Here is a 57671-nt window from a genome sequence, read left to right as displayed (position 1 = left end):
TCCATAATCGATTTCTCAAATTGATCGGCAACCCCGAAGAATAAGGCGCCTTCGACAGTATAAATACTTATATAAGGACAGTTATGATGTTCACTTACCATATGTGGGGCTACCTTCTCATTTACAGCAGTGGGATCTGGTAAGACTTTGGAAACGCTCAGAAGCTCACTCATATGTTTAATAAAGATGATCGCTGACAATATTAAGCCCACTTCAACAGCCATTGTTAGGTCTGTAAATACTGTTAAAATAAATGTTGTCAATAATACCAGCGCTTCAGCTGATTTCGTCCTTAAGATATGTGTAAACTTTTTACGCTCACTCATATTCCACGCTACAACCATTAGAATAGGGGCCATACTTGCTAGCGGTATTTTGGAAGCGTACGGTGCGAATATAACGAGTACTAACAAGACAACGATCCCATGAATAATCCCAGAGATGGGTGATACGGCGCCATTCTTAATATTCGTTGCCGTTCTAGCAATGGCTCCCGTTGCAGGAATCCCTCCAAACAAGGGTGTGATCATATTAGCTATCCCTTGCCCCATAAGTTCTCTATTACTGTGATGTCTACCCCCACCCATACCATCCGCTACAACCGCAGACAACAGTGATTCAATACCACCTAGCATCGCAATAATAAACGCCGGTTTAATTAACATCCGAATGTTATCTATCGAAAAATCGGGAAAGTGTACACTAGGTAAGCTACTCGAAATGGCTCCATATGTAGAACCAATCGTTGCGACCTGATCTGAGAACAAAGTCGTTGCTACTAGCGTAGAAACTAATAACCCTACTAACGAACCTGGAACTTTAGAGAAAAACTTAGGTGTTAGAATGATCACACCGAGAGAAATCGCCGCCACTAGAACACTATATATATTCGTGTTTCCAATGTGCTTGACTAATTCCTTCATGTTCGACAGAAAATATTCGTGTTTTTCAAGATTTTGCAATCCTAGAAAGCTCGCTATTTGGCCTGTAAAGATGGTCACCGCTATTCCTGTGGTAAATCCGATCGTAACAGGACGTGGAATAAACTTGATAACCCCTCCGAGCTTAAATAGCCCCATCAAGAAAAGTAATATCCCTGCCATAAAACCAGCAATCAATAAATTCTCATACCCATACTGCATGACGATTGCAAAAATAATCGGAATAAAAGCTCCGGTAGGTCCGCCAATCTGAAATTTAGATCCCCCTATCAAGGAGATCAATATTCCTGCTATGATTGTCGTATATAATCCATACTCAGGTTTAACTCCTGATGCAATTGCAAACGCCATCCCTAATGGAATGGCGACAATGCCAACAATAAGACCTGCAACGATGTCTTTTTGCAAAGATTTTCTATTGTATCCTTTATATCTCCCAGTAAAAGAAAACTTCATCCCCAACCCCACTATCGATATATTTGATTATTTGAATATATATAAAATAATATATCCTGAAATGGTTAGTGTCAATTTAGCAGGACATCGAAAATCAAAGCAAAAAAGAAGCAAATCGATGTGATTCAATCGAAATGCTTCTTTTATTAGGTTTTACTGATTTTTTATATTTTCTAACATTGAAATAGCGTCAACAAGGTGATTATCAAAGATTTGTTTGGTTACACTGAGCAATTCCTTAATTAGAGGATCCCTCAAGGAGTATATAACTGAAGTTCCATCCTTTACACCATAAACAACGTTTTTACTTCTCAATACAGAGAGTTGTTGTGAAACAGCAGATCCCTCACTGCCTAATAACGTCTGTATCTCGTTCACGTTCTTATCACCATCTACCAAAGCCTCGAGAATTTTTATGCGTAGGGGATGTGCTAGAGCCTTGAAAAAGTCAGATTTAAAATGTTGTATATCTTGATACATAACCTTCTCTCCCCAAATGTTCAATAATTTGAATATATAAATATATTAACATAAAAAAAGCAGGAGATCGAATCTCCCGCTTCCACGTACTCATTTATTTATAATAAAATAATACGCTAATCGTTCTTTCAGCTAGTCAATAATCTCAGCTGTATCTCCTGTTTTAGCGCCTGAAGCATTCGCTTCATCTGTATCGATATGCATGTCTAATGCGAAAGAATCAGATACACGTGCTACCACGTTCTCAAGAATTAATCCGCGTTCTCCACCAAGACGAACTTTCAACAATTGTTTATCTTGGATTCCCCAAGCTTGTGCATCAGAAGTATGGAAATGGATGTGACGAGCCGCAACGATTACGCCTTCTTCAATGGTAACTTCACCAGCAGGTCCTTTAATCGTAATCCCTGGTGTACCGTCAATACTACCTGATTCACGAACAGGTGCCTTAACACCGATCGCAAAAGAGTCTGTACGAGATATTTCTAATTGTGAGGCTGGACGTGCAGGCCCCAATATTCTTACTTTATCAAATTGACCTTTAGATCCGATCACCGCAACGGTTTCATTCGCTGCAAATTGTCCAGGTTGGGACAATGGTTTGAACTCCGTCAATTGGTACCCTTGACCAAATAAAACCTCAATGTGTTCTTGTGTAAGGTGAATATGTCTAGCCGATACACCTACAGGTACAGATTTACTCATGAAATTCCACTCCTTAAGTTTTCTCTAGTATTCTCTATATGCCAACATCAACATCTATTATACAACCTTTTTGTTCAAAATAAAAAGGCATCCCACAGTATTAGGCTACCTCATTCGACATTATTTGAGTTCTGTTACATGATTGCCATATTGTTTACTTATAAAGTCAATTTATTCAACCCTTTAATTATTGATTGCCAACTTACTTGGTAGATTTGTCTCCAAATAAGTTAATGCATTCCCAGACAACCATGAGTTCACTTGCTTTTCCGAATAATATTGTAGCAATACTTCCGCCAATTTCGGGTACTTCCCTGGATGCTCTAAATCTTCAATCCAAGACTCAATCCCATCGAAATCAGAACCGAACATCAGGTGTTTCTCAGCTCCAAGTTCACACATATGTTCAATATGTGGTACTAGATCATGGGGAGTTGTTACGCGCACACCCGCCTTAACAAACAGTGGTACAAAGGTTAGGCCAATTCTACCATCTATTGCTACAATCGCTTGAATTTGTTTATCACTCAAATTTCGAGCATGTGAACATATGGCATAAGCATTCGAATGTGATGCAATAAACGGCCTCTTGGTCATCTCTACTAGTTCCCAGAACCCTTCTTGAGACAAATGGGATACATCCAACAACATCCCTATATCATTACACAATTCAATAAGTTGTCTTCCTTTCTTTGTGAATCCACCATTTCTTGGCTCAAGCACACCGTCCGCAGCCCAATTCGCATAATTCCACGTTAATCCCAAGAATCGTACGCCTAACTCATACGCCGTCCTCACATTAAACATATTACCCTCTAGCCCATCTGCACCCTCAATCGACAACATGCCCCAAGGTTTCCCATTGCCAAACTGATTGACCTCATCTTTCCAACGGAGCCATTCTACACCATCTCCGCTAGGGATGACTCGATTACGAAATATATCAATGCCGTTCAATATATATTCAAATCGAGGTTGCCCCCACTTCTCTGACAAATAAATAGCGAAACACTGAAGTATTACCCCGCCTTGGTGTAATCGTTCATACGTGACGTCTAGTCTATTGTCATTTAAAAAAGACATCGTGGTATTTTCCGTCATTTTACAGAGCACATCACAATGAAAATCCACCACACGTCTCATGTATGCTTCAACTCCCTTAGCATGATATAGCCATGCAAGAAGAAACGTCTAAACCATCCCTTAAGGGCCGGCTTACCGTCTCTTCGGAATTATAAGATGTTGCGTTTCCAGTGAAACTTCTACTTGCTTATATTTCAAAAAAACCTGTTACCTTGGTCAAAGATAAAATTTACCCTATGGGTAAGTTCAACCTTTTGTGAAAGTAAACAGGTATACACATATGAATAACGCTTTTCATCTAGGCTCTACGATTAATTTAATCGCCGTACGATCTTCCCCATCAATCACAATATCCGTAAAAGCTGGAATACAGATTAAATCGACTCCGCTAGGTGCAACAAATCCCCGGGCAATAGCTACCGCTTTTACTGCTTGGTTCAAAGCACCGGCTCCAATCGCTTGCAATTCAGCAACGCCGCGTTCACGAAGAACACCAGCAAGCGCTCCGGCAACCGAATTAGGATTGGACTTAGCTGAAACTTTTAATACATCCATAGGTTGATCCTCCCCTGGGAATGATGATGGTTCACATCCACATACTAGATGTTATTTACGGAGAGGAGAAAAAATACCTTTTTTTTGTTATTCCATAATCCATTCGTCTTCTTCTAAGCGAATTTTCTCTATTTTTGTAGCTTTACCAGTAGCTTCATCGATTTGTACAAATACACCATGGAAGTGCCATTTCCCTGTATCTACAACGAAACGTACCGGTAATTGCGTCTCAAACTTATGAATGACAGCTTCTCTTTCCATACCTAGAGCACCGTCCCTAGGTCCTACCATACCTGCATCCGTTAAATATGCCGTACCATTTGGTAAAATTCGATCATCATTACTCTGAACATGAGTATGTGTTCCCACGACAAGAGATACACGTCCATCTAAATGCCAACCCATACATATTTTCTCGGAAGTCGCCTCTGCATGAAAATCAACCAAGATGCACTTATGTTTCTTACGTAATTCTTCGACAATTTCATCACTTTTACGAAACGGACAGTCACTCGGAGGAAGAAAAGTGCGCCCTTGTAAATTTACGATTGCAAGCTCCTTACCATTAGCTTTGATAACCGTATGCCCACGTCCTGGAGTCCCTGGTGGGAAGTTAGCTGGACGAATCATTCGTGGTTCGTCATCAATAAATTCAAATATATCTCTATTATCCCACGTATGATTACCCATGGTAATTCCATGGACACCCCAATTATAGAAATCATTCGCTATGGACTCTGTAATTCCTCGACCAGCAGCTGAATTCTCACCATTTGCAATTATGATGTGTGGGTTATATTTCGATTTCAAAACGGGCAACATAGCTTTAAGTGCTTTTCTTCCAACTTCTCCAACAATATCTCCAATAAATAAAACGTTAATTTCCGTTCTCCTCCTTCAATATAAACAATATGAAAAGTGGCCCCAATGTGGCCACTTTTCATATTTAGCATTATTTAGCGTACTCAACCGCACGAGTTTCTCGAATGACCGTTACTTTAATATGTCCTGGATAATCCAGTTCATTCTCAATCATCTTCGTAATGTCACGTGCTAAGCGGAACGATTCAACATCATCGATCTTCTCAGGATGTACCATGACGCGAACTTCACGTCCTGCTTGGATGGCAAAGGATTTCTCCACACCTTCAAATGACTCAGCGATCGATTCCAACTTCTCAAGGCGCTTAATGTAAGTCTCCAATGTCTCTCTGCGTGCTCCCGGTCTTGCAGCTGACAAAGCATCCGCCGCGCCGACCAACATAGCAATGACCGAAGTTGCTTCGACATCTCCATGGTGGGAAGCGATACTATTAAGAACTACTGGATGTTCCTTATATTTCTTCGCTAGTTCCACGCCAATTTCAACGTGTGATCCTTCCACTTCATGATCCAGCGCTTTACCGATGTCATGCAATAATCCTGCACGTTTTGCAAGTACAATATCTTCTCCAAGCTCTCCTGCCATTAGTCCTGTTAGATAAGCGACCTCCATAGAGTGCTTCAGAACATTCTGACCATAGCTTGTACGGAATTTCAAACGACCCATGATCTTAATTAGATCAGGATGTAATCCATGTACACCTACCTCAAAGGTAGCTTGTTCACCATACTCACGTATCCGTTCATCCACTTCTTTACGAGACTTCTCGACCATTTCCTCAATACGTGCTGGGTGAATTCGACCATCAGCAACCAATTTCTCTAAGGCCGTGCGAGCAATTTCCCGACGAATTGGATCAAATCCTGACAGAATAACAGCTTCCGGCGTATCATCGATAATAAGGTCAATTCCTGTAAGGGTTTCAAGAGCACGAATATTCCGGCCTTCACGTCCGATAATTCGTCCTTTCATCTCCTCATTCGGAAGTGTCACGACGGACACTGTCGTTTCAGCAACGTGATCGGCTGCACAGCGTTGAATAGCCAACGTAATAATTTCACGTGATTTCTTATCTGCTTCTTCCTTCGCTTGGCTCTCAATGTCTTTAATCATTTGTGCAGTCTCATGACGAACTTCTTGTTCTACATTAGTTAAGATAATACTCTTAGCATCCTCAGTAGACAAATTCGAAATTCGCTCTAACTCAGTTAACTGGCTCTTATAAATCGTATCAATTTGTTGCTGGGTTTCTTCAATTCGTTTCTCTTTGTTAGCCACTTGTTCTTCTTTACGTTCTAATGCTTCCATTTTTTTATCCAGCGACTCTTCTTTTTGCAGCAATCTACGTTCTTGCCGTTGAATTTCATTCCGGCGCTCACGAGTGTCTTTTTCAGCCTCGGACCGAATTCTATGGACTTCATCCTTAGCTTCTAGTACCGTTTCTTTCTTCACTGCTTCTGCTTCCTTCTTCGCGCTCTCCACGATTTGGACGGCAGCTTCTTCAGCACTGGAAATCTTAGCTTCTGCAATAGATTTGCGAATAAAATAACCGGCGAACCCAAAGATTACGGCTACGAAGAGAACGATCAAGATCCAAATCCATGGTTCCATCCTGTCCACCTCCTCGTTTGTTCCTCCAAGGAATCCTTGGAATTTTTCTACAGTTGTCATTCATTTACTTACTCATCATACTACAAATCAGTTATCAATACAGATAATTTGTACACATTCACATGTGTAATGTCCGCCAACCACTGGCAATAAATTCATTCATAGGAATAGCTCGACAAAATCTTTCATAAGTAAGAACCTCTTTTGGAAGGAAAAAGATTCTCTATACGAATATAGATTCTATTTCATTTTAGTATTTGTGAAAAGATATTGTCAAGGGAATCGCTCTTAATCTCATGTTTTCTTAACTATTCACACTCAAAATCGTCGTCATCTATATCCTGCAGATCATCTTCTTGAATGACTTGGTTCAACACTTGTCTAACTTGCTCGCCAGAGAAACCGCGTCGCATGAGGTAAGAACCTGTCTTTCTTTTCTTATCTAACAATTCACCTTTAGACTGATTCCACTTCTTTCTACCGATAATAAGCGCACTCTGATATTCCTGATCTGGGCTCACCCCATCTAGTGCTTCCGTGATCAGTAATTTATCTACACCCTTTTGCCTTAGTTCTTGTCTTACCCATGCTTTACCCTTACGTTGACTCGTGATTCGCTGTTCTGCCCACTGCTGAGCATATATCGCATCATTAACTAAACCCTCGCGGCTTAAGCGCGCTAGCACGTCTTCAATGACGTCCTGCGAGGTCTCCTTCTCTAGGAGTCTAATCTGAATTTCTTTACGAGTACGTGACTTTCTCTCTAAATATTTAAGTGCTTGAACATACCCCTTTTGTTTCTCATCAGCCAGTACAATTTCTTCTAATTCATGTTTCCAGAATACATTTCCGCTAATCATTCTGTACTTAATCATGATATCCTCGTGAACCGACAGAACATATTGTCCAAAGGATACTAGATACCGATATTTTTGCTTGGGTTCACGTTCCACCCCCGTAATGACCAATTCCTGATCTTGGGGAAAATAGGAAACAGCGCTCAATTCCTGCTCTTGAAGATCATCGTTCCATGCGTCCATAATTGTATTTCCTCACTTTCCCCCAAAGAATATGTACAAGACAAAGGACGCCCATTGTAATCCGCATACGGGCGCCCTTCATATAATGAATAATCGATTGCGATTGTTACAAGTCTATTCCATTTCAAGCAATTCTTGCTCTTCCAACTCGTCTTCCTTTTGCTCTGAAGCGCTTGGAGGAGTAACTGTATTCGTCAAATTGCTAGCTTCCCGAATTTTGTTCTCAATGACATCTGAAATTGCAGAATGATCTTTCAAGAATTGCTTCGCATTCTCTCTACCTTGACCTAAGCGTTCACCTTCATAAGAGTACCAGGCACCGCTCTTGTTCACGATATCCAGATCCGTACCGATATCTACGATACTTCCCTCTTTCGAAATCCCCATACCATACATCATATCAACGTCAGCCTGTTTGAAAGGTGGCGCCACTTTGTTCTTCACGACTTTAATCTTCGTACGGTTACCTACGATGTCGTTACCATTCTTAATACTTTCAACTCTACGAACATCCAATCGGATGGTAGAATAGAACTTCAATGCTCGTCCACCAGGCGTAGTCTCTGGGTTACCGAACATAACTCCGATCTTCTCACGAAGCTGATTGATAAAGATTGCAGTAGTCTTAGATTTGCTAACTGCACCTGAAAGCTTACGTAAAGCTTGGGACATCAGGCGAGCTTGTAAACCGACATGGGAATCTCCCATCTCGCCTTCAATCTCTGCCTTTGGTACCAAGGCTGCAACAGAGTCAACTACAATAATATCCACTGCACCACTGCGTACGAGTGCTTCAGCAATTTCTAATGCTTGTTCACCAGTATCAGGTTGCGATAGTAGAAGTTCGTCAATATTAACACCTAGATTACTAGCATATTTAGGGTCAAGCGCATGCTCAGCATCAATAAATGCTGCTGTTCCGCCAGCCTTCTGCGCCTCAGCAATAGCATGTAAAGCTACGGTTGTCTTACCGGAAGACTCAGGACCGTATATTTCAATGATACGACCTCTTGGAAATCCACCTACACCCAATGCAATATCCAATGCCAAAGATCCACTGGAAGTAACTTCCACTTGCATGTTGTTCGATTCACCGAGCTTCATTATGGAACCCTTACCAAATTGTTTCTCTATTTGACGAAGCGCTACATCCAGCGCTGCACGACGATCTGACAATAGACTCACATCCTTCAATATTTATAATATAATGATACCTTGTTTCGAAACGTTTGCCAAGCATTTTTTCGAACATACATTCGTTTTTTTGAACAATCTATTCCCCTTTCCCTTTTGTCACGGGTCTATAGGACAGAAAAAGAACCGTAGCAAAATATCTATTTCGCTACGGTTCTTCCGTATAATATTAGTATACTACGATTGATATTGATCCTTCAACTATCGTGTTTGCAGCTTATCGCTCTGCATGATTGTACGCCATAATCGGTACAAGAGGCTTTTAACCGTACGGACCCGAATCGTCTCTCGATTGCCTATTAAGTTAAGCTCGAACACTTCCGTTTTCTTATCCCGCTCCGCAATGGCAATATATACAAGTCCGACTGGCTTTCGCTCGGAATAAGCCGGCCCAGCAACCCCAGTAATAGCCAACCCAAAGTCAGTATCTGTAATCATTCTTACTTGTTCTGCAAGCACTTGTGCAACTTCCGCACTCACAGCTCCTGGAGCATCGTCTCCCTCAAGGAGGTCATGAGGTACGTTCAGTAACTTTTCTTTCATCTGATTGGAATAGCATACGATACCACCTTCGAATACAGTCGCACTTCCTGGTACTGATGTAATTCTTTCCATCAATAGACCACCAGTACAGCTTTCTGCTGCACTCAAAGTCATGCCCTGATCAGTCATGAGATCAACAATGGCTTTCTCTATCGTTATATCTCCATTAGCATACATATGTTCAGAAAGTAGTGACTGAATCTGTTTCTCTAACTCATGGAGCTTATTCATCGCTTCTTGTTCACTAGGCGCCTTCGTTGATATCCGAACCGTGACTTCACCCTCTTTAGCATAAGGAGCAATGGTTGGATCACTCTGATTCTGGATTAAATCTAACAACCGGTCCTCAAGCAGAGATTCTCCAATACCAGCAAACTTTAACATCTTAGAATAAATCGGCATTTCATCCGTAAGTGCATGCTGCAACAGCCATGGCTTAGCCTGTTCTTGGAACATAGGAGCCATTTCTTTAGGTGGTCCAGGTAGAATAATATAATATTTCCCCTCATGTGAAAGTGCATTACCTACGGCAAGACCTGTTGCATTCGCAAGGGGTGTACTCCCATCAATTACTAAAGCTTGACGCCGATTATTCTCGGTCATATGCACGTCACGCTTCGCAAAGAACTTTGCTACATGATCCATAGCAAGGCGATCTATATGTAATTTTCTTCCCAATAAGGCTGCAAGAGCATCCTTTGTTAAGTCATCTTGTGTCGGGCCAATACCACCTGTCAATAAAACGATATCTGCGCGCTGACTCGCCAATTGGATGGACTCCTGAAGCCTTGTCATATTGTCACCAACGACGCTCTGGAAATAAACATCAATTCCCAGTGTAGCTAATTCTACTGACAAAAATTGAGCATTTGTATTCACAATCTGTCCCAACAACAATTCTGTTCCTACTGCAATGATCTCTGCCTTCATAATTAAAAACCTCCACTTCATATTAAATCAAGTAAAGCTTAATCGCCCTCTTTAGAGGAGATCGACATGTTTTACGAAACTAGTTATGTTACGCCTAACTTTTAGGTATTCGCTATTTCGAAAGAAAAGACAATAGGAAAATATCCTACTGCCCCATTTAAAACACTTAATATATCCAAATGTTAACTTCTAGATAAATTCAACAATGTTTTATTCTTAATAAAATAATCAATCCCAGAGTATAACGTAATCAGGCCCGCAGCCCAAGTGGCTATGATATCAAACGGAATATTGAGGAACACGAATGGAAAGTTGTTAATAAGCATAGCAATTATCGCTACAATCTGTATAACTGTTTTGACTTTCCCCCAACTACTAGCGGCAACTACCTTACCATCAAGCAATGCAATCTGCCGTAGCCCTGTTACAGCGAACTCCCGACTAATAATAACAATTGCAATCCAACTGTCGCATTTACCCATTTCTACCAGAGAAATAAGAATCGCAGCTACCAGTAACTTGTCCGCCAACGGATCCAGCAATTTCCCTAAATTTGTTACCATATTATTCTTACGTGCAAGATAACCATCAATACCATCCGTACTAGCCGCGATAATGAAAATAATTACAGCGATCAGCTGGTTGTAAGGCAATTGATAAGAATGCCACACGATCGGGTTAGGATAAAAGTTGAAATCAACCAACAAAAATACCATCATAACAGGAATTAGAAATATTCTAGCTATCGTAATACGATTGGGTAAATTCACAGGACAACCTCCCTGTGTATTAACTTTGAATCCACCAAAAGTTTCTCGCAAATTAATGTCATAATCTGGACTCTCTCTGTCATTTCCCATGCTCCCCCAATGATATAACCCATTATTCCCTAATAATCTTTATAAGTATAATATATGGGTTAAACAGTGTCAAAAAGGCACCTATCCAACATAACCGATCTGTTATTTACATAACGGATTGTCAAGCTAAGTAACGCTTAGCTTGACAATCCGTTATGTTAACATCTATTACTTGGCGTTCGTAAACTGAAGATCCAAGGAGAGTTCTGCTTTGCGCAAGAGCTGCATGATCGCTTGTAAATCATTTTTACTTTTACCGGTCACACGAATTTGATCGCCTTGAATCTGACTCTTCACTTTTAGTTTAGAATCGCGAATCAGTACATTGATCTTTTTAGCATTATCTTGATCAATTCCTTGTTTCAAGGTTAATTTCTGTCTCACAGTTCCCAAAGAAGCTGGTTCAATTTTACCGTATTCTACATTTTTTAAGGTTAAACCTCGTTTGACCATCTTTGATTGTAGAATATCAATAACCGCATTTAGTTTAAATTCATCATCCGAAATAATGACAAGAGCATCTTTGTCCAACTTTAGACTACTCTTACTCCCTTTGAAATCAAATCTTGTTTCAATTTCTTTCTCTGCTTGGGTGATGGCATTATTCATTTCATTTAAATCAAATTTGGATACGATATCAAAAGAACTTTCTGAACTCATCATTCCACGTCCTCTCTACTGACTATCTGTCATAATATATGATTCTTTCAATGAAGTCTATGTCCAACAAAAAAGGCACTCCTTGAGAACATGTCTCATTACAGGAATACCTTTTTTGAAGCATCCAAGTTATCGGGACCTAGAAGGTTGTCGAAACATATCTAAAATCCCAAGTATAATATGTGCGATTCCAAAGCCTAAAATACCGTAACCCCACGCGCTTGGCGTTAGATAATAACCAAGAAGACTAACTATAACACCTAATCCAGTCGCAATCCAACTTACTGTCATATCGAGCACCTGCTCATCGAAGAAATATAAGACTAAGACTCATACCTTCTGAATCTGATCTTATTATTTCCAGCACAAGTGATGACTATTCAACTGAATCTGTGTTTGTGTTAGTATCCGTATTTGTTTCTGTGTTCGTTGGGTCAGACTCCTGATTCGTAGTCCCACGTTGAAGTAGAATATTTGATGTTGACTTTCCATCCGTAACAATCTGTCCTGCAACCGTAATCGTAGTAGCTGGAGAGTATCCTGATTTAATAAACAACCCTTGACTATCCATTTCATATTTCAACGTTTCTCCGTCAGAGGTATTACCAAAATAAAGTTTTTCCCCTTTAGTATTGGAGCCTCTGTAAATCTCAACCCAACTCTTACCTGTCGCTTTAATCTCCACTACGATGGGCGTTGTATCCGTTCCTGACACATTAAAAATCGTTTTCTTACCACTCTTACCAGCCTCAGTCACAGTAACTGGCTGTTCTACAGGTGGCTCTTCTACTGGAGGTTCTTCTACTGGAGGTTCTACAGTTTCATCTGTCCCGCCATTGGTATCTGGTGTATTCGTTACATCTCCACCATTATCCGTTGGCTCCTTAGGATCCTGTATATTTCCCGTTATTTTCTGTCCAGAATCCACGGTTTTATCCCCCGGCTTCTCATCCAGTGAAGATACATATAAATAAATAACAACAATGATCAGTATAGGAAAGGTCCACATTAATACCGTAGACAACCATTTCACATTGCGCTCCGTTGGCGGTCGATTACTCGAACGTTTCTGAATAACTGGTTCCATAGTCTCTTCTGGCTGAGATAAAGACACTTCCTTGTGCCCTTCTAGTAGCTCATCTGGATTAAGACCTACTGTCTCAGCATAAGTCTTGATAAATGCTCGAACATAGAAATTTCCTGGGAGAACTTTATAGTCACCTGCCTCGATGGCTTCTAAATATCTCTTGCGGATTTTCGTCATTTCCTGTACATCATCAAGGCTCATTCCCTTTTCGAGTCTGGCCTCCCTTAATTGCTGACCTAGTTCAGACATACCATCACCTCCTGTTTCTTATAATTTTATGGAATTAGAGTTCATAAATCTTCCGTATAAGCATTCGTAAATGAATCATATACAATTTCTTCATCTGGCGTGTTTCTGAGTTCAATAATGATATCGAAATCATCGAAGGAGTATTCCGACTCCTGAACAAAAATATCCGGGTGTTCAATCACTTTAGTACTAGGCATATTCATGATATCCTGCAATAAATTATAGTGTTTCTCACTGGATCTTATTGTACTAACAATCCCGTCAATAATAAAAACATGGTTTGGATTCATTTCATCCTCAGACAGCTGACTTCGGATGGTTTGACGAAGCAACGTTGAAGATACGAACGTCCAGCGTTTCATTGCACATACACTACCCGCTATAATGGACTCCGTTTTACCTACACGCGGCATTCCTCTTAACCCAACGACATGGTTACCTTCTCTTTTAAATATTTCACCAAGAAAATCGACAAGTAAACCTAATTCATCTCGCGTAAACCGAAACGTTTTACGATCATCTGAATCTCTGTCTATATACCTTCCATGACGTACCGCCAATTTATCGACAAGTTTTGGAGGTCGCAATGCAGAAATAGTGATATTATCTACTTTTTTCAACATAGCTCCCATGAGTTCAATCTTCTCTTCATCATCCGTCTCAAGTAGCATGCCTCGAGTTTCGCCCTCTACACCATTTATGGTTAGTATATTGACTTCCAACATCCCAAGTAAAGAGGCAATGTCTCCCAGTAACCCTGGTCTGTTTTTATGTATCTTATATTCCATATACCACTGTTTCGTCTGTTTCGACTCCATTTTAACACCTCACCTAACACGTTTCCCGTATTCTCGACAAAACATGCCCCGATCCCATCTTGGAAGAGGCACTATCTACATCGAGCTATTTATGGGTCATGTTAATGATATATAAAATAAATATGAAAGGCAAGGTCATCTCTGTAATGATTGTAGAAAAGCCCCCATATGGGAGCTTTTCTCATGGAATTATGCATTTTTCTTGGCTAATTTCACCATCAAACGTGCAAGGGTCTGCCGTTCTTCTTGATTTCCAACTTCCCACAATTCCTTGAGGGTTCGATTGGAAGGATTCTGCGGATCGACTTTTTCATCTAGGAAATCGCCGATTTCGTAAGCCAACTTGGAGATGGTATCTTCACTCATCCCCATTTTTTCAGCTTGCACTACGCGTTCACCCAAGAACTTTTTCCATGTATCAAAATTTCTGAGTACTGTTGATGACATATTAAATCCTCCTTAGCTATGACGCATGAGATTTAAAATCAACAGTTGTAATATGACCCGATTCCGTCTTCATTATTCGTATTAAAGCTGGAAGCATTTGTCTTAAGTGATCCATCCGCCGTTAGGACTAATCACTTGCCCATTAATATAGCCCGATTCCGAAAGTGCGAGAAAATATACAAGAGACGATATTTCGTCAGGGCGAGCTAGTCTTCCTGCTGGTATTTCATCTTCAAGCATACGAATTTCATCTTCTTGTAAATGGTTCATCATCGATGTATCGACTGCACCAGGAGCGACAGCATTAACCGTAATTCCAGAAGGGGCTAGTTCCTTCGCCAAGGCTTTCGTAAAGGCGTTGACGCCTCCCTTACTCGTGGAGTACAGAACTTCACAAGAAGCACCTGAAATCCCCCATACGGATGAAATGTTAATAATCCGCCCATACCGTTGCGAAACCATAAAAGGCATAAAAACCTGTGTACATAAGAACATGCCTTTAAGATTGATCGACATCACATCATCCCATATTTCTTCCGTTACATCTGAGAGCATCCCGTAATGCGATATTCCAGCATTATTTACCAGAATATCCGGCATCATGCCATGACTTTGGAGTTTATCACGCATTCTACATATTTGTTCTCGATCCTTCAAGTCTGCCGTTATAGTTAGAACCTTAGCGCCATGGGACATACACCGACGTGCCACTTCATTAGCCTCTTCATGGGACTTTCCATAATGAATAACGACATTCATACCTACTAATGCAAAACGCTCCGCTATAGCTGCTCCAATGCCTCTACTGGCTCCTGTGATCAGAACCGTCGTTTCCCCGATTGGCTTAGTCCAATCTCTCCCCGCCTCATTGTTCAAGGGTTTACCACAACCGATACCGCAACCTGACTCCAGTCAATGTGCTCTTGCAAACAATCATTTACATCTTTTAGAGTGATGGATTCATACACTTGTAAAACGGAGAAGAAGTCGCTTCCACGAAATTGATACTTGGTAAACTCATGTGCGATATTCTCAGGTGAATTCAGCATACGTAAGTACCCGCCCATTTTCTTTTTGCGTGAGCGTTCGAAATTAGATTCCTTAAAGCCTGCCTTAACCATTAAATCCACTTCTTCCTGAATTCTTTGGAGCAGTACATCGGGATCTCTTGTATCTCCACCAATAATAGAAAAGGCATAATGAGGTGAACTGTTATATTCATATCCGAAGCTGTCCGAGATGAGATCTTCATCATAGAGCTTTTGATACAACGGAGTACTCGAACCAAATAGTAAATCAAGCATAAGCTTGGTCGTTAGATCCCGCTTCAATAGTTCCTCACCAACGAATCCCACTTTTTTCTCTTTAAAACCAAATAAACACTTAGGCATGGAGACGGTTAGTTTCTTTACACGTTTTTCCTCTGCTACTTCCATTTGTTCTTGTTCAAAGAAACGTTCTATCTCACCTTGTGGTTCATATGATTTCTTCGCTTGATTATTTCTCACCAGTTCAAATACTTCCTCAGGCTTAACCCCACCCACTACAAATAAAAGCATATTACTTGGATGGTAAAAAGCGTTATAACAAGAATATAATGTCTCTTTCGTAATTGTGCTGATGGACTCCACTGTACCTGCAATATCAATATGAACAGGATGAACTTTGTACATCGCTTCAATTAAGCCAAAATAAACACGCCAATCCGCATTATCCTCATACATTCCAATTTCCTGACCAATAATACCTTTTTCTTTATCCACATTCTGATCTGTGAAATAAGGATTTTGCACAAAATTAATCAATGTCTCCAAATTATCTTCAATATTCTCAGTAGCAGAGAACAGATACACCGTCTGGTCAAAGCTCGTAAATGCATTCGCAGAGGCGCCTTGCGAAGCAAACGTTGCAAAGATATCTCCCTGAGGTTCCTCAAACATTTTATGCTCCAAGAAATGAGCAATCCCATCAGGAACAACTACTTCATTCTGACCCTCTACACGAAAGTGGTTATCGACAGATCCATATTTCGTAGCAAAAGTAGCGTAGGTCTTATTGAATCCCGGTTTCGGGAGAACATACACATGAAGGCCATTATCCATGACTTCGTAATAAAGCGTTTCTTGTAAATTATCATATTGTACACTTTGCATCCGCTATTCCTCCTTCTGCCCTCTTAGGAAATAGATCGTATCCAATTCGAATGTAGATGCAGCCGCACGTACATCCTCAACTGAAATATTCTCTATCTGTTGAACAAGCTGCTCTACTGTGCGCTCTTTCCCAGACAATTGACCATTGAAGTCAAAAGAAATCATTTCAAATGCAGAATCATCCATTTCACGTAACAAATTCCGAATCATAGCTTTAGTCTGTGACATCTCCAATTCAGTGATCTCACCCGTTCGCATTTCCTCTAGCTGATTCTCAATAATTTCAACAGCTTTCTCATAATTTTGGACCTCTATGCCTGATTGAATAGTCCCAAGTCCTTTATGACCATCGTAGCGTGAAGAAGCATAATAAGCTAAGCTCTCCTTCTCACGAACGTTCAAGAACAGCTTCGAGTGCGGATACCCACCGAGTATTCCGTTGTACATCAGTGCAGAAGCATATTCGTCATCTCCATACGTTATCGTTGTACGAAGCCCCATATTTAACTTCCCTTGATTCACATCCAATTTCTCAACGATGGTTCGAACTTCACTCACTTCACGAATTGACTGCTTCGTTTCATAGGCTACAGGTTGTGTGGCGTCTAGATGGAAGTGTTGCTCTACCAACTTCTGCACTTCCTCAAGCGTGGTATCTCCCACGACATAAAGATCCATACTGGATTCATTCAGCCAATTCAGATATGACTTATAGAGCGATTCCGCAGTAATATGATCTAAATCTTTACGCTGTCCAAGCGGATGTAAGCGATATGGCTCATTGCGACACATCTCTTCTAAGCAACGCTCAGCAGCATATCGAATCTTATCATTCACAATAGACTCTATTTTCTTACGGACATTCTCTTTCTCCGCCTGTACGTAAGCATTTTTGAAATGTCCATCTTCTAATGCAGGACGTGTTACGACTTCGCCTAAAAATGCGAAGGATGATTCGAGAAGACTCTCTTGACTCTGCACAAACGTATCGTTAATAGTGTCCATACGAAACTGAACAATTTGGTTATCGCCTCTTTTATACACATCGAACCCAAATCCCGCACCATATAACTGTTCCAAGCGTTCACGGAATTGCGTTGTCTCAGGATATGACGCTGTCCCCCGACGAAGTACAAACGGAGTTAGCGCTGTAGAAGTCACGGTATCTTCGGATAGCGGGATACCCACATACAAAGAAATAGCGAACGTTTTGAAGCGTTTGGTAGGCAATACATGAATTCGCAGTCGACCTGCACTACCGTGTTCAAATCTTGTTTTATTCAAGGTCCCAATCTCCTTTATATCATGGATTGTTAAAGCACACTGACGACGTAATAATATCCATTCTAACCCACCTCAAAGTGAAGAAGCAACCGAAGGCAAGCCTTCGATTGCCCCTTTTCTTGTTACATACAGAAAATATGCGCACCGATCGTTTTCACTTGAGGACGTGTCCATATCCACGGAGATGTAGCTGTCTTCGGATTAAAGTAATACAAGCATCCTCCTGAAGGATCCCATCCATTCAGGGCTTGCATCACTGCCTTTCGCGCCTGTTCATTAGGTTCCAAATATATTTGGCCATCGGCTACCGCTGTGAACGCTCTTGGCTGGAATATAACGCCTGAAGGTGTATTGGGAAATTCAGATGACTTCACACGATTCAAAATAACCGCTGCAACCGCAACCTGCCCTTCAAATGGTTCACCACGAGCTTCTCCATATACAGCATTGGCCATGATCTTTAAATCATTCTCAGACAGTCCCATCGAATTGGCAGATCCCATCGGTGCCTTCTTATCTGATGTTTCTTTTTTTGGAGCGGTTGGTTTATTTCCAGCATTATTTGCTGCAGTTGGTTTCCAATCTTTTGTAGCATTGTAAAGCTTCAACTTGGTCTTAGCCCCAACAACTCCATCTACCTTCATACCGAAATCGGATTGGAACCATTTGACCGATTTCAAAGTACCACTGCCAAAGGTACTGTCAATCTTCCCAGTGTAAAATCCCAAATACTTAAGACGTCCTTGCAGCTCATATACATCTTGACCTGACGTTCCAACTCCGAATGCATTCGTACTAAATACCGGTTCCGAAGGAGCAAATAGCTCATTCAATGGTTCCATAGCTGCAAGTGAGGTGTCATTCATAAATCCGAACACAGATATGGACAACAGAAGCACCAATCCTATAGAGATCCAGCCTTTCGTTTTGTTCATATGTTTAGCTCTACCTTTCTGTTGTGTTTTTACAAGATGCATAAAGTTATTATGACTTGCCCATTAGCTTCCTATGCATGGTACACAACAAGTAAGTAGAAACCGATGTTTTATAAGTAATCTAACCCTATTCTTTTCTCTCTTATTCGTTATTTTTGAAGGCTAGGAAGATAAGAAGAGAAAGCAAAAAGAGCTCCCCCAAATAACGACGGGAAACTCTTTCTACTTTAAGAACTAATTCTATTCTGTTGATACTGCTCCATAGACAGAAGAACTTCCCGTGGCTTACTTCCTTCGTATGGCCCAATAATGCCTCGAGCCTCCATTGAATCAATCAGACGTGCTGCGCGAGTATACCCAACCCGCATTCTACGTTGTAACAGAGATACCGAGGCCTGCTTCGCTTCTAGAATGATTTGCACAGCTTGATCATAGAGTTCATCAAGCTTCTCATCTGCATCTGCGGTCGACTCTTCAATCTCTGGAACGAGTGATTCGTCATAAACGGCCTGCCCCTGATCACGCACATAATCTACGATATTCTCTACTTCCTGATCTGTTAAATAAGCACCTTGTACACGAATCGGCTTCGATGAACCCATCGGCAGGAATAACATATCTCCACGACCTAGCAGTTTCTCAGCACCTGCCATATCTAGAATTGTTCTTGAATCCACATTAGAAGAAACTCCAAAAGCAATTCTAGAAGGAATATTCGCCTTTATGACGCCCGTTATAACATCTACTGAAGGACGTTGGGTCGCGATGATCAGATGAATTCCTGCTGCACGGGCCATTTGAGCGAGACGAGTAATAGCCTCCTCCACATCATTAGCTGCCACCATCATCAAATCAGCAAGCTCGTCCACGATGACAACAATGTAAGGCAGTACCGCTGGTAAATTTTCTTGCATTAATTTATTGTAACCCTCAATATTTCGAGTACCTGATTTAGAAAATAGCTCATAGCGTTTCTCCATCTCAACCACAATTTTCTTGAGTGCCAAGGACGCCCGCTTGGGATCGGTCACAACAGGCGCTAGAAGATGGGGAATGCCATTATAAACATTCAGCTCGACCATCTTAGGGTCAACCATTAAGAATTTCACTTCATCCGGCTTCGCCTTATAAAGAATACTCGTTATAATTCCGTTAATACAGACCGATTTACCCGAACCTGTAGCACCTGCTACAAGAAGATGCGGCATCTTCGCAAGATTACCAATAATGGTCTGCCCTGAAATATCCCTACCGAATGCAACCGATAACTTAGACTCAGCCTCTTGGAATAATGCAGTCTCCATCACCTCACGCATTGTAACGATAGACACTTCATTATTCGGCACTTCAATTCCTATAGCAGATTTACCTGGGATCGGAGCCTCCATCCGGATATCTTTAGCGGCAAGTGCCAATGCAATGTCGTCTGTTAAATTCACAATCCGACTCACTTTAACCCCTATATCTGGCTGGATCTCATAACGGGTAACCGCAGGACCACGCACAACTTCTATGACTTTTGCACGAACACCAAAACTTTCGAGCGTAGCCTCAAGTTTACGAGCCGTCTGCATGTAATCGTTCTGATCTCCAGCCTTCCCAGCATTACTAGGTTTACCAAGCAGACGGAAAGGAGGTAAGACGTATGGTTTGGGAGGTGGAGCTGGAGCAATGATCTCAAGTGAAATCTCTTCACCGTTCTCGTTAGCTCCCGCATCATTGACCTGGCTCATTCCGCCAGTTCCTTCTAAACCTTGTCCATACGCTAATGATGGTTCACCAGAAATCTCGCCGTGACTTTTCATAATCGATTCTTTAAGATCAGCGACTTCTCGACCTGTAAAAGCCTCTTCTAAATCATCTTCATCAGCAAGCCCTTCCGCTTTTACATGTTCGAAGAAATCACGAATAATCGGCACCGTTGCTGTTGATTGGTACTGTAAAGGATTATCATCTCCAAGCGAAGATTCCTCTTCTGAGATCGTCTTGTCAACTCCACCCTTTTTCCCTTTACGCTGAAGAGGCTCCACCATTTCAGTGATATGTGAAATATCCTCAGAATCCTCTTCAGCATATGAATCTTGAGCTTTTGCGCTTTTCCCACCAAACAATTGAAAAAATATAGGCGGGTTACGTTTAACTTTAGGTAAGATAACTTCATCAAAATCATCATCGTCATCGTCGCCGGGAAGAAGCCGTTTATTTCGTTCTGCTATACCTCTTACAGGTGAAGACGTTTTATTCCCTGTTGTCTGACGCATACTGAATTGCTTATGTACAAAAGCAACGATTTTCATTACCCTAGTTCGGACAATTCGCATCAAGTCTACATAGGATAAGTTCGTGATCAACATAAAACTAATAATAAACATGACGATCATTAATAACTTAGCGCCCGTATTTCCGAACAGCCAAAAAAGTGCAGTATACTGTATAGCACCGACATATCCGCCACCAATATCTTTATCCATCATGGAGTGCTCAATCTGATCTGTTGACGTCAGTAAACTTCCGTGAAGGTCTGATTGTGCCTGAGCAAATATCCTACTGGAACTCAAATCTGGTATGGGAGCTAATTTCCGTTCGATACTGGATATACTACTCATTAAGGTTAGAGCCAATACAACAAGTAATAACCCACTTTTGCGTGTGTTCCAACGATTCGGCCACTTCCTGTTAATCATGACCATTAGCCCATAATATACCCCTATAAGCGGAAATACAAAATAAAAGCTACCTAACATGAGTCCAAACATTTTGGATAGGGACCAACCGACCGTAGCTTCACCAGATAAAGCAATGACAGATAGTGTAATGAGAATAATCCCATAAATTTCATATTTAAGTATGCTACTTAGTATTGCCTTCTTCTTTTTTCGTCTCTTGGCCAAAAAAGTCACCCCCGGAACAACATTATACCATAATTAACCGTGGGCACCTATGTTCTATTTATCCAGCCAAAGGATCATTTTTACAAAGAAGGGATATATCGAATCATTTGTCCAGGCGCATACATAGGATTCAAATAATCATTTAAGGAACAATTCAGTAGTCTCACAATCTGCGCATTGCCTTGATCTATAGGCATCACCTGCATTAGAATTCGTTCAACAACAACCTCCACGGTTGCCTCAGGCTCTTTGAAACCGCCTTCCCAAATAACGTCCATCGGCATAATCGTATATAAAGTCACTATTGAAGCCTCCCTTGCTGCTGTACCTGTTGCTGCTCGTTAATGAGTAGGTTTAATTTAGCTAATGCTAGTCCAATTCCTCCAACTTCATCCATCAATCCATATCCTACAGCGTCTAATCCTCCAACGGCCGTTCCAATATCCCGATTCAACTCGCCTGTTCTGAACATCAATTCTTTAAATTTTTCCGCAGTAATTCTAGAATGTGAAGTTACAAATTGAACGACCCTTTCCTGCATTTTCTCCATATATTCGAACGTCTGTGGAACACCAATCACTAGACCGTTTAGACGAATCGGGTGTATGGTCATCGTTGCACTTTCAGCAATAATGGAATAACTTGACGCAACTGCAATCGGCACACCAATACTATGTCCCCCTCCAATCACGACCGTCACCGTAGGTTTGGTCAGGGACGCTATCATCTCGGCAATGGCCAGACCCGCCTCTACATCTCCACCTACCGTGTTAAGGACAATGACGAGACCCTTTACTTCCTTACTTTGTTCGGCAGCTACGAGTTGCGGAATGATATGTTCGTATTTAGTCGTTTTATTTTGAGGAGGCAGTATGACATGTCCTTCAATCTGCCCAATAATCGTCATGCAAAATATATTAGATTCAGTATCGGGTACTGTCGTTTGTCCTAGATGCTCAATTGTGTTGACTACTTGAGAGTCCGTAGTAACGCCATGTTGTTTGTCAGGAGATTCTGCCTCAGAATGTTCTTTAGGGATTTGTCCAGTCTTCTCATCATTCGATGGCTTTGCCATATTGTTGTCATCTTCCTTTCATCATACGAGTCATAACCACGCCTAGCTAGTATGGGAGAAAAGATACTACATTTATACTATGTATTAGTACTTTAAATTCGTGCTAAATCACAACTTCTCAAAACAGCATAAAATGCCCCTATTCCGCAGGAAACCGTCCAATGTTTCATGCGAATAGGGGCGACTGTGTGCTTATAACATATTTAGTCGTCTATTTATTTATTCATTACACTTCCATTATGATAGGAAGAATCATAGGTCTGCGACGAGTTTGTTCGTACAAGAAACGTCCAAGCGCATCTTTAACACCAGTCTTCAGGGAAGCCCATTCATTAACCTTTTCACTCATGAGCTTCTGAAGTGTACTCGAGACAATACGATTAGCTTCATCTAGAAGTCCTTCAGATTCGCGTACATATACGAATCCTCTTGAGATAATGTCAGGTCCTGACATGATACTTCCATCCTGTTTGCTTAGTGTAACAACTACAACTAATATACCATCTTGTGAAAGTAGTTTGCGATCGCGAAGAACGATATTTCCAACGTCTCCAACACCCAATCCATCAATCAACACGTTTCCTGCCGTTACTTTTCCAGCTTTACGAGCTGAACCATTCACGATTTCAACGATTTCTCCAAGCTCCGTAATAAAGATATTATCGGAATCAATGCCTACAGATTCAGCTAGTAATGCATGACGACGTTGCATACGGAATTCACCATGAATCGGAATGAAAAATTTCGGTTTCATCAGGTTAAGCATTAATTTTAATTCTTCCTGACTACCGTGACCAGAAACGTGAACCCCAGGATTGGAACCACTATAAATCACGTCCGCTCCAAGCTTGAACAATTCATCAATTGTACGACCGACAAATTTCTCGTTACCCGGAACTGGAGTTGCCGCAATAATAACGGTATCACCAGGTAAAATATCTACTTTACGATGCGTTGAGCGAGCCATACGTGTTAAAGCAGACATTGGCTCCCCTTGGCTTCCTGTGCACAAAATAACTACACGATCAGCAGACATCTTGTTTACTTCTTCTGGTTCAATTAGCATACCATCAGGAATGATCAAGAAACCAAGCTCCGAAGCAATCGATACTACGTTAACCATACTACGACCAATAACTGTTATTTTGCGACCCGTAGCTTCAGCAGCGTTAACCACTTGCTGAATACGGTGTACATTCGAAGCAAAAGTTGCAATGACAACACGTTGTGAAGCTTTGCGGAAAATATCTTCGAGTACGATACCTACATTACGTTCTGATGGTGTAAATCCAGGTTTCTCAGCATTTGTACTATCCGAAAGAAGCGCAAGTACACCTTCTTGTCCAATAGCAGCCATGCGCTGTAAGTTAGCAAACTGTCCATTTACAGGTGTATGATCAAATTTGAAATCTCCTGTATGTACTACATTTCCCTCTGGAGTCGCGATGATAATACCAACGGAATCAGGGATACTGTGGTTCGTACTGAAGAATGTAGCTTTCATCGTTGATCCGATTTGTACCTCGGAATCTTCATCAATCAGAATTCGCTTCGTTTCACCAAGCAAATTAGCTTCTTTTAACTTATTCTCCACCAATCCAAGCGTAAGCTTGGTTCCGTATACAGGAACATTTAGGTGTTTCAACACGTAAGGTAGTCCACCGATGTGATCTTCGTGTCCATGCGTAAGCAAAATGCCTCTCACTTTATCACGATTCTCTGTTAAATAAGAAATATCTGGAATAACTATATCAATTCCTAGCATATCTTCTTCCGGAAACTTCAATCCGGAATCCACTACAACAATGTCGTTTGCATATTGAACGACATACATATTTTTTCCGATTTCACCGACGCCGCCCAAAGCAAAAATCGTCAATTTATCGTTATTTAGTTTCTTAGACAATTGAATCTTACCCTCCTTGTATGGTTTTGGACGTGTACCATTATTTATATTATATTTCAAAAATATACCGCACCCAGTCACTTGCTCCCATTATACATGATTAAAAAGTGAAAAAACAAGTCATCTTACATGTGAGTATTAAGCTTGTCTATTATACAATCCTTTATTTTCAAAAACGAGCACCTCCAAGGAGGTGCTCATTGAAACCATAAAAGACTATTTTTCGCTAGTAAATCATACCGAAGTAATGAGATTTTTAATAAACGTTACTTCATCTTCATTCGGACCAACTAGTGGAAGTCGTACGCCTCCAACATCATGTCCTAACAATTGAAGAGCATATTTAACCGCTGAAGGATTCGGCAATGGATCTGGACATTCAAATAATCCCTTAAAGATAGGGAACAATTGCTGATGAAGACTAGCCGCTGTTCTTACATCTCCCTCAAGATAAGAATCCATCATATTCTTCATTGTTGAACCTACGATATGACTCGCTACACTCACGATTCCGTAGCCACCAACAGCAAGTGTTGGAAGCGCTGAAGAATCATCACCAGAATATACTTTGAAACCCGCAGGTGAGGATGAAACAAGCAGCGTGATTTGCTCCAGAGAAGCACATTCTTTTGTACCCATAATGTTAGGTATCTCTGCTAATCGAAGGGTTGTCTTTACTGAGAGACTAGCAATCGTACGACTTGGTACATTGTACAATATGATTGGAAGTTGTGTACTATTTGCAATCGCCTCGAAATGACGGAACATTCCTTCTTGACTCGGTTTGTTATAATAAGGCACCACTAACAAAACCCCATCAACACCCAGCTTTTCCGCTTCTTGTGTCAAATGAATCGAATGACTTGTGTTATTGCTACCTGTGCCTGCAATGATTTTACAACGTTCTCCCGCTTTATCAACAGCAAATCGGAAAAGTTCAAGTTTCTCGTCATCGCTTAACGTAGGGGATTCCCCAGTTGTTCCTGCGATAACCAAGGAATCTGATTTTTGTTCTTCAATAAGATAATCTATCAATCTGCCTGTTTCATCCCAGTTAATACGACCTTGATCATCAAATGGTGTTACCATAGCTGTAATTAATCTGCCAAATTCCAATTTAGTTCCTCCTAAAAGTTTCCTTAGGAAACTTGACTTCGAGAGCATAGGCTAAAAAGTTTCCGTAGGAAACTTAACCTCGCAAGCAAAAGCTAAAAGTTTCCGTAGGAAACTTAACTCATTGCCATTAGCGATTCAGCTCAAATTCCGTGTGAAGCGACCGTAAAGATTGAACCATATCTTCCTTCTTTACAAGCACCCAAATGGTCGTGTTTGAATCCGCTGATTGCAGTATTTGTATGTTTTGTTCAGTTAAAGACTCCACGATTCTAGCCATAATTCCAGGCACACCGTTGATCCCACCGCCAATAACAGACACTTTAGCACATCCTGATAAGCTCTTTGGTCGCAGATCCATCTCTTGCAGCACACTCAGTGCCCGCTCCGACTCATGATCAAACACAGTATATACTGCACCCGTAGGTGTAATATTAATAAAATCAACACTGATTGAATTCTCTGCCATTGATTTAAATACTTTCAACTGTAGATTGCTAGGTCCATCAAAACAGTCTACCGTAATTTGAGTTACGTTGCTCACATACGCTATTCCCGTAACAAAACGATCCACGACACCTGATTGAACGTCGTGAAATCCTTCTGGGTGGGTAACTAGTGTACCTTCGTTCTCTGAGAATGTCGAACGAATACGCACAGGAATTTGTGCTTGCATCGCAATTTCAACAGCACGAGGATGAATCACTTTAGCTCCTTGATAGGCCATATTACATATTTCAGCATAACTGACGATCGTTAAAGGCTTTGCATCTTCTACAATACGTGGATCTGCAGTCAATACACCGTTAACATCGGTATAAATATCTACCATTTCTGCATGAAGAGCTGCGCCTAATGCAGTCGCTGAGGTATCACTACCCCCTCTTCCAAGTGTGGTGAAATCCCCAGAAGTAGTCTGTCCCTGAAAACCAGTTACGATAACTACCTTATGATTGTTGAACTCCTCAATAATTCGTGTAGGACGAACATCCAGAATGCGTGCATTACCGTGATGATCATCAGTTTCAAACCCTGCTTGCGCGCCCGTTAGAACCGTTGAAGAGATTCCTTCAATTTTTAACAAGCTGCATAAAGTAGTTGCAGATATGATTTCACCGCAACATAGCAGTAAGTCTTTTTCCCGATCAGGTAGTGCATCACCATTCTGAACAATCCACTCGAGTAATGTATCAGTCGCATAGGGTTCTCCACGTCTACCCATGGCAGAAACAACAACCACTAGATTATAATTCTCATCTAACTCTCTTTTTATATGTGAAATGACATGTTCTCTCGCCTGTGGTGAGGACAAAGAGGTTCCACCGAATTTCTGTACTAAGATACGCATTTCCATTCCTCCAAATATGTTTACCTTATGAACGTTCGGAATGCTTAGATACGATAATCTCAGCGATCTGTACAGCATTCCAAGCCGCACCTTTTAAGAGGTTATCGGATACGATCCACAAGTTCAGTCCTCTTTGATGTCCTAGATCCCGTCGCAAACGACCAACAAACACATCTGGTTTTCCGGCAGCCTCTGTCGCAAGTGGATAAGATTGAGTTGAAGGATCATCTACTACTGTAATTCCTGGGGAATTTTCAAGAAGTTTCTTCACTTCACCTAGATCATAATCTTGTTTCAATTCCACATATACGGACTCGGAATGACCATAAACAACTGGGATACGTACACAAGTTGCAGTTACGTTAATGGTTTCGTCACCCATTATTTTCTTAGTCTCATTAACCATTTTCATTTCTTCAAGGGTATAACCATTATCCTGAAATTTATCAATTTGAGGAATCGCATTAAAAGCAATTTGATGCTTAACTGGAAGTGAACCGACTGGTAAAATCTGCGGTTCAACATGATCGTTATCCAACACAGCTTTGCTTTGGCGAAGTAATTCATCGATAGCCTGACTTCCTGCCCCAGATACTGCCTGATAAGTTGACACGATAATACGGTCGATACCGTAAGCATCTTGCAAAGGCTTCAGTGTAGCTACCATTTGGATCGTAGAGCAATTCGGATTCGCAATAATTCCTACATGATCGTTAATCTTCTCAGCATTAACTTCAGGAACAACTAAAGGTGTAGTTGGATCCATACGGTAAGCATTCGTATTATCAATACATACAGCACCATGACGAATGGCATGTGGAGCAAACTCTTTACTCACATCTCCACCCGCACTAAATAACGCGATATCAATACCTTCAAAACTATCAGGGGTAGCTTCTTCTACTATTACATCTAGGCCCTTAAAGTTAATGACAGTGCCTGCAGAACGTGCAGATGATAACAGCTTTAACTTACCAATTGGAAAATCACGTTTCTCCAATAGTCCTAAAATCTGTTCTCCAACTGCTCCTGTCGCTCCTACAACAGCAACATTAAACTTTTGATTGCTCATTTGCCGTATCTCCCCTTATCTAATTATGACATTCATAATCTATTTATAATTGCTTAAGCAAATTGAAACCGTTCGATAATCATAGGTTGTAGCTGAGTTCCACTAAGTGCAGCAAAACATGTTTCTGGAATCAGATCCATCTTTGCTACGAGCGAATTCGGCTTTTGCTGTGGATTATCCTGACCAAATGGAACAAAATAAATGTTTTTCGTCACCAACAGCTTAGCAATGTTAGCTGCATTCAGACCTAATCCATCATTTGTGGATATAGCTAATACCAACGGACGACCGTTACGCATTTGGGCTTTTGCTGCCATTAACACCGGTGTATCCGTCATAGCATTTGCAAGCTTACTTGTCGTAGTACCCGTACAAGGTCCAATGACTAGTACATCTAGTAATTTAGACGGCCCTAGTGGTTCCGCTCCAACAATTGTAGAAATGATATCATTCCCTGTTATATCTTTCAACTGTTTTAACCAATTTTCAGAAGTTCCAAAGCGAGTATCCGTATTTTGTACCGTATTTGAAACAATTGGCACTACGTTAGCACCCTCATCTATAAATCGAGAAATCTGTGGCATTACTTCTTCAATCGTACAATGTGATCCTGTAATTGCATACCCTACTGTCTTTCCCTGCCACTTCATCCCGCATCCCCCCGAATCATGATTTCTTCCGAAATCAACTGTACCAACGCATTGGCAATGATAATACCCGCCGTTTTGGGAGCAACGATACCAGGCAGACCAGGGGCAAGCAGCGCCTTAATTCCCCGCTTCTCCGCATAACGGAAATCACACCCACCCGGGGCCGAAGCAAGGTCAATAATCACTGCATTTGGAGACATTTGGGACAGGATTTGTGCTGTGACTATCATAGTCGGTATCGTATTAAAAAGCAAGTTGATATTGCCCACTTTATCCCCCAAATCCCTTGTCATGAAAGGCTCCCAGCCCATCTCATCTGCCCTTGCAAAGTGCTCTTTTGTCCTAACACCCATCCTAACTTTTGCTCCTAATCCTTGTAAACTTCTGGCCATTGTAAATCCCGTGCGCCCCATTCCCAGAACCATACAAGTCGATCCATGTATCGTGAAATCGGTGTTCTGAATAGCCATCATCAAGGCACCTTCAGCTGTAGGGATAGAATTATAGATTGCCACATCATCTCTGTCGAGCATTTCAACAAGATTAATCTTATTTCGTGCGCACATGTTCCTTAAATGTGGTTTTGCTATTCCCGTATACACTGTACATTCTTTTGATAGTGCTGCAATATGCTCATCCAGAAGCAGTAGTGACTCGGAAGAGAATAGCGTCATGATCTTTCCTTCGTCGTCACATCCCATTACAGGCAGTACAAGAACATCCGCTGTCTCTAACAGCGAGGAAGAAAGTTGATCTCTTGTGATGTCTTTCAACTGATCTGTGAGCTCATTGAATCCCACGATGGAGACTACTGCATCCATCTGAGAACACTTTCGAATCACTTCTATCTGTCTTGCATCCCCGCCTAGGAACACAACTCTAACTCCAGTCAGCATTAGGATGTCGCTCCTTTCACAATTCCAAGTGCTATATGAGCATGATATGCGATAGCCTAAGAAGAGGTGATGAATGTGCGGACAAAAAAAAGAGCTAACGAACACCTTCTTAAGGTCATTCGTTAGCTCAATTTCAAAATATAAGAAAGTATAAGTTTCACTTGATACTCTGCATCTTATATTTCGGAAGAGACGGATACCCGCCCTTAAGGGACGGTGTAGCCGATTCTTCTTACTTCATTATTTACCTGTATGACCAAATCCACCGTCACCACGTACGGTCTCCGAGAGCTCCTCTACGAATTCCCATTCCACTTGAGGAACGATTTGGAACACCATTTGAGCGATCCGTTCGTTTCTAACAATGGTAAATGGTGCATCTCCCAGGTTAATCAAAAGAACTCTAATCTCCCCACGATAGTCGGCATCAATCGTTCCAGGCGTATTCAAACACGTTATGCCATGCTTGAGTGCCAGTCCACTACGCGGACGAATTTGTGCTTCAAGTCCTTCTGGCATAGCGATCGCAAATCCAGTAGGTATTAATTTTCGTTCCCCTGGTTGCAAGATTACATCTTCTTCAACCGCTGAATACAAATCGTATCCCGAGGCTAAACGAGACATTTTTTCAGGGAGTTTAACATCTTCATTCCCAGGTAACTTATTTATTTGCACGTAATGTGACAAAGTCATCTCTCCTTACACTTGAAATAGTTTTATCTGTTGCACCTACCATCGCGATGGAGGTTGGTTCACTAAACATATGATCGAGTAATGATTCAACATCATTCATAGATACTTTCTCAATATTAGCGATCATTTCATCTAACGAATAATGTCTACCAAGCATCAGTTCATTTTTACCTAATCGATTCATCCGACTACCTGTACCTTCTAAGCTAAGTATAAGGCTTCCTTTCAGTTGCTCTTTTCCTTTACGCAGCTCATCTTCACTTAGGCCCTTTGTAGCGAGGTCAAATAAGACTTCTTTCGTCAGGTCCATGACCTGTTTCGTTTGTTTAGGAGCGGTACCCGCATAAATAGTGAACAATCCATTGTCCGCATGGGAACTATGGTAGGAATAGACTGCGTATGCCAGTCCGTGTTTCTCACGGATTTCTTGAAATAAGCGAGAACTCATTCCCCCACCTATGGCATTATTCAACAATACCATGGCATATTGTCTTTCATCATCGATGGCACAGCCCGGAAATGACATACATATATGGTTCTGTTCTGTTTTTTTCTTGTGAAATAAGACACTACTTTGAAACTCAGGAACTACGATCTCACTTTCACTTCCGTGATTCTGGAAATCACCAAAATGTCGTTCCAATAACTCAACGAGACGTTCATCAATATTACCTGCTACGCTTATCACGGTGTTCTCGATGGTATAATGCTCACCCATATACGCTCTAAGATGTTTTGAATTCATATTTTCTAAGAGCTCTCTTGTTCCTAAGATAGGGTAAGCCAACGGATGTTCCCCATACACTGCTTTTGCCATTAAATCATGAACGATATCATCTGGGGTATCTTCGTACATTGAAATTTCTTCAAGAATAACATTCTTTTCTTTAGAAAGTTCCAGATCATCAATATTAGATCGAAAGAACATATCCGCAAGTACATCTACCGCTATAGGTAAATGTTCATCAAGTACTTTTGCGTAATAACATGTATATTCTTTGGATGTAAATGCATTCACATTACCTCCAATAGCGTCAAACTGTTCTGCGATCTCTTTTGCATTAAATCGTTCTGTTCCTTTAAAGAGCATGTGCTCGATGAAATGAGAAACCCCATTGTTCTCAAGATTCTCATATCTCGAACCTGTCTTTACCCATATCCCGAATGATACGGAACGGCAATTTGGAATTTTCTCCATAACTACTCTCAGGCCGTTACTTAGCTTTATTTTTTCCACTTGAAGGCCCTCCTATTATGAAACCTACATACTTCAATATAAATGCATTCCCTATCCTACCAAATAATTAAGCTTCACTCAACTATTCAGGGTAGTATCCGTTCTGAAGAAAGTGTTTGGCTTACCGTCCCTAAACTCAAACCTTTCGCTTTAATCGCTTGAATCATCCCCTGTAAAGCCTGAGAGGATGATGAGGTCGGGTGCATTAATATGAGATATCCTGGTTCTACTTTGTTAGATATTTTGTTCACGATCGACGCAGGAGAAGGGTGTTGCCAATCTACCGTATCCAATGTCCATAATACAGTATGCATGCCAAGTCCTTTGGCAATTCGAACCGTATCACTATCGAAATCTCCAGAAGGAGGCGCGAACCATTTTTTCTCTTCACCCAATTCATCCTTCAACAGCTTCTGAGTTTTGCTTATTTCTTCAATTGCTCTTTCTTCACTCAACTGACTCATATTAGCATGTGAATATGCATGATTAGATAATTCATGTCCTCTTTTTTGAATTTCCTTCGCTACTTCTACGTTGTTCTTTAACCATCTTCCATCAAAGAAGAAAGTGGCTTTGACCTTCTCCTGATCCAACGTATTTAACATAGGCACAATAAACTCATTTCCCCAAGCCACATTGATCATTAGTGACACCATGGGTTTAGCAGGGTTGCCTCTATATATCGGTTGAACTTCAAGATCACTGAGCCCTACTTTTGGAATCAGTTGGCGATACTTGTATGTAATCGAGGTTGTACTCCCTGTAGCCTTGGCTTGTCTGTATGTTTCATCTACGTCTACTTCTAATCCATTGTAACCAGGAATAGCTTTCCATACCCGGTCAACTTTAGCATCCACAGGCTCAATCCTCATACTTAAAGCCTTAGCTTTTATTTCACGATATAAGGGATCTTCTTCCGAGATATTATTCGTTAACTGAAAGACTTCTTGTGAGACCGTGCCACTCCGCCCATTCTCTATAAATTGTTTGATACTACTTATTTGGCTGATTCCGATCACAATCGTAAAACAAGCCAGCAAAATAGCGAACTTTCTCGTACTCATACAATATTTCATCTCCCTTGTCAGCTTTGTCCCATCATATGAACAGAACAAATGGAATATGAATAGGGAGATACATTCAAGTAGAAATTGCTACGCCATCCTTTATCAAGAACGTCATCCGTTTTACGCGGAAATATAAGGAATAAAGTATCAAGTGAAACTTATACTTTCTTATATTTTAAAAAAAGAGCCAGAATATGAAGCTTTCTGTCTCTTTTCTCTAATTTAGTATATGAACCTCATTGTATCAACGATTAAACGGTCAATGTAGCTTTGCGAGATAAATTGATACGCCCTTGTTGATCAATCTCGGTTACCTTAACCGTGATGGAGTCACCAATTGCAATAACATCCTCACACTTAGCAACGCGTTCTGTAGACAATTGTGAAATGTGAACTAGACCTTCCTTGTTCGGAAGAATTTCCACAAATGCACCGAATTTCTCGATACGTTTCACAGTACCTACATAGATTTCGCCCACTTCAACTTGGCGGACAATACCTTCAATAATGGCACGTGCTTTTTGATTCATTTCTTCATTAGTTGAAGCGATGAATACTCGTCCATCTTGTTCAATATCAATTTTAACGCCAGTCTCTTCAATGATCTTGTTGATGATTTTACCACCAGCACCAATAACATCACGAATGCGCTCTGGGTTAATATTTATCGTCATAATCTTCGGTGCATACTGTGATAGACTTGTTCTTGGTTCTGCAATAGCTGCAACCATTTTATCCAAGATGAACAAGCGTCCTTCTCTTGCTTGATCCAAAGCGTCTTGCAAAATTTGACGACTGATTCCATCAATCTTAATATCCATTTGAATAGCAGTAACACCCACTGCCGTACCCGCAACTTTAAAGTCCATATCTCCAAGATGATCTTCCATCCCTTGAATATCAGACAGGATCGAAACATGATCTCCATCTTTAATAAGTCCCATAGCAATACCAGCTACTGGTGCCTTAATTGGAACCCCTGCATCCATCATTGCGAGGATACCAGCACAGATACTCGCTTGCGAAGTTGAACCATTGGACTCCAATACTTCGGATACTAGACGGATTGCATAAGGAAATTCTACCTCTGAAGGAAGAACCTTAGCCATCGCACGTTCACCAAGAGCACCATGTCCGATTTCACGGCGACCTGGTGGACGAAGAGGACGAGCTTCCCCTACGCTGAATGGAGGGAAGTTGTAATGATGCATAAAGCGTTTCGATTCCTGTGGGTCAATACCATCAAGAATTTGAACATCTCCAAGTGCACCAAGGGTACATACACTAAGTGCTTGTGTTTGTCCACGTGTAAACAATCCTGTTCCATGGGTACGAGGTAAGATATTCGTATCACACTCGATTGCACGAATCTCTTCCAATTTCCGTCCATCTGGACGTACTTTATCATGTGTAATCAAACGTCTAACTTCTTCTTTAACAATATCGTGCAGAATTTCCTTGACGTCTTTCATAAGTTCCGGTGTCTCTATGTACTTTTGTTCAAAGTAAGCTACCGTTGCTTCATTAATCTTATCAATGGCATCCTGGCGCGCATGTTTTTCCGATATTTTAACAGCATCTTTAAGTTGGCTTGCTGCATATTCACGAACTTCAAGGTTAGCGTTATCGTTCACGGCATGTAACCTAACTGCCATTTTTGGTTTACCAGCCTTAGCTACCAATTCATTAATGGTTGCAACAATCTTCTTAATTTCATCATGACCAAACATGATTGCTTCAAGCATCACTTCTTCAGGCATTTCATTCGCTTCTGCTTCAACCATCATGATCGCATCTGCAGTACCTGCAACAACCAAGTATAGATCACTTACTTCTTGATCTGCTACGTTTGGGTTAATGATAAATTGTCCATCTTTGCGACCCACTGCAACTCCACCAATTGGACCACTAAATGGAACATCAGAAATGCTTAGTGCTGCAGAAGTTCCGATCATCGCTGCGATATCAGGCGCACAGTCTTGATCCACACTCATAACCAGATTAGCAACTTGAACATCGTTACGGAAGCCTTCTGGGAATAATGGGCGAATAGGACGGTCCGTTAGACGACTAGAAAGAATAGCCTTCTCACTTGGTCTACCTTCTCGCTTAATAAAACCACCTGGGATTTTACCTACAGCATAAAGTCTTTCTTCATAGTTCACCGTAAGTGGGAAGAAGTCTAAATCCTTCGGTTCATTTGAAGCTGTTACTGTACACAAAACGACCGTTTCTCCATAACGAACCGTTACTGCTGCATTCGCTTGTTTAGCCAACCGTCCTGTTTCTAAGATTAAAGTTCTTCCGCCTAATTGCATTTCAACACGATTTTCCATGAAATCCCTCCTTTTGTTCTAACAGTATTTCCATATTATCAATATTTCATATAACAATACACAAGAAGAAACGGCCACACCTTTCTTCAGCAAATTATGCTTCCGAGTGCCAGCGATACAACGTATCACTTTCAGGTATCCGTTTCTGTGATTAATACAAGAAAATTATACTGCAATGAGCTTATATTTCCTTATATTTTAAAAGCAACCCGGCTGCCCCGTAGTCACTCCTAAAAGGACATACGGTGAACAACCAGGCTGCATTTAGTAAGATTATTGGAATATTAACGGCGCAATCCTAATTTCTCGATCAACGCGCTATAACGTCTAACATCCTTATTCTTAAGGTATTTCAACAATCTACGACGTTGACCAACCATCTTCAACAAACCACGACGAGAATGATGATCCTTCTTGTGTGCCTGGAAATGACTGATTAGGTTCGTAATGTTAACCGTAAGAATAGCGATTTGCACTTCTGGTGATCCAGTATCAGTATCATGAATTTTGTGCTCTTCAATCAATTGATTTTTACGTTCTTGAGTTAATGCCATTTGCTATTCACCTCCTTCAATTATAATCGCCAATAGCCTCGTCACCGTTGGTGAGATCGTGTAACCAAGCTAAGGTTATATATCATTGTCTCCAATGACGTTATTTAGTATAGCACACCTGTTTGTAAAAAGTAAATGTTCTACCTCTTACTTCGTCTATTATTCCAAAGCATTTAATAACTCTTCGGCTAACTTCGCATCCACTTGGATCTGAGTAATCAATTCCTGTATAGACGGAAATCTCCGTTCTTCACGTAAATAATGGACGAGTTCCACCGTCAAATGCTCACCGTACAAGCTCTCGTTGAAGTGAAATAGATGAACTTCATAACTTGGTGCAATTACACCTTCATGAAACGTAGGTTTTACTCCTATATTCATAACACCCGAAATCCAACCATCATTATAAAATGCACGAACTGCATATACACCTTTGGCTGGAACGACATATCGGTCATCCAATTTCAAATTAGCGGTTGGAAATCCGATCGTACGACCTCGTTTCTCACCCTCAATGACTGTACCACGCAATTGGTAGTAGCGTCCTAACCATTCATTGGCTTGTTGTAAATCTCCAGTCTGAAGTGCCTTACGAATACCTGAACTACTCACCTTCTCACCTTCCAGCGGAAAAGGTGAAATAATCTCCACATCCATTATTCCCAAACCCATTTCACGAAGTGACTCTACATCGCCTGCTCCTTGATATCCGTAACGGAAATCAAAACCAACGACAACCGTATCGATATTTAGTGGTAGAAGTACGCCTGTGAAGAAATCTTGTGGACTAACCCGAGAAAAAACTTCATCAAACTGAGCAACATACATTGTATCGACGCCCATACCAGCAAGCAACTCCTGCTTGTTCGCAAGCGGCGTCAAATATCCTTCATAGTCACCTTTGCCCATAACCTCTTTAGGATGTGGGTTAAAGGTCACTACAGCTGATGGAATACCTTTTTGTTTCGCCAAAGATACGGCGGACGAGATCACACTTGTGTGTCCCTGGTGAATTCCATCGAACTGCCCTATAGCAACGATTTGAGAAGATGCCCTCTCATGAAGCATTTCGGATGAAAGGGGGTAAGATAATATTACAGTCTTCACAACTTTCTCACCTGCAATTCCGTTAGATGACCTAATGAACCGATTATTATTCCTGTAAAAAAACTTTCACTGGAGCAATAGCCCCTGTATCTTCTTGTCTTTGAAATATGCCTAGAAATCTTCCCTTAATATCGTATAAACGGATGGGGCCTTCTCCATTTACTTCTGGGATTACTGATTTATATGAAAGTCTTTGACCTTGGATCGCGGCTGATGTTTTCTCCTCAGAGACCGTATGTACGGGTAAGTGAGGAATGGCTTGATCCACAGCGATCAAATGTGAACCAAGGGTCCCTTCTTCCATGTACCGTTCAATATCATCAAAGGTTAAACAATGTTCTGCATCGATTCCCGCTGACTTGGAACGCGTAAGCTTAACCATTACCGAAGGCAGTCCGAGTGCTCGTCCAATGTCAACACATAGCGTTCGTATATACGTTCCTTTAGAGCATAATACACGAAAGGAGAGCTCTGGATAAGGACCATCCCATGAAGTATCCGTCATTTCGATCTCGTAAATGGTGACCTCACGACTCTTCCGTTCAACCGTCTTTCCTTCTCGTGCCAGCTCATATAACCTTTTTCCATCTACTTTCACAGCAGAGTACATAGGAGGAACTTGAGAAATAACGCCTTGAAAAGAGTTCAACACCTTAACTACTTCTTCCTTAGTAACAGAAACGGAATCAACTTGTTCAATAATCCTACCCGTTATATCCTCTGTATCACTAGCCATGCCAAGGCGTAGCGTAGCGTAGTACTCCTTTGGAAGTTCTTGCATATATTCAACCACTCGGGTAGCACGGCCCAAACATAGCGGCAGTACACCTGTTACTTCAGGATCTAATGTTCCTGTGTGCCCGATACGCTTCATTTTCAGAATACGTCGAACTTTCGCTACCACATCATGTGATGTAAATCCTGCTGGTTTGTGAACAGCAAGTATACCCTCTAGATCGCTCATAATAATTGTCTCACCTGCTCAATGACTTGTGGGATAATCGTATCCAATGTTCCTTCTATCTTGCATCCTGCCGCACGAACGTGACCACCACCACCGTAAATTTGCGCGAATGCCGCAACGTCTACGTTTCCTGAGGAACGTAAGCTCACTTTCACAGCGTTCTCGTTGATAACCTTAAATAGAATCCCAACTTCTACCCCACGAATATTACGTGGATAGTTCACAATACCTTCTAGATCCTCATTAGCAGCTCCGCATTCCACCATATGTTCAGGCGTAACATGAACCCAACTAATTAGACCATCAGCAGACATTTCAAGTGTGCTAAGTGCCTTAATCAGCACTTTCATTTGAGAAGGAGTCATTTCTTCTAATAAGTTTTCAGCGAGTAACGGCCCGTTAACACCATAAGAAAGTAATTCAGAAGCAATACCCATGACTTTAGGAGAAGTATTGGCATAACGAAATCCGCCTGTATCTGTAAGTATACCTGTATAAATGGCTGTCGCAGACGCCTCCGTCCACTCCACCGAAAAGATTCCAATTAAATCGTATAAAATTTCCGCTGTTGCAGCTGCATCCGTCTTTATGAGATTCACATGTCCATAACCGTCATTGGTTGGATGATGATCTACATTTAGAATGAGGGCATCCTCAGCAAAAAACTGATTTGTTAAGCCTACCCGCCCAAAATCGGCACAATCTACACAGATTACATGTTGGAACATACGTGTAGGAGGATTAATCTCCATATCAAGGATCGTATCTGCCAGCGTTAGAAACTGCATGCGTTGTGGGATGGGACCTTCATTCAACAGTGTAAATTTCTTCCCTAGACATGAGAGAAGCCAGCCCACAGCTACCGTGGAACTGACTGCATCTCCGTCTGGCTGAACATGCGACACTACAAGAAAATCATCATGCTTGAGCAAATATTCCTTTGCTTCTTCAATCGATTGTTCATAGGTCAGCATCGTTCGTCTCCTTTTAAAACATCATTCACGATCATTGATTCTTATCAATTTCGCTTAACAGTTTTTCAATGTGACTCCCGTATGCGATAGATTCGTCAATCTTAAATAAAAGTTCCGGTGTATGCCGAAAACGAATCCTTTTGCCAAGCTCTGAACGAAGAAAGCCGTTTGCTTTATCAAGCGCAATAAGCGTATTCTTCTTTTGATCTTCATCGCCAAGCACACTAAGATACACTTTTGCTTGTGCAAAATCATTCGGGACTTCGACCCCTGTTACAGTTACGAAGCCTATCCGAGGGTCCTTCAGTTCACTTTGAATGAGAATACTCAATTCCTTCTTGATCTGTTCTGCAACACGTCCTGTGCGAATTTTAGCCATGTGTTATCACCTCTCTACTTGCGTTCCACTGTTTCCATGATGAACGCTTCGATAACGTCGCCTTCTTTGACGTCATTATAGCTTGCCAAAGTAATCCCACATTCATAACCTTGAGCCACTTCTTTTGCATCATCTTTAAATCTCTTCAAGGAATCAATCTTGCCTTCGTGAATAACAATACTGTTACGAATTAAGCGAAGTTCCGCATTTCGCGTAATTTTTCCTGAAGTAACCATACATCCCGAAACAGTACCCACTTTGGTGATTGTGAATACACTACGTACTTCAGCATGCCCGATAATGTTTTCTTTATAAATTGGGTCAAGCATGCCCTTCATGGCTTGCTCAATCTCTTCAATAACATTGTAGATGACACGATGTAGACGAATGTCTACTTTCTCTTGGGCTGCAGTTAGAGCAGCTTGATTATCTGGACGAACGTTATATCCGATTACAATCGCACTGGAAGCAGCAGCTAGAATAATATCGGATTCCGTAATCGCACCCGCACCACTGTGAAGTATTTTGACGCGAACGCCTTCCACTTCAATTTTCTCAAGAGAGCTCTTAAGGGCTTCAACTGTTCCCTGAACATCACCTTTGATGATTACGTTAAGTCCTTTAATTTCACCATCTTTAATGTGCTGGAATAGATCATCCAACGTCACACGAACGTTACTACCCATATCAGACTGACGCTGAGTGATGGAACGTTTATCTGCGATGGAACGAGCTTTACGCTCATCTTCAAACACCATAAACGGATCTCCCGCTTGTGGTACTTCCGTCAACCCTGTAATTTCAACAGGTGTAGATGGTCCAGCTTCCTTTAAACGACGTCCTTTATCATTCACCATCGCACGAATACGACCGAAGCAGTTACCCGCTACGAAAGCATCACCTACGCGAAGCGTACCATGCTGTACTAATACGCGTGCAACTGGACCGCGTCCTTTATCTAGCTCGGCTTCAAGGACTGTAGCACGTGCACGTTTGTCAGGATTAGCTTTATATTCATTCATTTCTGCCACGAGCAGAATCATTTCAAGCAAATCTTCAAGCCCAGTTCTCTGCTTAGCAGATACGTTAACGAAAATCGTATCTCCGCCCCACTCTTCCGGAACTAGACCGTATTCAGTCAACTCCTGCTTCACTTTATCAGGATCTGCACCTGGTTTATCAATTTTGTTAACAGCTACGATAATAGGCAATTCAGCAGCTTTAGCATGACTAATCGCTTCTACTGTTTGTGGCATAACACCGTCATCTGCTGCAACGACAATAATTGTAATATCAGTCACTTGAGCTCCACGTGCACGCATTGCAGTAAATGCTTCGTGACCAGGTGTATCAAGGAATGTTATTTTCTTATTGTTAATCTCAACTTGATAAGCACCAATATGCTGAGTAATACCGCCCGCTTCGCCACTTGTTACATTCGAAGAACGGATAGCATCAAGCAATGTAGTCTTACCATGGTCAACGTGACCCATAATCGTTACTACAGGAGGACGAGATTTCAAATCAGATTCTTCATCTACTTCTTCCATCGTTTCAAAGCGATCATCTTCCACCGCAATCTTCACTTCAACTTCCACACCGAATTCGCCGGCAAGAAGAAGAACAGTTTCAACATCCAGTTCCTGATTGATGGTTGCCATAACACCCATCGTGATCAACTTTTTAATAACTTCAGAAGCATCTTTGTGAAGCAATTTAGCAGATTCGCCAACTGTTGTCACACCACGAACAATAATTTTCTTAGGGGTGTTGTCAATTTTCTCGCGAGCTTGGTAATTCGCTTTACCTCTGCCATTCTTACCACCACGATTATTTCTGTAGTTGCCACCTTTGTTATCGTCGAAGCGTCTAGATCCATTGTTATTGGATCTATTTTTGTTAGCGCCTCTATTGTCACCTTGTGCAGCCCCATCAGTACGTGATGCATCACGAGTAGGAGCTCCCGTGCTACGATTCTGTGATTGTGGACGAGCAGTAGGACTACTTGAACGTTGTCCCCCACCTTGGCCTTGCGACGGACTGCTTGGACGGTTTGCACCGTTTGATCCTTGCTGTGCGCTTGGTCTTTGTCCACCTTGGGATGAAGCAGGTCTTGCTGCCCCAGAACTTTGAGGTCTTGTGGATCCATTATTACTACTTTGGGGTCTCGAAGTACCCGTGCTACTTTGCGGCCTGGACGTTACTGTACCTGTACCATTGTTATTATTCGGATTATTATTCATACCTACCTGCTTTTCCTGTTGTTTTTTTGTCTCATCTTGCGCCGTAACGGTACTGTTCTCATGACGAGAAGCAGACGCTTCGTTTGGCTTGATCACAACGGCATCCTTCTTGACAGATGACGTTGTTGCCATTGCATGGCTATCTCCGCTTTCTCTTTTCGCGGCTGCATTGGACTTAATATTCTCGAAAAACTTCTCCACTTTAGTGACAGCGTCGTTCTCCATCACACTCATATGGTTATTAACGGGTAAATCCAAACGCTTTAGAATCGTAATAATTTCTTTACTACTCATGTTTAGCGATTTAGCATACTCATATACGCGAAATTTTTCCTTATTACTTTCTTGTTTAGTCAATATACTCCACCTCCGACATTGTCTCCATAGAATCGGAGATCATTTTCGCGAATCCTTGATCCGTAATTGCCAGCACAACACGATGTGGTTTCCCAATACTTGTGCCCAGACTTTCCCGGTCATATCCGATCACCAGAGGGATTTTGTATGTTCCGCATTTATCACGAAACTTTTTTTGTGTATTTGGTGAGGCATCGCCAGCTAAGATGACCAACTTTGCTTCTGAAGAACGAATAGTTTTGAGCACGACTTCGTCACCTGTAACTACTTTTCCTGCACGCATCGCAAGACCCAGACGAGAAAGCGTCTTATTCATCATTGGATTTCTCCTTCATCACTAGAAATTCATCTTCCGCAGCCACAAAATCATCTGCCAATTGCTCATAAATTTCGGGCTTCACATGATGTTTCAAGGCACGATCCAAAGACTTATTCTTGTGAGCTAATTTAAAGCAGGCGACCTTGCCGCAAAGATAAGCTCCGCGGCCAGATTTCTTCCCTGACAGATCAATTAGCACCTCATCTTCAGGCGTCTTCACGATTCGTATCAGTTGTTTCTTCGGCATCATTTCTTGGCATGCCACACATTTACGTAATGGTACTTTTCTAGACTTCATGCTGTATCCTCCGTCCTAATTTTACGAACTTAATCGACGGAGACAGAATCTTGAGGCATCTCATCAGAGAATGTTTTCGGTCTACCGAATTCCTGTTCCGCTTGAGTCTCACTCTTGATATCAATTTTCCAGCCAGTCAATTTAGCAGCAAGCCTTGCATTCTGTCCTTTAATACCAATAGCAAGAGATAATTGATAATCTGGCACAATCACTCGAGCCATCTTCTCATTCTCAAACACTTCGACTTCTAGGACCTTGGAAGGACTAAGAGCATTTGCAACGTATTCTTCAACCTTATCGGAATACCGTACAATATCAATCTTCTCTCCGCGTAGTTCACTAACAATAGTCTGTACCCGAACTCCCTTAGGTCCAACACAAGAACCTACCGGATCCACCTCATCGTTACGTGAATAAACAGCGATCTTCGAACGGAAACCTGCTTCACGTGCAACGGAACGAATCTCAACAACTCCGTCAAAGATTTCAGGAACTTCCAATTCAAATAGACGTTTAAGTAAGCCTGGATGAGTACGCGATAACATAATTTGCGGACCCTTAGTCGTATTCTCAACTTTTGTGATATAGGCTTTTGTCCGCTCGCCATGTTTAAACTTCTCGTTAGGCATAAGCTCATTCAAAGGAAGCAATGCTTCAACTTTACCTAAGTCAATGTAAACGTTACGGGGATCCTGACGTTGTACCGTTCCGGTTACAATATCTTCCTCTTTATCCACATAAGCGTTATAGATCAGCCCACGCTCTGCTTCACGAATACGTTGTGTAACAACTTGTTTCGCTGTTTGTGCAGCAATCCGACCGAAGTCACGTGGAGTAACCTCAATCTCTGCAATATCCTCCAATTGAAAATGAGGATTTATTTCTCGTGCTGCGGGAAGTGAGATCTCCATCCGTGGGTCCAACACTTCTTCCACAATCAGTTTACGGGCATAAACTTTAATTACCCCCGTATTGCGATTCATGTCTACTCTTACATTTTGGGCCGTATTAAAATTACGCTTGTAGCTTGAGATTAACGCCGCTTCAATCGCTTCAAATAATATTTCTTTACTGATCCCTTTTTCTCGTTCCAATTCATTCATTGCTTCAATAAAATCCATACTCATTGGAATTCAGTTCCCCCCTTTCTTCATCCTTGTTCCTTAAAAAATGATCGTTAATCTAGCACTTGCTACCTTGGCATACGGAATACTGTACTGCTTCTTACCTATTACAATGACAAGTATATCGTCCTCAAACGAAAGAAGCCGGCCTTCAAATTCTTTGAGACCGTCCAGTGCTTCGTATACAGTAACAAACACATCTTTACCAACGGCTTTGGTGACATCGGTACTTTTCTTTAATGGTCGCTCCGCACCAGGAGACGATACTTCCAGGAAGTAAACATCAGTAATTGGATCGTTAAGATCCAGCTGCTGGCTCATATATTCACTAATCAAACCGCAGTCATCAATATCAATACCGCCTTCTTTATCAACATAAATACGCAAAAACCAATTACTTCCTTCTTTAACGTATTCCACATCAACAAGTTCGAAGTTATGCTCATCCATATAAGGTTGGACCATTTCTTCTACGATACTTTTTATCTTAGGTGTGCTCAAAGACTATAACCTCCAAGACTTTCATTATCCTATATACCAAAGAGTAAAGAGTGGGTTGCCCCACTCTTTACACAACGGTTTTATCTCCATGATTACTAAAGAAAATTATAACATAGTCTGGCAACACTGACAAGTATCAGTCCTTGACTCCCCCTTGACCAAACCAGAGAAAGCTCATATATAACAGGTGATCATCCCCATTTAAAACAAAGACAATTGGTTGCTTTCTGGTAACCCTCTGAAGCATCCCATCTGTGTGAGCACCTCAACTATCGTCTTACTTGCTTTGGATTTCTGCTGGAAGTCCTCAATCGATAAGTATTCTCCATCTTCACGTGCTGCTGCAATATTACGAGCGGCATTGTCACCAATCCCCTGCATTGCAGAGAACGGTGGGATAAGGGAATCAGCATCTATCGTAAACTTCGTCGCATCTGAACGGTAAAGATCAATCGTCTTGAAACTGAAGCCACGTGCTGTCATCTCCAAAGCCATTTCAAGAATAGCTAACATACCCTTCTCCTTAGTCGTTGCTTGGAAACCTTTCTGTTCAATTTCCACAATCTGACGACCTATGGCTTCATATCCTTGACAGCAAAGTTCAATATCAAAATCCTCAGCCCGAACGGTAAAGTATGTCGCGTAATATGCAATAGGATAATATAATTTGAAATAAGCTGTACGAACTGCAGATATAACGTAGGCAGCAGCATGTGCCTTTGGAAACATGTATTGAATTTTGAGACACGAATCAATATACCAAGCGGGTACTTTGCATTTCTTCATCTCATCAATCCATTCAGAGTTAAGACCCTTTCCTTTACGAACACTCTCCGTAATCGTAAAAGCCAAGCCTGCATCCATACCCGCTTTATAAATCAGATAGAGCATGATATCATCACGACAACCGATCACCGTCTTAATATTACATGTCCCATTCTTGATTAAATCTTGTGCATTTCCTAGCCATACGCCAGTTCCATGAGACAATCCCGAAATCTGCAATAAATCGGCGAAGGATGTCGGTAACGACTCGATTAACATTTGACGAACAAATTTAGTTCCCATTTCAGGTACACCGTAAGTAGCCACTGGCGTTCTTATCTGTTGTGGTGTAACCCCTAGCGCTTCTGTAGAGTTAAATAAACTCATTACTTTAGGATCATTCATAGGTATCGTAGTTGGATCAACACCCGTTAAATCTTGTAACATACGCATCATCGTTGGGTCATCGTGACCTAGAATATCAAGTTTGAGTAAGTTATTCTCAAAGGCATGATAATCAAAGTGAGTCGTCTTCCATTCAGCGCCTTGATCATCTGCTGGGTACTGAATCGGTGTGATATCTTCAACATCCATGTAATCAGGTACTACCACAATACCACCTGGATGCTGTCCCGTACCTCTTTTAACACCTGTAAAACCAGCCGCAAGACGACTCACCTCGGCTCCTCGCCATTGCTTCTGATGTTCTTCTTCATACTTTTTGGTATACCCAAAAGCTGTTTTCTCTGCGATGGTCCCAATGGTACCTGCGCGGAATACACATTTCTCTCCAAAAATCTCTTTCGTATAATTATGAGCTATCGGCTGATATTCCCCAGAAAAGTTAAGGTCGATATCGGGTACTTTATCTCCTTTAAATCCTAGAAAGGTCTCAAAGGGAATATCCTGCCCCTCACCAGTCAACCTCCCCCCACATTGTGGACAAGTTTTCTCAGGAAGGTCAAACCCACTCGGAATGCTACCATCAAGAAACCATTCATTATATTTACATTCAGCGTTTTTACAAACGTAATGAGCTGGTAACGGATTAACTTCAGATATTCCTAAAAAAGTCGCAACGACGGATGACCCTACAGATCCACGTGAACCAACCAAATAACCATCCCTGTTGGATTTCTTCACTAGACGTTCAGATATTAAATAGTTGGCTGAGAATCCGTATTTGATAATTGGCTCTAATTCTTTCTCAAGTCGCTTTATCACAACATCAGGTAAATCTTCCCCATATAAACCCTTAGCCGTATCATAACAGGTGTTCCGAATCTCTTCGTCAGCACCTTCTATGATAGGAGTATAGAGCTTTGTTGGGAAAAGAGGATAATCTTCAAATCGATCAGCAAGTTCAATGGTATTGGTCACCACTACTTCATTCGCTTTTTCTTTACCTAAGAAGTCGAATTCCGCGATCATTTCATCCGTCGTACGAAAATGTGCATCTGGTTTCTGCATATCCTTCAAAGGACTAAAGCCTGTAATCCCATTAATAGCAATATCGCGGAACAGCTTCTCCCGAGGTTCAAGATAATGTACATTCCCTGTTGCGATGACTGGTTTGCTTAATTTCTCGCCTATCTCGCATATTCGCTTCACAGCCGTCTTTAATTCAAGCGGGCTAGCAACTAAACCTTTATCAACTAAATGCATGTACATGGTCAAGGGTTGAATCTCGAGAATATCATAGAACTGCGCAATATCCTCTGCCTCTTCTACGGACTTATTTAAGACCGCTTCGAAGAATTCACCCTTCTCACAACCTGAGATCACAAGCAATCCTTCACGCATTTCCTCAAGTTTAGATTTGGGTATGCAAGGTACTCGCTTAAAGTATTCAGTGTTGGATAAAGAAATTAACTTAAATAGATTCTTCTTACCTATCAAATTCAAAGCATATATCCCACAATGAAATGGACGAGTGTTGGACAAGTCTACGCCAACATAATCATTTAGCCGATCAAGCATAGTAATGTTCTTCATTTTCAATACGTCAGAAAGAAGGCCACTTAAAATACCCGCCAATGCGATCGTATCGTCAATGGCTCGGTGATGACTTTCTAGCAACACTTTATACTTCGTTGCCAACGTATTAAGCCTATGATTTTTCATACCTGGATAGAGTAGGCGAGCTAATTCAAGGGTATCCAACACTGGATTTGGCATGATCGGTAATCCATATTCTTTCAATGAGGCTTGAATAAAACCAACATCAAATCTTGCGTTGTGAGCTACCAAAATGCCATCTTCAGCGAATTTTACGAAATCATGTAATACGGGTTCTAGATCCGGAGCATCCTTAACCATTTCATCCGTAATATTCGTTAACTGTTGAATATGATAAGGAATTTTCTCATGTGGATTGACAAACGTGGCGTAGCGGTCAATTTCCTTGCCATCTTTTATTTTCACTGCAGCAAGCTCTGTAATATTACTAGCTGTTACTGATAACCCTGTAGTCTCAATATCAAAAACAATGTATGTTGCACTACTAAGATCAATCGGCTGTGGCTGTAACACCACAGGAATAGAATCATTCACGACATTGGCTTCTACACCATATAACATTTTTAGTCCATTCTTTTTCGCTGCTTTGGCTGCTTCAGGGTAACTTTGCACACCACCATGATCGCTAATTGCAATCGCAGTATGTCCCCATCTAGCTGCCGTCTTAATATATTTATCGATAGGCGTGATGGCATCCATCGTACTCATCGTAGTATGCAAATGAAATTCTACCCGCTTCACAGGCGCGTTATCTTTACGTTCAGCAGGTGCTACTACCTCATTCAAATCAGTAGGCATCATAACTAATTCAGGAATTTGCATGAAACGATCGTATTCTACCCTACCACGAACTTTTATCCATTTGCCGTTTTCCAGTTGGTTTAACACTTTGACATCATCTTTTGTTTTGGCAAACATCTTCATTTGCATCGAATCACCGAAATCAGTCACGTTAAACATAAATAACGTCATACCATTTCGTAACTCTTTACTATCAAGACCAAACACGGCTCCCTGAATCGTAACCTTTTTCTCTTCATCCTGAATATCTTGAATAGGAATCGGCTGGTCTTTGATATCATATCCCATATGAAGACGGACATCTCCAGCATCCTCATCGAAATTACTCTCAGCCTCGATGCTGCTCATCATATGCTGAACAACTTCCCGCTCTTCTTGAATCTTCTTCTGTTCAAATTCCTCAATCGCTTCTTTTCCGCTATCTCCAACACCTAATTTAACGTGAAGGGGAAGAGCAAAGTAGTGAGTAAAGAAGCGAGTAATGGCTTGGTCGATTTGTTTCTTCTTAGCTAGTTCCATTGAAGTAGCATCCGTCAATTTTAAGAGTAACTTCTCACCCTCAATTTCATATGACGCTCTCGCCATCCATCCATTGACTGAAGGAATCTCCCTCTGTACCCACTCTTTAAACAAACTCCAATAAGTATTCACAATATCTTCTGCTAATACAGCATCCGTATATTTGAAAACAAATGAAATTTTAGCTATATGTTGCATCTTTTCTTGAATTCTGAGACAAAATGAACGATACACTTCACCAGGAACAATCGTATCCTTAACAATACTAATGACCCATTCTTGGTTACTACGGCTAATCTCAACCTTTTCAATATATCCATCCAAAAAATGAGGATCGATTAGAGTGGGTGGAACTGTGCCTTGTTTCATCAGAAGCTCAAATCTTGCTCTTTTCTCTTCCACAGTGCTCATCTTTTCTTCCCCCTTGACCACCTAGCCTTAACTATTAAAAAGCGAAGAGCTTCTGTGTACAAAAATGCTCTCGATCTCTTACCCACCGACTCATTTCTGCCAGAAGCTCTTCCACTTAACTATCTTAGAACTCTATTGACTCTTAGTACGCTCTAGCAAATACAACTGTATGTTTGGACGCCTCTCCACAGACGATACAAGTTTCTTTCGTTTCAGCAGGTTCCAATGGAATATTACGACTCGTTGCTCCGGTCTCTTCCTTCACCTTACGCTCACATTCCACTGTACCGCACCATCCAGCTAATGTGAACCCACGAGATTCTTCCATTCTCATCTTCATTTCTTCAAGGTTGTCCACTGAGTAGAAATGATCGCTCATAAATTGCTTCGCACGGTCTAACATCTCTTGATGTACTTGTTCAAGCATTGCCTTTACTTCTTCGATCAGATTATCCTGTTGAACAATCTTCTTCTCACCTGTAATACGTGATACTAGCACACAGACGCCATTCTCCATGTCACGAGGGCCAAGCTCCAATCGTACAGGAACACCACGCATTTCATATTCATTAAACTTCCAACCTGGAGATACATCACTACGGTCATCGACCTTAACTCGAACTCCAGCTTTCTTCAGTTCAACAAACAATTCATCTGTACGTCCAACCACTGCTTCACGAGTCTTAGGTGGTCCAATAGGAACCATGATAACTTGTGTAGGAGCAACTTTCGGAGGTAGAGCAAGACCACGATCATCTCCGTGTACCATGATTAACGAACCAATCAATCTAGTAGTCGTTCCCCATGATGTCGTGTGTACATACTCCTGTGTATTCTCACGACTTAAATATTGTATTTCGAACGCTTCCGCAAATTTCGTTCCTAGATAATGCGATGTACCAGCTTGTACTGCCTTTCCATCTTTCATCATTGCTTCAATGGAGAATGTATCCACAGCTCCGGCAAATCGTTCCGAAGGTGTTTTCTGTCCTGTAATGACTGGGATCGCAAGATATTCCTCCAAGAAAGATCGATAAAGCTCTAACATTTTCATCGTTTCTTCACGTGCTTCTACTTCAGTCTCGTGAGCCGTATGACCTTCTTGCCATAAAAACTCAGTTGTTCTAATGAACGGTAACGTCCGCTTCTCCCAACGTACGACGTTTGCCCACTGATTTATCAACACAGGTAAGTCACGGTAAGATTTGATCCATTTGGAGTACATATGACCAAACATCGTTTCAGATGTTGGGCGGATCGCGAGACGTTCTTCGAGCTTCTCACCTGCAGCTTCAGTTACCCATGGCAGCTCTGGATTAAATCCTTCGATATGATCCTTTTCCTTTTGGAAGAAACTCTCAGGAATTAAGAGCGGGAAATAAGCATTACGATGTCCCGTTTCCTTAAAGCGACGATCCATTTCCGCCTGAATGTGCTCCCAAATTTCATATCCATCCGGACGGAATACGATACACCCCCGAACTGGCGAATAATCCATTAACTCGGCTTTTTTAATCACATCTATATACCAACGGGAGAAGTCTTCTCCTTGTGGTGTAATCTCTGTCACGAACTGCTTATCTTTTGACATAAGGATGAATTTCCTCCTAAAATTTTTCTGTAATACCCCATGTTATGCTTCTGAAAAATTCACATCGGAAGCATAATCAAAGTTTTTGAGCGTTACTTCATGCTATACTTCGGAAAAACTTGCTTCGGAAGCATAGACTTTAGTTTTCTAACGTACTAACCATTAATCAATCTTAAAATATCATTATAAGTAACAGCGATCATAAGTAGGAATAACATCGCAAAACCAACAAAATGAACCATTCCTTCACGATTCGGATCAATCGGTTTACCACGTATCCACTCAATACCGAGAAATACAAGTCGGCTACCATCAAGTGCCGGAATAGGGAACAGATTGAAAATCCCCAAGTAAAGACTTAATATCGCAGCCCAATAGGTAAGTTGCTCAATGCCTTGCTTCGCAATCTGACCTGTTACCTCAAATGTACGTACAGGACCTCCGAGATCATCCATAGAGAATTGATTAATTAATTGACTGAATCCTTTAAAGATCATTTCAGTAGTACTCACCATCGTTTTCCCTGAATTGACAATGGTCTCCCCAAAAGTAGCTTTACGAGATGGGAGTTCAGGTGTAATACCAACTTTACCACCTTCTTGTCCTTCCATCTTGACTGGCGTAAGAGTTACATTAAATGTTTCTTCGCCTCGACGAATCGTCCATTCCATGGGTTTCCCTTGGGATTTTGCCGTTAATTCAATCATCTTCTTATAATCGGCACCAATCATCGTACCATTGATGGAATCAACGATATCCCCTTTTTTCAAATTGGCATCAGAAGCTGGCATGCCTTCCGATACATCACCAATCTGGACATACGTTGGGTTATCCAAAGGAATCCCGGCCATCTGGGTATGTATTGCGAACAATACAAATGCAAGAATGAAGTTCATCACAGGTCCTGCAAAGATAGACAACGCACGTTGACCTACCGTCTTGCTACCAAATTGACGATTTTTAGGAGCAATCTGTGTCTCTTTTCCTTTAGTAACCATCATTGCTTGGGGATGAACACGATATTGTTGAACATCCTCATCCACGTTTAGTCTTAAAGTTAGAGCTACATCCAGATCAATGGATTCTACTTCACCACGTATCACATTTTTCCGGTTATCTAGCTGATCTAGATAGATCTTCTTCACTTCGTCATTCGCTATGCGAACAGCAATCGTCTGTCCCACCTGAATTTCCACAATTTCAGGATCTTCACCGGCCATACGTGCATAACCACCAAAAGGTAGTAACCGAAGCGTAAACTGAGTTTCATGACGTTTATAGGAGAACAGTTTCGGACCGAAACCGATAGCAAATTCTCGAACCAATATGCCGGCACGTTTGGCAAAATAGTAATGTCCCCATTCATGTACCGTCACAATAACAAAAAACATTAATACTGTCAGAAAAACAACCTGAACCATTTCCAAAGCATCTCATCCCCCTTTATTGTCTAAGATCGAAGTATGTCCCTATAGATTATCATTATTCTCCGACCCAACACAAGAGAATCACTTTTGTAGCAATTTTTTCAAAAAGAGAAGATGGTAAATTCTATCAAATTCTTAGTGCCAGGTCACGCGAACGTCGATCACACTCTTCAATAGAACCCAAATCAGGAATGGAAATATTATTATGCTGTTCAAGTACTTTTTCAATAATCTCTTCAATATGCAGAAATGATATCTCTCTCTGTAAAAACCTTGCCACGGCAATCTCATTCGCAGCGTTAAAGGCCGTTGTTGCTGTGCCACCCATTCTGCCACACTCAAATGCAAGACGAAGACAAGGGAATCTCACATAATCCATCTCTTTAAAATGAAGGTTACCCACTTCAGAAAGAGACAAACTACGTGTTGGCGATGTCCAACGTTCTGGATAAGTTAAAGCATATTGAATAGGAACCCTCATATCTGGATTTCCTAGTTGGGCAATAATACTACTATCACAGAATTCCACAAAAGAATGGACGATACTCTCTGGGTGAAGAATCACATTAATCTGATCATACGGTAAATTGAAAAGCCAATGTGCCTCGATCACCTCGAGTCCCTTATTAACCATCGTTGCTGAGTCAATTGTAATCTTCGATCCCATGGACCAATTTGGGTGCTTTAACGCATCTTCAACCGTAACATCCTTTAATTGTTCTCTTGATAGATCTCGAAATGACCCTCCAGATGCCGTAATGGTAATCCCAGCAACATCCGATCTTCTTTCACCATTCATACATTGGAAAATAGCAGAGTGCTCACTATCGATCGGGAACAAATTCACGCCCTTTTCAAGTGCAAGTGAAGTCACTAAGTGACCGGCAGTCACCAAGGTTTCCTTGTTAGCCAGTCCAATATGCTTACCTGCTTCTATCGCGGCCAATGTAGACTGTAACCCTACACTTCCCATCACTGCAGTAACGACCATTTCAGCATCTGTACCAGCTGCAACTTCAACAAGACCGGCATCTCCATAAAACACTTGAGTAGTAGATGGAAGATGTGGCTTGATTTGCTCAGCTAATTCTTTCGTAGCAATGGATACTTTCTTTGGTTTAAACTCATGTACCTGACGAATCAACAATTCCGCATTCGTACCGGCTGCAAGACCTTCGACTTGAAATTGATCTCTATGAGTAGACACCACGTCCAATGTCTGAGTTCCTATCGATCCCGTAGAACCAAGAATACTAATTTTTTTCATAATGCACCTTCTCTCGTGTTAGTAAGGCAATAGCATCACGATATGTACAAAAGGGAAAACAATAATCCAACTATCACAACGATCTAATATCCCACCATGCCCTGGCAATAGCTTACCTGAATCCTTTATATTATACACTCGTTTGTAAGCCGACTGCATAAGATCTCCAAGTTGTCCAACGAGCGCGCACGTAAGTCCAATAAGGCAAGCTCTACCCAAACCGAGTAAATCTCCTGAAGAAATAGCAAATATAACAGCGGTAAGGATAGCAATTACAACACCACCAACCGCACCTTCAACTGTCTTGTTGGGGCTAATAGCTGGCCACAACTTATGACTTCCCCATTGTTTACCAACAAAATAGGCACCCGCATCACTTGCCCAAATCGAAGAAAGCAATAGAAAAGTCCAGAACAGCCCGTTCCCATCAGGAGCGTGCCGTGACTCTGCGATGTAATAAAATCCAACACCAATATATAATACACCCAATAAAAGCAATGACACCTGCTTAATACTAATGCGATTTTTGGTAAGCACCGTCATCGTCATCAACAGAAAGAGGAGAAGCCATATCATTTCCCCATTTGGAGTATACGTTATATTCAAAAGTTTCCAAGGGAACATGATCATGAACACACCAATAAATCCAAGCGATGCTATTCCGCTAAATGGACGCACTTTGATCATTTTTACAAATTCATAATAACCTACTAGAGACATGGCAAGTACAAGTAGATGAAATGACATGTCACCAATCACACAAAATCCTAGAAAAATAGCTCCAGCAATAATTCCGGTAATAAGTCGTTGTTTCAACGATCTTCATCCTCTACTTGAGTTATGACAGCCCACCGTATCGTCTTGTTCTACGCTGATATTCAGCGACAGCATCATGTAAATGATCCTCATTAAACTCAGGCCAGTATATATCGGTGAACCACAATTCGCTATAAGCCAACTGCCATAGCATAAAGTTGCTAATTCTCATTTCACCGCTTGTACGGATCAATAAGTCTGGATCGGGTAGACCATAGGTCTTCAAATGATTTTCAATCAAAGTAGGAGTAATATCCTCTGCTTTCAATCTACCCGCTTCAATCTCTTGCCCGAGTAATATCATACCATCCGTTATTTCTTTACGACCACCATAGTTCAATGCAAAATTGAGCACAAGACCATCATTACCAGCTGTAAGTTGCACCGCATCTTCCATAGCTTTTAAAGTATGGCTAGGTAATCCTTCTTTATCGCCCATCATACGAATCTGTACGTTTCGTTCAATTAATTCGTCCAACTCAATCGCGAGAAATTCTTGGGGAAGTCGCATAAGGAAATCAACTTCATCTTTAGGACGTTTCCAGTTCTCAGTCGAGAAGGTGTACATCGTTAAATATTTGATCCCAAGCTCATCTGCAGCAATTGTTGCACGCTTAACAGCTTTCATTCCGTTATGGTGTCCAACAATTCGGGGTAATCCAAGACGTTTCGCCCAACGTCCGTTTCCATCCATAATGATCGCAACATGTTCAGGAATATTATCCTTAGTAATGTCCATCGGCTTCGGACTGTCTTTTTGCATCCACCATGATCGAATTCGTTTGATCATTCCATTTCCTCCAAGCCACTTTCTGCAAGTTGAAACTGATATTCACACCACACCTACATGGATAAGAGAATTCCTTCTGTTCAAGAAGAAACGGCTACACCATCTCCTTAGGGACGGGTATCCGTCTCTTCGAAAATATAAGAAATAGAGTATCAAGTGAAACTTATACTTTCTTATATTTAAAAAAGAGACAAACCCCACCATAAAAGGAGGGGCCATAAGTCTCTTATACGTCCATGATCTCTTTTTCTTTCACCAAGAGAACCTTGTCGACTTCGGCACTATATTTATCCGTCATCTTTTGAATATCTTCTTGATGTTTGTGGGATTCATCTTCAGTAATATCTGTTTTTTCCAATTTCTTAATGTCATCATTCGCATCACGGCGAATATTACGGATAGCAATTTTCGCTTCTTCACCGAATTTTTTAGTTGTCTTAACCAATTCAACCCGACGTTCTTCAGTAAGAGCAGGTATTGTCAAACGAATCATAGTCCCGTCATTGGAAGGTGTAATTCCAATGTCCGACTTTGAAATCGCTCTTTCAATCTCTTGTAACGAAGATTTGTCCCAAGGCTGAATCATCAGCGTACGAGAATCCGGCGTGTTAATGTTAGCTAATTGACTGAGTGGTGTCGGTGCTCCATAATACTCGACTTGAATTCGATCAAGAAGAGCAGGTGCCGCACGACCTGCACGCAATGAAGCAAGATCACGTTTCAAAGCAAGAATCGCTTTTTCCATACGTTCTTCAGCACTTTTCCTAATAGCTTGTGGCATTAGTCTACACTCCCTTTAACAATCGTTCCAATTTTCTCACCCAATACAACACGTTTAATGTTTCCTAGTTCCGTGATTGCAAATACGATGAGTGGGATATTATTATCCATACACAAGGATGATGCCGTAGAATCCATCACGCCTAAATTCTTGTTAAGCACTTCCATGTAAGTCAACTGTTCATATTTCTCAGCTGTTTCGTCTTTAAAAGGATCTGCAGAATACACGCCATCCACTTTGTTCTTCGCCATCAAGATCACTTCAGCTTCAATCTCCGCAGCGCGTAAAGCAGCTGTTGTGTCAGTTGAGAAGTACGGATTACCTGTACCAGCAGCAAAGATAACGACGCGACCTTTTTCAAGATGACGTATAGCTCTGCGTCGGATATAAGGTTCGGCTATCTGTTGCATCGCAATCGATGTCTGAACTCTTGTAGGCACATCAATTTGTTCTAATGCATCCTGTAATGCGAGCGAGTTCATTACTGTTGCCAGCATCCCCATATAATCGGCAGTAGCACGGTCAAAACCATTTGCGCTACCAGCGATTCCGCGCCAGATATTACCACCACCACATACGATGGCTACTTCAACACCAAGTTCCACTACTTCTTTAACTTGTACTGCGATCGATGCGATGGTATCAGCATCGATACCATAACCCGTTTGCCCCGAGAGGGATTCACCACTGACTTTCAAGACCACTCTTTTAAATACTGGCTGTTCCAATGTTAACCCTCCACTTTGAGAAGGCGCTAATAAGTCCGCGCCAGTTTTTATGTCTATATCCAAGAAATAAGAAGCGTAAATACTTCTTATATGTTAAAAAAGAAGGAACACATTGTGTCCCACTCTTCTTTATGTCTATTATTATAACACTATTTTTGAGTATAATTATTAATGTTTAACTTGTGCCATTACTTCTTCTACGAAGTTATCTTCTTTTTTCTCTAAGCCTTCGCCAAGTTCAAAACGAACAAAACGACGAATAGAAATGTTCTCACCAATTTTGCTGATTTTCTCATTCAACATCATGGAAATCGTTTTGTCAGGATCTTTAATGAAGGATTGTTCCATCAAGCAGATTTCTTCATAGAACTTGCTGATACGACCTTCAACCATTTTTGCAATGATTTTCTCAGGTTTACCTTCATTTAATGCTTGTGATTTTAAAACTTCCATTTCTCTGTCAACTTCTTCTTGAGGAACTTCTTCACGACGAACATAAAGTGGGTTAGCCGCTGCAATTTGCATCGCAATATCACGAGCAAACGACTTAAATTCTTCAGTTTTACCAACGAAGTCAGTTTCACTGTTAATTTCTACAAGCACACCAATTTTTCCACCAGCATGGATGTATGATTCAACAGTACCTTCAGTAGCTGCACGTCCTGCTTTATTAGCAGCAGCTGCTAATCCTTTTTCACGAAGAAAATCGATCGCTTTTTCTACATCACCATTTGTTTCATCAAGCGCTTTCTTACAATCCAACATTCCTGCTCCTGTTCTTTCACGAAGCTCTTTCACTGCACTAGCGTTAACTGCCATTTATATTCCCTCCAAAAATGATATTGTGTCTTCCTTTAATTCATTAGCTCAAGCAGAAATTATCGTCTCAGCAGAGTCGATATCTAACTTATGTGATAAACATTACGAAAGTATGGGTGACACCTATACTTTCGTAATATTTTAAAAAAAGGGCAGTGAGAGGTTATCCACCTGCCAACCACCCTTTTCATTTTAATTCATTTATAGTATGAATTACCTAAGCTATATTAGGCTGTTGGTTCTTCAACTTGTTGAGCTTCAACAATGGCATCAGCCATTTTACCAGTCAATAGTTTAACAGCACGAATTGCATCGTCATTACCAGGAATAACATAGTCAATTTCGTCTGGATCACAGTTAGTATCAACGATACCTACGATTGGAATACCCAATTTACGAGCTTCTGCAACCGCGATACGCTCTTTGCGAGGATCAATGATGAACAAGGCACTTGGTAGGCCCTTCATATTCTTGATTCCGCCTAGGAATTTCTCAAGACGATCTTTCTCTTTGCGAAGAAGGATAACTTCTTTTTTAGGTAGTACAGCGAATGTGCCGTCCTCTTCCCATTTTTCAAGCTCTTTCAAGCGGAAAATACGTTTTTGAATTGTTTCGAAGTTAGTTAGAGTTCCGCCCAACCAACGTTGGTTAATGTAAAACATTCCACAACGTTCAGCTTCTTCTTTCACGGAATCTTGCGCTTGTTTCTTCGTTCCTACGAACAGAATAGTTCCGTTCTCTTCGGAAACACTTTTCACGAAGTTATAAGCTTCTTCTACCTTTTTAACCGTTTTTTGCAAGTCAATGATGTAAATTCCGTTTCTCTCCGTGAAGATATAACGGTCCATTTTTGGATTCCAGCGGCGAGTTTGGTGACCGAAATGTACGCCTGCTTCCAAAAGTTGTTTCATGGATATTA

At 41.2% G+C, this 57671-nt stretch carries 53 protein-coding genes (2 of these 53 cut by a window edge); all 53 read right to left on the bottom strand.

The genetic code is table 11. From position 1 onward, the window contains the following. Nucleotides 1-1397, bottom strand: partial view of a SulP family inorganic anion transporter gene (locus PGLA_RS16530; RefSeq protein WP_068534766.1) — the 5' portion only. Its footprint begins 370 nt before the window's first position; 1397 of the gene's 1767 nt are visible here — the first part of the coding sequence; it begins with the start codon at nt 1395-1397; its stop codon lies off the left edge, out of view. 153 nt (nt 1398-1550) lie between these two features. Continuing rightward, nucleotides 1551-1877, bottom strand: coding sequence for an ArsR/SmtB family transcription factor (locus PGLA_RS16525; protein ID WP_068534763.1), 327 nt, complete (start codon nt 1875-1877; stop codon nt 1551-1553). A 132-nt stretch (nt 1878-2009) separates the two neighbouring features. Then, complete coding sequence (gene pduL / locus PGLA_RS16520; RefSeq protein WP_068534760.1) at nt 2010-2582, bottom strand: phosphate propanoyltransferase; 573 nt, start codon at nt 2580-2582, stop codon at nt 2010-2012. Between the two features lie 183 nt (nt 2583-2765). Then, nucleotides 2766-3725, bottom strand: coding sequence for a dipeptidase (locus tag PGLA_RS16515; protein WP_068534757.1), 960 nt, complete (start codon nt 3723-3725; stop codon nt 2766-2768). Nucleotides 3726-3959: 234 nt separating this feature from the next. Next, nucleotides 3960-4220 (bottom strand): stage V sporulation protein S, encoded by a 261-nt coding sequence (locus PGLA_RS16510; RefSeq protein WP_068534754.1) that lies wholly within the window; start codon nt 4218-4220, stop codon nt 3960-3962. Between the two features lie 87 nt (nt 4221-4307). Next, nucleotides 4308-5102, bottom strand: coding sequence for a TIGR00282 family metallophosphoesterase (locus PGLA_RS16505; protein ID WP_068534750.1), 795 nt, complete (start codon nt 5100-5102; stop codon nt 4308-4310). Nucleotides 5103-5172: 70 nt separating this feature from the next. Next, entirely contained in the window at nt 5173-6714 is a 1542-nt protein-coding gene (gene rny / locus PGLA_RS16500) for a ribonuclease Y (RefSeq protein WP_068534747.1), read from the bottom strand. 308 nt (nt 6715-7022) lie between these two features. Further along, nucleotides 7023-7754 carry a regulatory protein RecX gene (locus tag PGLA_RS16495; RefSeq protein WP_068534744.1) on the bottom strand — a complete coding sequence of 244 codons (732 nt, stop codon included), beginning with the start codon at nt 7752-7754 and terminating at the stop codon, nt 7023-7025. A gap of 114 nt (nt 7755-7868) precedes the next feature. Continuing rightward, nucleotides 7869-8930, bottom strand: coding sequence for a recombinase RecA (gene recA, locus PGLA_RS16490; RefSeq protein WP_068534741.1), 1062 nt, complete (start codon nt 8928-8930; stop codon nt 7869-7871). Nucleotides 8931-9149: 219 nt separating this feature from the next. Next, nucleotides 9150-10421 (bottom strand): competence/damage-inducible protein A, encoded by a 1272-nt coding sequence (locus PGLA_RS16485; protein WP_068534734.1) that lies wholly within the window; start codon nt 10419-10421, stop codon nt 9150-9152. A gap of 182 nt (nt 10422-10603) precedes the next feature. Next, on the bottom strand, nt 10604-11191 hold the full coding sequence (gene pgsA, locus PGLA_RS16480; RefSeq protein WP_068535097.1) for a CDP-diacylglycerol--glycerol-3-phosphate 3-phosphatidyltransferase: 588 nt from the start codon (nt 11189-11191) through the stop codon (nt 10604-10606). 258 nt (nt 11192-11449) lie between these two features. Next, nucleotides 11450-11941 carry a YajQ family cyclic di-GMP-binding protein gene (locus PGLA_RS16475; protein ID WP_068535093.1) on the bottom strand — a complete coding sequence of 164 codons (492 nt, stop codon included), beginning with the start codon at nt 11939-11941 and terminating at the stop codon, nt 11450-11452. 129 nt (nt 11942-12070) lie between these two features. Next, nucleotides 12071-12232 (bottom strand): hypothetical protein, encoded by a 162-nt coding sequence (locus PGLA_RS28400; RefSeq protein ID WP_169810201.1) that lies wholly within the window; start codon nt 12230-12232, stop codon nt 12071-12073. Nucleotides 12233-12317: 85 nt separating this feature from the next. Then, entirely contained in the window at nt 12318-13277 is a 960-nt protein-coding gene (locus tag PGLA_RS16470; protein ID WP_068534732.1) for a helix-turn-helix domain-containing protein, read from the bottom strand. Nucleotides 13278-13318: 41 nt separating this feature from the next. Continuing rightward, nucleotides 13319-14095: a DUF3388 domain-containing protein gene (locus PGLA_RS16465; RefSeq protein ID WP_068534730.1), complete on the bottom strand. Its 777-nt coding sequence runs from the start codon at nt 14093-14095 to the stop codon at nt 13319-13321. A gap of 189 nt (nt 14096-14284) precedes the next feature. Next, the gene (locus PGLA_RS16460) at nt 14285-14542 is read right to left on the bottom strand and encodes a DUF3243 domain-containing protein (RefSeq protein ID WP_068534727.1); all 258 of its coding nucleotides are present in this window, start codon (nt 14540-14542) and stop codon (nt 14285-14287) included. A gap of 102 nt (nt 14543-14644) precedes the next feature. Further along, nucleotides 14645-15418, bottom strand: coding sequence for an elongation factor P 5-aminopentanone reductase (gene ymfI / locus PGLA_RS16455; RefSeq protein WP_068534720.1), 774 nt, complete (start codon nt 15416-15418; stop codon nt 14645-14647). Next, nucleotides 15415-16695, bottom strand: coding sequence for an EF-P 5-aminopentanol modification-associated protein YfmH (gene yfmH / locus PGLA_RS16450; RefSeq protein WP_068534717.1), 1281 nt, complete (start codon nt 16693-16695; stop codon nt 15415-15417). The genes ymfI and yfmH overlap by 4 nt, the downstream gene beginning before the upstream one ends. Before the next feature lie 3 nt (nt 16696-16698). Then, nucleotides 16699-17979, bottom strand: coding sequence for an EF-P 5-aminopentanol modification-associated protein YfmF (gene yfmF / locus PGLA_RS16445; protein ID WP_068534715.1), 1281 nt, complete (start codon nt 17977-17979; stop codon nt 16699-16701). A 122-nt stretch (nt 17980-18101) separates the two neighbouring features. Beyond that, nucleotides 18102-18914 (bottom strand): spore cortex-lytic enzyme, encoded by an 813-nt coding sequence (gene sleB, locus PGLA_RS16440; RefSeq protein ID WP_068535089.1) that lies wholly within the window; start codon nt 18912-18914, stop codon nt 18102-18104. A 227-nt stretch (nt 18915-19141) separates the two neighbouring features. Next, entirely contained in the window at nt 19142-21805 is a 2664-nt protein-coding gene (locus PGLA_RS16435) for an FtsK/SpoIIIE family DNA translocase (protein ID WP_068534713.1), read from the bottom strand. Between the two features lie 80 nt (nt 21806-21885). Next, a complete protein-coding gene (locus PGLA_RS16430) occupies nt 21886-22107 on the bottom strand; it encodes a YlzJ-like family protein (RefSeq protein WP_068534710.1) in 222 nt (73 codons plus the stop codon). After that, a complete protein-coding gene (locus tag PGLA_RS16425; protein ID WP_068534705.1) occupies nt 22107-22880 on the bottom strand; it encodes a ClpP family protease in 774 nt (257 codons plus the stop codon). The genes PGLA_RS16430 and PGLA_RS16425 overlap by 1 nt, the downstream gene beginning before the upstream one ends. Before the next feature lie 226 nt (nt 22881-23106). Further along, nucleotides 23107-24786 carry a ribonuclease J gene (locus tag PGLA_RS16420; protein WP_068534702.1) on the bottom strand — a complete coding sequence of 560 codons (1680 nt, stop codon included), beginning with the start codon at nt 24784-24786 and terminating at the stop codon, nt 23107-23109. A 234-nt stretch (nt 24787-25020) separates the two neighbouring features. Next, nucleotides 25021-25902: a 4-hydroxy-tetrahydrodipicolinate synthase gene (dapA, locus tag PGLA_RS16415; protein ID WP_068534698.1), complete on the bottom strand. Its 882-nt coding sequence runs from the start codon at nt 25900-25902 to the stop codon at nt 25021-25023. 127 nt (nt 25903-26029) lie between these two features. After that, a complete protein-coding gene (gene dapG / locus PGLA_RS16410) occupies nt 26030-27247 on the bottom strand; it encodes an aspartate kinase (protein ID WP_068534696.1) in 1218 nt (405 codons plus the stop codon). A gap of 25 nt (nt 27248-27272) precedes the next feature. Then, on the bottom strand, nt 27273-28319 hold the full coding sequence (locus PGLA_RS16405; protein ID WP_068534693.1) for an aspartate-semialdehyde dehydrogenase: 1047 nt from the start codon (nt 28317-28319) through the stop codon (nt 27273-27275). A 53-nt stretch (nt 28320-28372) separates the two neighbouring features. After that, nucleotides 28373-28969 (bottom strand): dipicolinate synthase subunit B, encoded by a 597-nt coding sequence (locus PGLA_RS16400; protein ID WP_068534691.1) that lies wholly within the window; start codon nt 28967-28969, stop codon nt 28373-28375. After that, a complete protein-coding gene (gene dpsA / locus PGLA_RS16395; protein ID WP_068534688.1) occupies nt 28966-29865 on the bottom strand; it encodes a dipicolinate synthase subunit DpsA in 900 nt (299 codons plus the stop codon). The genes PGLA_RS16400 and dpsA overlap by 4 nt, the downstream gene beginning before the upstream one ends. Before the next feature lie 240 nt (nt 29866-30105). Next, nucleotides 30106-30552: a dUTP diphosphatase gene (gene dut / locus PGLA_RS16390; RefSeq protein WP_211269564.1), complete on the bottom strand. Its 447-nt coding sequence runs from the start codon at nt 30550-30552 to the stop codon at nt 30106-30108. Then, nucleotides 30527-31795, bottom strand: a complete 1269-nt coding sequence (locus PGLA_RS16385) for a M16 family metallopeptidase (protein WP_068534684.1) — start codon at nt 31793-31795, stop codon at nt 30527-30529. The genes dut and PGLA_RS16385 overlap by 26 nt, the downstream gene beginning before the upstream one ends. An 86-nt stretch (nt 31796-31881) precedes the next feature. Continuing rightward, on the bottom strand, nt 31882-32859 hold the full coding sequence (locus PGLA_RS16380; RefSeq protein ID WP_068534681.1) for a polysaccharide deacetylase family protein: 978 nt from the start codon (nt 32857-32859) through the stop codon (nt 31882-31884). Between the two features lie 254 nt (nt 32860-33113). After that, a complete protein-coding gene (pnp, locus tag PGLA_RS16375) occupies nt 33114-35198 on the bottom strand; it encodes a polyribonucleotide nucleotidyltransferase (RefSeq protein WP_068534678.1) in 2085 nt (694 codons plus the stop codon). A gap of 284 nt (nt 35199-35482) precedes the next feature. Further along, a complete protein-coding gene (rpsO, locus tag PGLA_RS16370; protein WP_068534675.1) occupies nt 35483-35752 on the bottom strand; it encodes a 30S ribosomal protein S15 in 270 nt (89 codons plus the stop codon). 159 nt (nt 35753-35911) lie between these two features. Beyond that, complete coding sequence (locus tag PGLA_RS16365; protein ID WP_068534672.1) at nt 35912-36859, bottom strand: bifunctional riboflavin kinase/FAD synthetase; 948 nt, start codon at nt 36857-36859, stop codon at nt 35912-35914. 46 nt (nt 36860-36905) lie between these two features. Then, the gene (gene truB / locus PGLA_RS16360) at nt 36906-37823 is read right to left on the bottom strand and encodes a tRNA pseudouridine(55) synthase TruB (protein ID WP_068534669.1); all 918 of its coding nucleotides are present in this window, start codon (nt 37821-37823) and stop codon (nt 36906-36908) included. After that, a complete protein-coding gene (locus tag PGLA_RS16355; RefSeq protein ID WP_068534665.1) occupies nt 37820-38797 on the bottom strand; it encodes a DHH family phosphoesterase in 978 nt (325 codons plus the stop codon). The genes truB and PGLA_RS16355 overlap by 4 nt, the downstream gene beginning before the upstream one ends. 31 nt (nt 38798-38828) lie before the next feature. Beyond that, entirely contained in the window at nt 38829-39176 is a 348-nt protein-coding gene (gene rbfA, locus PGLA_RS16350) for a 30S ribosome-binding factor RbfA (RefSeq protein WP_068534662.1), read from the bottom strand. Between the two features lie 14 nt (nt 39177-39190). Continuing rightward, nucleotides 39191-41776: a translation initiation factor IF-2 gene (infB, locus tag PGLA_RS16345; protein ID WP_068534654.1), complete on the bottom strand. Its 2586-nt coding sequence runs from the start codon at nt 41774-41776 to the stop codon at nt 39191-39193. Next, nucleotides 41769-42092 (bottom strand): L7Ae/L30e/S12e/Gadd45 family ribosomal protein, encoded by a 324-nt coding sequence (locus tag PGLA_RS16340; RefSeq protein WP_068535087.1) that lies wholly within the window; start codon nt 42090-42092, stop codon nt 41769-41771. The genes infB and PGLA_RS16340 overlap by 8 nt, the downstream gene beginning before the upstream one ends. Beyond that, nucleotides 42085-42393 carry an RNase P modulator RnpM gene (rnpM, locus tag PGLA_RS16335; RefSeq protein WP_068534650.1) on the bottom strand — a complete coding sequence of 103 codons (309 nt, stop codon included), beginning with the start codon at nt 42391-42393 and terminating at the stop codon, nt 42085-42087. The genes PGLA_RS16340 and rnpM overlap by 8 nt, the downstream gene beginning before the upstream one ends. 29 nt (nt 42394-42422) lie before the next feature. Next, nucleotides 42423-43520: a transcription termination factor NusA gene (gene nusA, locus PGLA_RS16330; RefSeq protein ID WP_068534647.1), complete on the bottom strand. Its 1098-nt coding sequence runs from the start codon at nt 43518-43520 to the stop codon at nt 42423-42425. 36 nt (nt 43521-43556) lie between these two features. Continuing rightward, nucleotides 43557-44018: a ribosome maturation factor RimP gene (gene rimP / locus PGLA_RS16325; RefSeq protein ID WP_068534645.1), complete on the bottom strand. Its 462-nt coding sequence runs from the start codon at nt 44016-44018 to the stop codon at nt 43557-43559. A gap of 201 nt (nt 44019-44219) precedes the next feature. Beyond that, nucleotides 44220-48533: a PolC-type DNA polymerase III gene (locus PGLA_RS16320; RefSeq protein WP_068534643.1), complete on the bottom strand. Its 4314-nt coding sequence runs from the start codon at nt 48531-48533 to the stop codon at nt 44220-44222. A 142-nt stretch (nt 48534-48675) separates the two neighbouring features. Beyond that, nucleotides 48676-50124, bottom strand: a complete 1449-nt coding sequence (proS, locus tag PGLA_RS16315; RefSeq protein WP_068534639.1) for a proline--tRNA ligase — start codon at nt 50122-50124, stop codon at nt 48676-48678. 155 nt (nt 50125-50279) lie between these two features. Further along, the gene (rseP, locus tag PGLA_RS16310; RefSeq protein ID WP_068534636.1) at nt 50280-51551 is read right to left on the bottom strand and encodes an RIP metalloprotease RseP; all 1272 of its coding nucleotides are present in this window, start codon (nt 51549-51551) and stop codon (nt 50280-50282) included. Between the two features lie 127 nt (nt 51552-51678). Further along, complete coding sequence (locus tag PGLA_RS16305) at nt 51679-52818, bottom strand: 1-deoxy-D-xylulose-5-phosphate reductoisomerase (RefSeq protein ID WP_068534634.1); 1140 nt, start codon at nt 52816-52818, stop codon at nt 51679-51681. An 18-nt stretch (nt 52819-52836) separates the two neighbouring features. Then, nucleotides 52837-53634, bottom strand: coding sequence for a phosphatidate cytidylyltransferase (locus PGLA_RS16300; RefSeq protein ID WP_068534632.1), 798 nt, complete (start codon nt 53632-53634; stop codon nt 52837-52839). Between the two features lie 22 nt (nt 53635-53656). Continuing rightward, the gene (locus PGLA_RS16295) at nt 53657-54424 is read right to left on the bottom strand and encodes an undecaprenyl pyrophosphate synthase (protein WP_068534630.1); all 768 of its coding nucleotides are present in this window, start codon (nt 54422-54424) and stop codon (nt 53657-53659) included. A 226-nt stretch (nt 54425-54650) separates the two neighbouring features. Beyond that, on the bottom strand, nt 54651-55205 hold the full coding sequence (gene frr / locus PGLA_RS16290; RefSeq protein ID WP_068534628.1) for a ribosome recycling factor: 555 nt from the start codon (nt 55203-55205) through the stop codon (nt 54651-54653). Next, the gene (pyrH, locus tag PGLA_RS16285; protein WP_068534625.1) at nt 55205-55933 is read right to left on the bottom strand and encodes a UMP kinase; all 729 of its coding nucleotides are present in this window, start codon (nt 55931-55933) and stop codon (nt 55205-55207) included. The genes frr and pyrH overlap by 1 nt, the downstream gene beginning before the upstream one ends. Before the next feature lie 168 nt (nt 55934-56101). Further along, on the bottom strand, nt 56102-56752 hold the full coding sequence (tsf, locus tag PGLA_RS16280) for a translation elongation factor Ts (RefSeq protein ID WP_068534619.1): 651 nt from the start codon (nt 56750-56752) through the stop codon (nt 56102-56104). Nucleotides 56753-56979: 227 nt separating this feature from the next. Then, nucleotides 56980-57671 carry the 3' portion of a 30S ribosomal protein S2 gene (gene rpsB / locus PGLA_RS16275; protein WP_068534617.1) on the bottom strand. Its footprint extends 7 nt past the window's final position, so 692 of the gene's 699 nt are visible here — the last part of the coding sequence; its start codon lies off the right edge, out of view — the gene reads right to left on this strand; the stop codon is at nt 56980-56982.

This window comes from Paenibacillus glacialis (genome assembly GCF_001637205.1).
Lineage (GTDB): Bacteria > Bacillota > Bacilli > Paenibacillales > Paenibacillaceae > Paenibacillus_AQ > Paenibacillus_AQ glacialis.
The sequence above is the reverse complement of the archived record's forward strand: the minus strand, read 5'-3'. Positions and strand labels throughout refer to the sequence as shown.

Bases quoted from the DNA above. Each gene is read 5' to 3' on its own strand.
- PGLA_RS16525 (WP_068534763.1), bottom strand. From the start codon at position 1,877: ATGTATCAAGATATACAACATTTTAAATCTGACTTTTTCAAGGCTCTA.
- pduL (WP_068534760.1), bottom strand. From the start codon at position 2,582: ATGAGTAAATCTGTACCTGTAGGTGTATCGGCTAGACATATTCACCTT.
- PGLA_RS16515 (WP_068534757.1), bottom strand. From the start codon at position 3,725: ATGAGACGTGTGGTGGATTTTCATTGTGATGTGCTCTGTAAAATGACG.
- PGLA_RS16510 (WP_068534754.1), bottom strand. From the start codon at position 4,220: ATGGATGTATTAAAAGTTTCAGCTAAGTCCAATCCTAATTCGGTTGCC.
- rny (WP_068534747.1), bottom strand. From the start codon at position 6,714: ATGGAACCATGGATTTGGATCTTGATCGTTCTCTTCGTAGCCGTAATC.
- PGLA_RS16495 (WP_068534744.1), bottom strand. From the start codon at position 7,754: ATGGACGCATGGAACGATGATCTTCAAGAGCAGGAATTGAGCGCTGTT.
- PGLA_RS16485 (WP_068534734.1), bottom strand. From the start codon at position 10,421: ATGAAGGCAGAGATCATTGCAGTAGGAACAGAATTGTTGTTGGGACAG.
- PGLA_RS16475 (WP_068535093.1), bottom strand. From the start codon at position 11,941: ATGAGTTCAGAAAGTTCTTTTGATATCGTATCCAAATTTGATTTAAAT.
- PGLA_RS28400 (WP_169810201.1), bottom strand. From the start codon at position 12,232: ATGACAGTAAGTTGGATTGCGACTGGATTAGGTGTTATAGTTAGTCTT.
- PGLA_RS16470 (WP_068534732.1), bottom strand. From the start codon at position 13,277: ATGTCTGAACTAGGTCAGCAATTAAGGGAGGCCAGACTCGAAAAGGGA.
- PGLA_RS16465 (WP_068534730.1), bottom strand. From the start codon at position 14,095: ATGGAGTCGAAACAGACGAAACAGTGGTATATGGAATATAAGATACAT.
- PGLA_RS16460 (WP_068534727.1), bottom strand. From the start codon at position 14,542: ATGTCATCAACAGTACTCAGAAATTTTGATACATGGAAAAAGTTCTTG.
- yfmH (WP_068534717.1), bottom strand. From the start codon at position 16,695: ATGCAAAGTGTACAATATGATAATTTACAAGAAACGCTTTATTACGAA.
- sleB (WP_068535089.1), bottom strand. From the start codon at position 18,914: ATGAACAAAACGAAAGGCTGGATCTCTATAGGATTGGTGCTTCTGTTG.
- PGLA_RS16425 (WP_068534705.1), bottom strand. From the start codon at position 22,880: ATGGCAAAGCCATCGAATGATGAGAAGACTGGACAAATCCCTAAAGAA.
- dapG (WP_068534696.1), bottom strand. From the start codon at position 27,247: ATGCGTATCTTAGTACAGAAATTCGGTGGAACCTCTTTGTCCTCACCA.
- PGLA_RS16405 (WP_068534693.1), bottom strand. From the start codon at position 28,319: ATGAGCAATCAAAAGTTTAATGTTGCTGTTGTAGGAGCGACAGGAGCA.
- PGLA_RS16400 (WP_068534691.1), bottom strand. From the start codon at position 28,969: ATGAAGTGGCAGGGAAAGACAGTAGGGTATGCAATTACAGGATCACAT.
- dpsA (WP_068534688.1), bottom strand. From the start codon at position 29,865: ATGCTGACTGGAGTTAGAGTTGTGTTCCTAGGCGGGGATGCAAGACAG.
- PGLA_RS16380 (WP_068534681.1), bottom strand. From the start codon at position 32,859: ATGAGTACGAGAAAGTTCGCTATTTTGCTGGCTTGTTTTACGATTGTG.
- pnp (WP_068534678.1), bottom strand. From the start codon at position 35,198: ATGGAAAATCGTGTTGAAATGCAATTAGGCGGAAGAACTTTAATCTTA.
- rpsO (WP_068534675.1), bottom strand. From the start codon at position 35,752: ATGGCATTAACTCAAGAACGTAAAAATCAATTGATTGAAGAGCACAAA.
- truB (WP_068534669.1), bottom strand. From the start codon at position 37,823: ATGAGCGATCTAGAGGGTATACTTGCTGTTCACAAACCAGCAGGATTT.
- PGLA_RS16355 (WP_068534665.1), bottom strand. From the start codon at position 38,797: ATGCTGACCTATGAACAATCGATTGAAGAAGCAAAGGAATATTTGCTC.
- rbfA (WP_068534662.1), bottom strand. From the start codon at position 39,176: ATGGCTAAAATTCGCACAGGACGTGTTGCAGAACAGATCAAGAAGGAA.
- PGLA_RS16340 (WP_068535087.1), bottom strand. From the start codon at position 42,092: ATGAATAAGACGCTTTCTCGTCTGGGTCTTGCGATGCGTGCAGGAAAA.
- rnpM (WP_068534650.1), bottom strand. From the start codon at position 42,393: ATGAAGTCTAGAAAAGTACCATTACGTAAATGTGTGGCATGCCAAGAA.
- nusA (WP_068534647.1), bottom strand. From the start codon at position 43,520: ATGAGTATGGATTTTATTGAAGCAATGAATGAATTGGAACGAGAAAAA.
- PGLA_RS16320 (WP_068534643.1), bottom strand. From the start codon at position 48,533: ATGAGCACTGTGGAAGAGAAAAGAGCAAGATTTGAGCTTCTGATGAAA.
- proS (WP_068534639.1), bottom strand. From the start codon at position 50,124: ATGTCAAAAGATAAGCAGTTCGTGACAGAGATTACACCACAAGGAGAA.
- PGLA_RS16305 (WP_068534634.1), bottom strand. From the start codon at position 52,818: ATGAAAAAAATTAGTATTCTTGGTTCTACGGGATCGATAGGAACTCAG.
- PGLA_RS16295 (WP_068534630.1), bottom strand. From the start codon at position 54,424: ATGATCAAACGAATTCGATCATGGTGGATGCAAAAAGACAGTCCGAAG.
- frr (WP_068534628.1), bottom strand. From the start codon at position 55,205: ATGCCACAAGCTATTAGGAAAAGTGCTGAAGAACGTATGGAAAAAGCG.
- tsf (WP_068534619.1), bottom strand. From the start codon at position 56,752: ATGGCAGTTAACGCTAGTGCAGTGAAAGAGCTTCGTGAAAGAACAGGA.